52 protein-coding genes and 1 pseudogene (1 of these 53 running past the window's edge) are annotated in these 55,580 nt (G+C 70.9%); 18 read left to right on the forward strand and 35 right to left on the reverse strand.

The window, feature by feature from the left end:
• The 16 genes from ACFWP5_RS12255 to ACFWP5_RS12330 form a co-directional block, all read right to left on the reverse strand.
• Positions 1-205, reverse strand: a 205-nt coding sequence (locus ACFWP5_RS12255; RefSeq protein ID WP_384154162.1) for a flavodoxin-dependent (E)-4-hydroxy-3-methylbut-2-enyl-diphosphate synthase, incomplete at its 3' end; no start/stop codon positions are given.
• 4 nt (positions 206-209) lie between these two features.
• Positions 210-1,232 carry an adenosyl-hopene transferase HpnH gene (hpnH, locus tag ACFWP5_RS12260; RefSeq protein ID WP_384154164.1) on the reverse strand — a complete coding sequence of 341 codons (1,023 nt, stop codon included), beginning with the start codon at positions 1,230-1,232 and terminating at the stop codon, positions 210-212.
• Between the two features lie 5 nt (positions 1,233-1,237).
• The gene (locus tag ACFWP5_RS12265; protein WP_384154165.1) at positions 1,238-1,879 is read right to left on the reverse strand and encodes a 1-hydroxy-2-methyl-2-butenyl 4-diphosphate reductase; all 642 of its coding nucleotides are present in this window, start codon (positions 1,877-1,879) and stop codon (positions 1,238-1,240) included.
• Positions 1,879-3,870: a squalene--hopene cyclase gene (gene shc, locus ACFWP5_RS12270; protein ID WP_384154167.1), complete on the reverse strand. Its 1,992-nt coding sequence runs from the start codon at positions 3,868-3,870 to the stop codon at positions 1,879-1,881. Before shc ends, ACFWP5_RS12265 begins: the two co-directional genes overlap by 1 nt.
• A gap of 112 nt (positions 3,871-3,982) precedes the next feature.
• On the reverse strand, positions 3,983-5,110 hold the full coding sequence (locus ACFWP5_RS12275) for a polyprenyl synthetase family protein (RefSeq protein WP_384154169.1): 1,128 nt from the start codon (positions 5,108-5,110) through the stop codon (positions 3,983-3,985).
• A complete protein-coding gene (hpnE, locus tag ACFWP5_RS12280) occupies positions 5,110-6,540 on the reverse strand; it encodes a hydroxysqualene dehydroxylase HpnE (protein WP_384154171.1) in 1,431 nt (476 codons plus the stop codon). Before hpnE ends, ACFWP5_RS12275 begins: the two co-directional genes overlap by 1 nt.
• The gene (locus ACFWP5_RS12285) at positions 6,537-6,677 is read right to left on the reverse strand and encodes a DUF6380 family protein (RefSeq protein ID WP_384154173.1); all 141 of its coding nucleotides are present in this window, start codon (positions 6,675-6,677) and stop codon (positions 6,537-6,539) included. Before ACFWP5_RS12285 ends, hpnE begins: the two co-directional genes overlap by 4 nt.
• Entirely contained in the window at positions 6,677-7,627 is a 951-nt protein-coding gene (gene hpnD, locus ACFWP5_RS12290) for a presqualene diphosphate synthase HpnD (RefSeq protein ID WP_384154175.1), read from the reverse strand. The genes ACFWP5_RS12285 and hpnD overlap by 1 nt, the downstream gene beginning before the upstream one ends.
• Positions 7,624-8,526 carry a squalene synthase HpnC gene (gene hpnC, locus ACFWP5_RS12295; RefSeq protein ID WP_384154177.1) on the reverse strand — a complete coding sequence of 301 codons (903 nt, stop codon included), beginning with the start codon at positions 8,524-8,526 and terminating at the stop codon, positions 7,624-7,626. The genes hpnD and hpnC overlap by 4 nt, the downstream gene beginning before the upstream one ends.
• A 386-nt stretch (positions 8,527-8,912) precedes the next feature.
• Positions 8,913-9,704: an ABC transporter ATP-binding protein gene (locus ACFWP5_RS12300; protein ID WP_384154179.1), complete on the reverse strand. Its 792-nt coding sequence runs from the start codon at positions 9,702-9,704 to the stop codon at positions 8,913-8,915.
• Positions 9,697-10,626, reverse strand: coding sequence for an ABC transporter permease (locus ACFWP5_RS12305; protein WP_384154181.1), 930 nt, complete (start codon positions 10,624-10,626; stop codon positions 9,697-9,699). The genes ACFWP5_RS12300 and ACFWP5_RS12305 overlap by 8 nt, the downstream gene beginning before the upstream one ends.
• 152 nt (positions 10,627-10,778) lie before the next feature.
• Entirely contained in the window at positions 10,779-11,651 is an 873-nt protein-coding gene (locus ACFWP5_RS12310) for a glycosyltransferase family 2 protein (protein ID WP_384154306.1), read from the reverse strand.
• 5 nt (positions 11,652-11,656) lie between these two features.
• Positions 11,657-12,436, reverse strand: coding sequence for a CDP-alcohol phosphatidyltransferase family protein (locus ACFWP5_RS12315; RefSeq protein WP_384154183.1), 780 nt, complete (start codon positions 12,434-12,436; stop codon positions 11,657-11,659).
• Entirely contained in the window at positions 12,414-13,475 is a 1,062-nt protein-coding gene (locus ACFWP5_RS12320; protein ID WP_384154185.1) for an iron-containing alcohol dehydrogenase family protein, read from the reverse strand. The genes ACFWP5_RS12315 and ACFWP5_RS12320 overlap by 23 nt, the downstream gene beginning before the upstream one ends.
• Entirely contained in the window at positions 13,463-14,215 is a 753-nt protein-coding gene (locus tag ACFWP5_RS12325; protein ID WP_384154187.1) for a sugar phosphate nucleotidyltransferase, read from the reverse strand. The genes ACFWP5_RS12320 and ACFWP5_RS12325 overlap by 13 nt, the downstream gene beginning before the upstream one ends.
• Positions 14,212-16,008 (reverse strand): DUF5941 domain-containing protein, encoded by a 1,797-nt coding sequence (locus tag ACFWP5_RS12330; protein WP_384154189.1) that lies wholly within the window; start codon positions 16,006-16,008, stop codon positions 14,212-14,214. Before ACFWP5_RS12330 ends, ACFWP5_RS12325 begins: the two co-directional genes overlap by 4 nt.
• 276 nt (positions 16,009-16,284) lie before the next feature.
• Here ACFWP5_RS12330 and galE point away from each other — a divergent pair, with 276 nt between their 5' ends.
• The 3 genes from galE (at position 16,285) to idi (ending at position 19,158) form a co-directional block, all read left to right on the forward strand.
• Positions 16,285-17,256 (forward strand): UDP-glucose 4-epimerase GalE, encoded by a 972-nt coding sequence (gene galE / locus ACFWP5_RS12335; protein WP_384154191.1) that lies wholly within the window; start codon positions 16,285-16,287, stop codon positions 17,254-17,256.
• Positions 17,257-17,393: 137 nt separating this feature from the next.
• Positions 17,394-18,332, forward strand: coding sequence for a cation diffusion facilitator family transporter (locus ACFWP5_RS12340; RefSeq protein ID WP_384154193.1), 939 nt, complete (start codon positions 17,394-17,396; stop codon positions 18,330-18,332).
• Positions 18,333-18,564: 232 nt separating this feature from the next.
• Positions 18,565-19,158, forward strand: coding sequence for an isopentenyl-diphosphate Delta-isomerase (idi, locus tag ACFWP5_RS12345; protein ID WP_384154195.1), 594 nt, complete (start codon positions 18,565-18,567; stop codon positions 19,156-19,158).
• A gap of 9 nt (positions 19,159-19,167) precedes the next feature.
• Here idi and ACFWP5_RS12350 read toward each other — a convergent pair whose 3' ends face one another.
• Positions 19,168-19,677 (reverse strand): ATP-binding protein, encoded by a 510-nt coding sequence (locus ACFWP5_RS12350; RefSeq protein ID WP_384154308.1) that lies wholly within the window; start codon positions 19,675-19,677, stop codon positions 19,168-19,170.
• 204 nt (positions 19,678-19,881) lie between these two features.
• Here ACFWP5_RS12350 and ACFWP5_RS12355 point away from each other — a divergent pair, with 204 nt between their 5' ends.
• The gene (locus ACFWP5_RS12355) at positions 19,882-20,631 is read left to right on the forward strand and encodes an enoyl-CoA hydratase/isomerase family protein (protein WP_384154197.1); all 750 of its coding nucleotides are present in this window, start codon (positions 19,882-19,884) and stop codon (positions 20,629-20,631) included.
• Here the strand turns inward: ACFWP5_RS12355 and ACFWP5_RS12360 are convergent.
• The gene (locus tag ACFWP5_RS12360) at positions 20,618-21,253 is read right to left on the reverse strand and encodes a DJ-1/PfpI family protein (RefSeq protein WP_384154199.1); all 636 of its coding nucleotides are present in this window, start codon (positions 21,251-21,253) and stop codon (positions 20,618-20,620) included. The genes ACFWP5_RS12355 and ACFWP5_RS12360 overlap by 14 nt on opposite strands.
• A 186-nt stretch (positions 21,254-21,439) precedes the next feature.
• Between ACFWP5_RS12360 and ACFWP5_RS12365 the strand changes: the two genes are divergently transcribed.
• On the forward strand, positions 21,440-21,640 hold the full coding sequence (locus tag ACFWP5_RS12365) for a hypothetical protein (protein WP_384154201.1): 201 nt from the start codon (positions 21,440-21,442) through the stop codon (positions 21,638-21,640).
• On the opposite strand, the gene ACFWP5_RS12370 is transcribed toward ACFWP5_RS12365, so the two are convergent.
• The gene (locus ACFWP5_RS12370) at positions 21,630-22,637 is read right to left on the reverse strand and encodes a GlxA family transcriptional regulator (RefSeq protein WP_384154203.1); all 1,008 of its coding nucleotides are present in this window, start codon (positions 22,635-22,637) and stop codon (positions 21,630-21,632) included. The two genes, ACFWP5_RS12365 and ACFWP5_RS12370, sit on opposite strands and share 11 nt — an antisense overlap.
• Before the next feature lie 113 nt (positions 22,638-22,750).
• Between ACFWP5_RS12370 and ACFWP5_RS12375 the strand changes: the two genes are divergently transcribed.
• The 4 genes and pseudogenes from ACFWP5_RS12375 to ACFWP5_RS12390 all read left to right on the forward strand — a co-directional run.
• Entirely contained in the window at positions 22,751-23,620 is an 870-nt protein-coding gene (locus tag ACFWP5_RS12375) for a hypothetical protein (protein WP_384154205.1), read from the forward strand.
• A 61-nt stretch (positions 23,621-23,681) separates the two neighbouring features.
• Positions 23,682-23,813 carry an LPFR motif small protein gene (locus tag ACFWP5_RS12380; protein ID WP_256959483.1) on the forward strand — a complete coding sequence of 44 codons (132 nt, stop codon included), beginning with the start codon at positions 23,682-23,684 and terminating at the stop codon, positions 23,811-23,813.
• 99 nt (positions 23,814-23,912) lie between these two features.
• Complete coding sequence (locus tag ACFWP5_RS12385) at positions 23,913-26,330, forward strand: Tex family protein (protein ID WP_384154208.1); 2,418 nt, start codon at positions 23,913-23,915, stop codon at positions 26,328-26,330.
• Positions 26,331-26,450: 120 nt separating this feature from the next.
• Positions 26,451-27,038 (forward strand): annotated as a pseudogene (locus tag ACFWP5_RS12390) (DinB family protein); the annotation flags it as partial.
• Positions 27,039-27,150: 112 nt separating this feature from the next.
• Here ACFWP5_RS12390 and ACFWP5_RS12395 read toward each other — a convergent pair.
• Both ACFWP5_RS12395 and ACFWP5_RS12400 read right to left on the reverse strand, forming a co-directional pair.
• Positions 27,151-28,794: an ABC-F family ATP-binding cassette domain-containing protein gene (locus ACFWP5_RS12395; protein ID WP_384154210.1), complete on the reverse strand. Its 1,644-nt coding sequence runs from the start codon at positions 28,792-28,794 to the stop codon at positions 27,151-27,153.
• A gap of 48 nt (positions 28,795-28,842) precedes the next feature.
• Positions 28,843-29,865: an oxidoreductase gene (locus tag ACFWP5_RS12400; protein WP_384154212.1), complete on the reverse strand. Its 1,023-nt coding sequence runs from the start codon at positions 29,863-29,865 to the stop codon at positions 28,843-28,845.
• Between the two features lie 78 nt (positions 29,866-29,943).
• Between ACFWP5_RS12400 and ACFWP5_RS12405 the strand changes: the two genes are divergently transcribed.
• A complete protein-coding gene (locus ACFWP5_RS12405) occupies positions 29,944-30,891 on the forward strand; it encodes an FAD-dependent oxidoreductase (RefSeq protein ID WP_384154214.1) in 948 nt (315 codons plus the stop codon).
• Positions 30,892-31,034: 143 nt separating this feature from the next.
• Here the strand turns inward: ACFWP5_RS12405 and ACFWP5_RS12410 are convergent, their stop codons facing one another.
• A complete protein-coding gene (locus ACFWP5_RS12410; RefSeq protein WP_384154216.1) occupies positions 31,035-32,981 on the reverse strand; it encodes a Xaa-Pro dipeptidyl-peptidase in 1,947 nt (648 codons plus the stop codon).
• Between the two features lie 223 nt (positions 32,982-33,204).
• Between ACFWP5_RS12410 and ACFWP5_RS12415 the strand changes: the two genes are divergently transcribed.
• Positions 33,205-34,698 carry a M1 family metallopeptidase gene (locus ACFWP5_RS12415; RefSeq protein WP_384154218.1) on the forward strand — a complete coding sequence of 498 codons (1,494 nt, stop codon included), beginning with the start codon at positions 33,205-33,207 and terminating at the stop codon, positions 34,696-34,698.
• Positions 34,699-34,793: 95 nt separating this feature from the next.
• Here the strand turns inward: ACFWP5_RS12415 and ACFWP5_RS12420 are convergent, their stop codons facing one another.
• Both ACFWP5_RS12420 and ACFWP5_RS12425 read right to left on the reverse strand, forming a co-directional pair.
• The gene (locus ACFWP5_RS12420) at positions 34,794-35,723 is read right to left on the reverse strand and encodes a PfkB family carbohydrate kinase (RefSeq protein WP_384154220.1); all 930 of its coding nucleotides are present in this window, start codon (positions 35,721-35,723) and stop codon (positions 34,794-34,796) included.
• 124 nt (positions 35,724-35,847) lie between these two features.
• Positions 35,848-36,339 (reverse strand): macro domain-containing protein, encoded by a 492-nt coding sequence (locus ACFWP5_RS12425; RefSeq protein WP_384154222.1) that lies wholly within the window; start codon positions 36,337-36,339, stop codon positions 35,848-35,850.
• A gap of 80 nt (positions 36,340-36,419) precedes the next feature.
• Between ACFWP5_RS12425 and ACFWP5_RS12430 the strand changes: the two genes are divergently transcribed.
• Positions 36,420-37,151 (forward strand): MerR family transcriptional regulator, encoded by a 732-nt coding sequence (locus tag ACFWP5_RS12430; RefSeq protein WP_384154224.1) that lies wholly within the window; start codon positions 36,420-36,422, stop codon positions 37,149-37,151.
• On the opposite strand, the gene ACFWP5_RS12435 is transcribed toward ACFWP5_RS12430, so the two are convergent.
• Positions 37,137-37,862 (reverse strand): SDR family NAD(P)-dependent oxidoreductase, encoded by a 726-nt coding sequence (locus tag ACFWP5_RS12435; RefSeq protein WP_384154226.1) that lies wholly within the window; start codon positions 37,860-37,862, stop codon positions 37,137-37,139. The two genes, ACFWP5_RS12430 and ACFWP5_RS12435, sit on opposite strands and share 15 nt — an antisense overlap.
• Positions 37,863-37,997: 135 nt before the next feature.
• Between ACFWP5_RS12435 and ACFWP5_RS12440 the strand changes: the two genes are divergently transcribed.
• The 3 genes from ACFWP5_RS12440 (at position 37,998) to ACFWP5_RS12450 (ending at position 41,677) form a co-directional block, all read left to right on the forward strand.
• Positions 37,998-39,068 (forward strand): ABC transporter permease, encoded by a 1,071-nt coding sequence (locus ACFWP5_RS12440; RefSeq protein ID WP_384154227.1) that lies wholly within the window; start codon positions 37,998-38,000, stop codon positions 39,066-39,068.
• A 67-nt stretch (positions 39,069-39,135) separates the two neighbouring features.
• On the forward strand, positions 39,136-40,203 hold the full coding sequence (locus ACFWP5_RS12445; protein ID WP_384154229.1) for a sugar ABC transporter substrate-binding protein: 1,068 nt from the start codon (positions 39,136-39,138) through the stop codon (positions 40,201-40,203).
• Position 40,204: 1 nt separating this feature from the next.
• Positions 40,205-41,677 carry a sugar ABC transporter ATP-binding protein gene (locus ACFWP5_RS12450; RefSeq protein WP_384154231.1) on the forward strand — a complete coding sequence of 491 codons (1,473 nt, stop codon included), beginning with the start codon at positions 40,205-40,207 and terminating at the stop codon, positions 41,675-41,677.
• On the opposite strand, the gene ACFWP5_RS12455 is transcribed toward ACFWP5_RS12450, so the two are convergent.
• The 6 genes from ACFWP5_RS12455 to ACFWP5_RS12480 all read right to left on the reverse strand — a co-directional run bounded on the left by ACFWP5_RS12455 (position 41,669) and on the right by ACFWP5_RS12480 (position 49,263).
• Positions 41,669-42,409 carry an IclR family transcriptional regulator gene (locus ACFWP5_RS12455; protein ID WP_384154233.1) on the reverse strand — a complete coding sequence of 247 codons (741 nt, stop codon included), beginning with the start codon at positions 42,407-42,409 and terminating at the stop codon, positions 41,669-41,671. The genes ACFWP5_RS12450 and ACFWP5_RS12455 overlap by 9 nt on opposite strands.
• 97 nt (positions 42,410-42,506) lie before the next feature.
• Positions 42,507-44,138 (reverse strand): thiamine pyrophosphate-binding protein, encoded by a 1,632-nt coding sequence (locus ACFWP5_RS12460; protein WP_384154235.1) that lies wholly within the window; start codon positions 44,136-44,138, stop codon positions 42,507-42,509.
• Positions 44,139-44,235: 97 nt separating this feature from the next.
• Positions 44,236-46,428: a 3-hydroxyacyl-CoA dehydrogenase NAD-binding domain-containing protein gene (locus tag ACFWP5_RS12465; RefSeq protein ID WP_384154237.1), complete on the reverse strand. Its 2,193-nt coding sequence runs from the start codon at positions 46,426-46,428 to the stop codon at positions 44,236-44,238.
• 79 nt (positions 46,429-46,507) lie between these two features.
• Positions 46,508-47,722 (reverse strand): acetyl-CoA C-acetyltransferase, encoded by a 1,215-nt coding sequence (locus tag ACFWP5_RS12470; protein ID WP_384154239.1) that lies wholly within the window; start codon positions 47,720-47,722, stop codon positions 46,508-46,510.
• 24 nt (positions 47,723-47,746) lie between these two features.
• Entirely contained in the window at positions 47,747-48,916 is a 1,170-nt protein-coding gene (locus tag ACFWP5_RS12475) for a CaiB/BaiF CoA transferase family protein (protein ID WP_384154241.1), read from the reverse strand.
• A 116-nt stretch (positions 48,917-49,032) separates the two neighbouring features.
• On the reverse strand, positions 49,033-49,263 hold the full coding sequence (locus ACFWP5_RS12480) for a hypothetical protein (RefSeq protein ID WP_384154243.1): 231 nt from the start codon (positions 49,261-49,263) through the stop codon (positions 49,033-49,035).
• A 96-nt stretch (positions 49,264-49,359) separates the two neighbouring features.
• Here ACFWP5_RS12480 and ACFWP5_RS12485 point away from each other — a divergent pair, with 96 nt between their 5' ends.
• Positions 49,360-50,538 carry a saccharopine dehydrogenase family protein gene (locus tag ACFWP5_RS12485; protein ID WP_384154245.1) on the forward strand — a complete coding sequence of 393 codons (1,179 nt, stop codon included), beginning with the start codon at positions 49,360-49,362 and terminating at the stop codon, positions 50,536-50,538.
• A gap of 277 nt (positions 50,539-50,815) precedes the next feature.
• On the opposite strand, the gene mmpA is transcribed toward ACFWP5_RS12485, so the two are convergent.
• The 3 genes from mmpA to ACFWP5_RS12500 all read right to left on the reverse strand — a co-directional run bounded on the left by mmpA (position 50,816) and on the right by ACFWP5_RS12500 (position 52,877).
• The gene (gene mmpA, locus ACFWP5_RS12490; protein WP_366430049.1) at positions 50,816-50,953 is read right to left on the reverse strand and encodes a morphogenic membrane protein MmpA; all 138 of its coding nucleotides are present in this window, start codon (positions 50,951-50,953) and stop codon (positions 50,816-50,818) included.
• 86 nt (positions 50,954-51,039) lie between these two features.
• The gene (locus ACFWP5_RS12495; RefSeq protein ID WP_384154248.1) at positions 51,040-51,729 is read right to left on the reverse strand and encodes an endonuclease V; all 690 of its coding nucleotides are present in this window, start codon (positions 51,727-51,729) and stop codon (positions 51,040-51,042) included.
• 92 nt (positions 51,730-51,821) lie between these two features.
• Entirely contained in the window at positions 51,822-52,877 is a 1,056-nt protein-coding gene (locus ACFWP5_RS12500) for a WD40/YVTN/BNR-like repeat-containing protein (RefSeq protein ID WP_384154250.1), read from the reverse strand.
• A gap of 280 nt (positions 52,878-53,157) precedes the next feature.
• Here ACFWP5_RS12500 and ACFWP5_RS12505 point away from each other — a divergent pair, with 280 nt between their 5' ends.
• Positions 53,158-53,574: an SsgA family sporulation/cell division regulator gene (locus ACFWP5_RS12505; RefSeq protein WP_384154252.1), complete on the forward strand. Its 417-nt coding sequence runs from the start codon at positions 53,158-53,160 to the stop codon at positions 53,572-53,574.
• A 19-nt stretch (positions 53,575-53,593) separates the two neighbouring features.
• Here the strand turns inward: ACFWP5_RS12505 and ACFWP5_RS12510 are convergent, their stop codons facing one another.
• Entirely contained in the window at positions 53,594-54,427 is an 834-nt protein-coding gene (locus tag ACFWP5_RS12510) for an isocitrate lyase/phosphoenolpyruvate mutase family protein (protein ID WP_384154254.1), read from the reverse strand.
• A 339-nt stretch (positions 54,428-54,766) separates the two neighbouring features.
• On the opposite strand from ACFWP5_RS12510, the gene ACFWP5_RS12515 reads away from it, so the two are divergent.
• On the forward strand, positions 54,767-55,580 hold the 5' portion of the coding sequence (locus ACFWP5_RS12515; RefSeq protein ID WP_384154310.1) for an ABC-F family ATP-binding cassette domain-containing protein. The gene runs 806 nt beyond the window's last position; only the first 814 of its 1,620 coding nucleotides appear in the window; it begins with the start codon at positions 54,767-54,769; its stop codon lies off the right edge, out of view.

Raw genomic sequence — 55,580 nt, forward strand, 5'->3', positions numbered from 1 at the left:
CGATCTGGCAGCCGGACGCGGTGAGTTCGGCGATCTGCTGGAGCGTGGCGCCGATGTCCGACGTACGGGTCGTGGTCATCGACTGGACCGAGACGGGAGCCCCGCCCCCGACCGCCACCGGTCCGACCTCGATCCGTCGCGACACACGTCGCTCGGCGATCGGCCGGACCGGTACCTCGGGGACGCCCAAGGAAATGGCGGTCATCGCGTCACTCGCGGTTTCCGGAGACCGTCTCGCGCATGGCGCGCAGCGACTCCTTGAGCGAGCCCATGGTGGCGAGGACGGCGGTCGGCTCGTAACCGCAGTGCGCCATGCAGTTGGCGCAGCGCGGGTCCTTGCCGCGGCCGTACTTGTCCCAGTCGGTCTCCTCGATCAGCTCCCGGTACGTCGGGACGTACCCGTCGCTCATCAGGTAGCAGGGGCGCTGCCAGCCGAAGAGCGAGTAGTTCGGGATCGCCCACGCGGTGCACGGGAAGTCGACCTTGCCCTCCAGGAAGTCCAGGAAGAGCGGGGAGTGGTTGAGCCGCCACTTGCGCCGGTTGCCGCCCGCGAAGGCCTTCTTGAACAACTCGCGGGTCTGTTCCACGCCCAGGAAGTGCTCCTGGTCGGGCGCCTTCTCGTAGGCGTAGGCGGGCGAGATCATCATCTCGTCGACCTTGAGGTCGTCGTTGAGGAAGTTGAGCACCTCGATGATGGTCTGCGGGGTGTCGGTGTTGAAGAAGGTCGAGTTGGTGGTGACCCGGAAGCCGCGCTTCTTGGCCTCCTTGATCGCCTCGACGGCCTCGTCGAACACGCCCTCCTTCGCCACGGACTCGTCGTGCCGCTCGCGCAGCCCGTCGATGTGCACCGCGAACGCGAAGTACGGCGAGGGCGTGAACTTGTCCATCTTCTTGCGCAGCAGCATGGCGTTGGTGCAGAGGAAGACGTACTTCTTCTTCGCCACCAACTGCCGCACGATCTCGTCGATCTGAGGGTGCATCAGCGGCTCACCGCCGGCGATGGACACCATCGGCGCACCGGACTCCAGCACCGCCCCGACGGCCTGGGCCACCGGCATGCGCTGCTTGAGCACCCCGGCGGGGTGCTGGATCTTGCCGCAGCCCTCGCATGCGAGGTTGCATGCGAAGAGAGGTTCCAACTCCACGATCAGGGGGAACTTGTCCCGCTTGCGGAGCTTCTGTTCGGCCAAGTATGTAGCGACCTTGATTGTCTGGCGCAGCGGCATGGCCATCTGGCTCACCTCCGAGGGAGCAGCAAAGAACGGTGCCATTCGAAAAAAGCGGGAAGAACGGATCGAAGAACGCGGAAAGCCGATATTCCACCGCGCACCGTGCCGATCCGGACGAGTTCATGTTCAGGAGCGTCCACGACCACCCGTACGGCCGCAACCGGGCGCGCACCCGTACGTACGGCGCTCAGCAGCGTGGCCGCCGACTCCATGTCGACCGCGATTGCGCCGGTCGCGAGCAGATCCGACCGTTCCTGACCGCGGACGATGTGATCGGAGCCGGTCAGGGGGCCGGTGTGGACGGTGCGTCCGGGCAGGGCCCGCACCAGTTCCTTGACGAGCAGCTCGGTACCGACGCACGGAACGGTTCCGCGCGCCTGTCTGGTCTCCTCGGCGACCACCAGGTCGCCGGGGTGCATGCCGGGGGCGAGTCCGGCGCAGAAGCCCGTGGCCAGTACGGCGGCCTCGGACAGCGCCGGGTCGGCGAGGCACCGGGTGACGGCCTCCTCGGCCGCCTGAGGCCCCATCCCCGTCCTGAGGAAAGTGACCGGCCCGTCGGCGCCGGAGCGGTCGCCTGCGCGCAGGGCGAGTCGCTCGATGCCGAGCGCGCAGGCGATCAGCAGCGGCGGTCCGGCGGACTGTCCGCCCATCAGCCCCCCTTGGTCTGGGAGAACGGTTCTCCGTGCACGTAGCGCCCGAGCGCGGTGAGCGGGAACACCTGCCGGTAGAGGTGGTAGTTGATGGAGAAGTCCCACGGGAAGCCCGTGCCGGTGAAGTAGGGCTCGTCCCAGGACCCGTCCTCCCGCTGGGTCGTCGCGAGCCACGCGACACCGCGTTCCACGGCCTTGGAGTCCCGCTCCCCCGCCGCGAGCAGGGCCATCAGCGCCCAGGCCGTCTGCGAGGCGGTGGAGGCGCCCCGGCCGCTCCATTCCTTGGCGTACTTGTAGGAGCGCAGGTCCTCGCCCCAGCCGCCGTCGTCGTTCTGCACGGTCTCCAGCCAGGTGACCGCACGCCGGATCGCCGGGTGCGAGCCGGGGATTCCGGCGGCGGCGAGCGCCGGTACGACGGACCCGGTGCCGTAGACGTAGTTGACGCCCCAGCGGCCGAACCACGAGCCGTCCGGCTCCTGTTCGGCCAGTAGCCACTCGATTCCCCGCCGGGTGCGCGGGTCGTGGGCGAGGCCCTCGACGGCGAGCATCTCGACGACGTGCGCGGTGACGTCCGCCGACGGCGGGTCGATGACCTCGCCGAAGTCGCAGAACGGCAGCCGGTTGGGGAACGGGCTGGTGTTGTCGACGTCGAAGGCGCCCCAACCGCCGTTCTTCGACTGCATTCCGAGGTTCCAGCGGACCGCGCGTCCGGCGGCCCGGTCGAGCCGTTCCGGGTCGTGATGTCTGACCCGGCGCAGCGCGAGCACGACCTCGGCGGTGTCGTCGATGTCGGGGTAGTTGTCGTTGTGGAACTCGAACGCCCAGCCGCCCGGCGGCAGTTGGGGCCGTTTGACCGCCCAGTCGCCGGGGCGGACGATCTCCTCCCCGAGCATCCAGTCGGCCGCTTTGACCAGTTGGGGATGGTCGGCGGGTACGCCCGCGTCGGCGAGCGCGATGGTCGCGAGGCAGGTGTCCCACACCGGGGACTGGCAGGCCTCGATCATCCGGGACCCGTCCTCGCGCCAGACCGCGAACCGGTCCAGCGACTCAAGTCCCGCGCGCATCACGGGGTGTTCGAGGTCGTAGCCCAGCAGGTGCAGGGCGATCACCGAGTACACGGCCGGCGGCTGGATGCCGCCCCAGCAGCCGTCGTTCTCCTGCCGCTCGATGATCCAGCGCGCCGCCGCTTTCATGGCCGCCCCGCGCAGCTTGCGCGGGGCCACCTTGCGGTAGAGGTGCAGCGCCTTGTCGATCCGCTGGAAGGCGCCGTCCCAACTCGCCACCCGGGCAAGGGGCTTGACCGGGTTCGGGTCGTTCGCGTCGGTGTGCAGTTCGTCGAGCGGGAAGGGCGCGGGTCGTACCGGCCGCTTCGCGGAGACGACCGTCAGCGGCACGATGGTCTGCCGGGCCCAGCATCCGAAGTCGTAGATGTTGAGCGGTACCCAGGTGGGGAAGTACAGGAGTTCCGGCGGGAGTTCGGGCAGGTCGTCCCACTTCCACCAGCCGAACAGCGCGAGCCAGATCCGGGTGAAGACCCGGGCCGCGGCGATCCCGCCCCGCTCTCGGGCCCACGCGGACGCCTTCGCCATGTGCGGGGCGTCCGGCGCGTCACCGGCCAGCCGGAGGGCGACGTACGCCTCGATGGTGGTGGAGAGTTCGCCGGGGCCGCCGTAGAAGCTGGCCCAGGCGCCGTCCTCGCGCTGCTCGCCGCGGATGAAGAGTGCGGCGGCCTGGGTCGTCGACTCGTCGCTGATGCCCAGGAACTGACGGAGCAGCAGATCCTCGGCGTCCATGGTGACGTTCGTCTCCAGGTCGCCCTTCCACCAGCCCTGGGCGTCCTGCTGCGAGAGGAGGAAGTCGGTGGCGCGTTGTACGGCGTGTGCGGCGGCGTCGTGCACCCCGGCCGCCACGGGGGTGTTGATGTCGGTTTCGCTGGCCGCGGCAACACGGGGAGGCATGGCCCCGGTGCTTCCGTCGGTCGTCGCTGTCATGGCTTCCCCTTCGTGCAGTGGCATGTCTCTGCTGTGGGTCCGCCGTCGGCCGGTACTCGTATCTTCGCAGCACCGGCCGGCGACTACGCGAGGGCTATTCGACCGATAGTGATCATCTCTTTCGTACGACGACGAAGTCGGCGAGTGCCGTGAACTGCGCCCGAACCCGGTCGGGCATGTCGATGGCGTCCAGGACCTCGATGGCGATGGTGTGCTGACGGCGTGCCTCTTCGGCGGTCCACTCGCGGCCGCCGGCCTCCTCGATGAGCGCGGCGCGGGCCGCGAACTCCTCCTCGGAGAAGTTCCCGAAGTCGCTGCTCTTGGCGTCGGCGGCGAGCATCTCGCCGAGCCGCTCGGAGGCGGGTCCGCCCGCCGCGAGCGCCGCCACCACGGGCAGGGACTTCTTGCGCTGGCGCAGATCGCTCCAGGTCTGCTTCCCGGTGGCCTCCGGGTCGCCCCAGATGCCGAGGAGGTCGTCGACGGCCTGGAAGGCCAGGCCGAGGTGGTAGCCGTACTTCTCCAGGACGTCGGCGGTGCGGTCGTCCGCGCCGCCGAGCACGGCCCCGATGGAGGAGGCGCAGGCGAGCAGGGCACCGGTCTTGTTGCCCTCCATCTCCAGGCACTCCTCGACGCTGACGCGGTCGCGGTGCTCGTAGGAGATGTCCTGCGCCTGGCCGTCGATGAGGGCGCGGGTCGCGGTGGTGAGGCGGCGGGTGGCGCGGCCGGCCTCGACGGTGCCGAGCTCCAGCAGGACCTCGTTGGCCAGCGCGAAGAGGGCGTCGCCGACGAGGATGGCCTGGGAGGGGCCGTGCACCTTCCAGACGGTGTCGCGGTGCCGGCGCTGTTCGTCGCCGTCCATCAGGTCGTCGTGCAGGAGCGAGAAGTTGTGGACCAGTTCGACGGCGACGGCGCCGGGGATGCCGGTCTCGGGCGCGGCGCCGGTGACCTCGGCGGAGAGCACGGCGAGCGCGGGGCGTACGGCCTTGCCGCCGTCACCGGCCGCCGGGTTGCCCTCGGCGTCGATCCAGCCGAAGTGGTAGGCGGCGACGGTGTCCATGGGGGGAGCCAGGCGGTCCACGGCCGCCCGCAGTACCGGTGTGGCAAGGGTCCGGCCGCGCTCCAGGAGCGCGGACACGTCCACCGCGTCGGCAGCCGTCTCGGCCGGGGGCACAGTGGGCACAGTCTCTCCTCTTGTCGCGGTACCGGAGGTGCGGGGGCCTGCCGCATGCTGATCGAGCATCACGCCGCCTCCTCGAAACCGAAGAGATGACGGGGGCGGGGCCGGCCCAGGGCGGCGAGTGCGGCGTCCGCCGCGCTCACCCCACTGCGGACCGCACTCTCCATGGTCGCGGGCCACCCTGTGGCGGTCCACGCTCCGGCCAGGTACAGGCCGGGGGTCTTGGTGCGGGCGCCGGGCCGCAGCCGTCCGACGCCGGGGGCGGGAGCGAACGTCGCCGTGCGCTCCCTGGTCACGAAGAAGTCCTTCACCTCGGCGCCGCGCGCACCGGGCAGCAGCCGCTCCAGCTCGGGGAGGTAGCGCTCCCGCAGCGCGGCCACGGTTTCGTCGATCTCGTCGTGCGCGGCCGACTGGGACAGCGCCAGGTACTGGCCGTCCTTCAGCCCGGACGCGTCGGTCCGGTCGAACACCCACTGCACGGGGGTGCCCAGCGCCGCGAAGAACGGCCGGGCGAGCACCTTGCGGTCGTAGACGACGTGGATGTTGAGGATCGGCGCGGTGTCGATCGCGAGCAGTCGCCCGGGGTCGTCGAGGGCGCCGTCGGGCAGCAGATCGTGGGCCTCGCGCTGCGGTACGGCGAGCACGACGGCGTCGGCCTCAAGAGTCTCGCCGGGAACCTGAACGCGCAGGCGCCCGTTCTCGTCTGTAGAGATGGAGGTGACGCGTGTACGGACTTCGGTGCGCACGCCCGCGGAGTCGAGCGCCTTGCGGGCGAGCCGGTCGTGCAGTTCGCCCAGCGGGACGTGTGCCCAGCCGATGTCGGCCGCGCCCGGGTCGGAGAGCAGACCGGTCTTGAACACCATCGCGGCCAGTGCGAGCGAGGAGTCGCCCGCGACCGCGTTGAGGGTGGCGACCCCGACCAGGTCCCACAGTGCCTCGACGGCACGCGCCGACTGACCGTGCGCGGTCAACCAAGTGCCGAAGCTCTGCGCGTCCAGGGCCGGATCGGCGAGGTCGAGCGCTTTGAGCGCGAGCGCGGCACGCCCCACTCTGGCGCGTTCGGCGAGCGAGAGATGCGGGTACGTCGCGAGGCTGCGCCCCAGATGCAGGGGCACGGGCAGCGCGTCGCGCCGCAGCCTGCCGAGGCGGCGCCCCTCGGGGCGGTTCACGTCGAGTACGGGCACGTCGAGACGATCCTGCAGCGGAGCCAGCGCCGCGCCCTCGATGCGGTCGAGGAACCAGCGGTAGGCGGTGCAGCAGCGCAGATACACGTGCTGTCCGTTGTCCACGGTGAGGTCGCCGCGCTGGAAGGAGAAGGCGAGCCCGCCCAGGCGCGGCCGGCCTTCGAGCAGGGTGACGCGGACTCCGGCGTCGGCGAGCGCGAGCGCGGTGGTGACGCCGGCGAGCCCGCCGCCGATCACGACGGCATGCCGTCCGGCCGGCCCCGTCACCGGATCGGCGGACAGCCCGTCGGGCCGCGTCCCGTCGCTCATCGTGCACTCCCCCCTGCGCGCCCACCGCGGCGCTCGAACCAGCCACGGCAGACCGTTGCAGTCAGGGACGCCGCTTCGCACCGGAGGGTTGCGTGCCGCATTTCTCCGGTGACATCGCCTTGGCCCACTTTGTCCATCAGGTGCGCCTCCTGAGGGTCCTCCGCGTGACGTGCCGGGCGTCCAGGCCGGACAGGCCGCGCACCGCGACGTAGGCCTTCTCGCGGCCGGGCAGGGAGACGCGGCCGCGCAGGACGGCCTCCGGCTCGCGCTCGATGCGGTCGAGGAGACGGCGGTAGATGCCGGCCATGGCGGCGACACAGGCGCCGCTGCGGCGGTCGAGCATGGGGAGCAGCCGGTAACCCTCGGCGAAAAGGGTGCGGGCCCGTCGCACCTCGAAGTGCACGAGACCCGCGAAGTCGGAGCCCTCCGGCGGAGTCGGCCCGTCGAACCCGGCCGAGCAGCCGAATTTCGCGAGGTCGTCGGCGGGCAGATAGGTACGGCCGCCCTCGGCGTCCTCGCGGACGTCTCTCAGGATGTTGGTGAGCTGGAGCGCGAGCCCCAGCGTGTCGGCGTACTCCGAGGCGCGCTCGACGCCGCGCGCGCCCGCCTCCGTGCCGAACACGCCGAGCGAGAGCCGCCCGATCGCACCCGCGACACACCGGCAGTAGACCTTCAGGTCGTCCCACGTCTCGTAGGTCTCGCCGCGTACGTCCATCAGGACGCCGTCGATGAGTTCGTCCAGGCCGTCGAGCGGGACCGGGAATGCCTCGGCCGTGTGCGCGAGGGCGACCGCGACCGGGTCGGTGTCGTCCTCCTCGACCTTGCCCTCGCGGACCCGGGTGAGCAGCGCCCGGGTGTCCTCAAGGCGTGCCGACTTGACGTCGGTCGGCAGCGCGCCGTCGCCGATGTCGTCGACGCGCCGGGAGAACGCGTACAGCGCCGACATCGCGCGGCGCTTGGGCGTCGGCAACAGTCTGATGCCGTACGCGAAGTTACGTGCCTGCTGTCCGGTGACGGCCTCGCAGTAGCTGTAGGCGGCGAGTACCGGTGCGGACATGTGCGGTGCAGACTCCACGCTGCGGATCACCCCTCTCCTCGCAGAGTCACGCCCACCTCACGCAGCAACTGGATCTTGCCGGGTTTGGGCGGGCCGGGAAGTACGTCGTATTCAGCGGCGACGATCGCTCGGATCGCCGCCCTTCCCCCCGCCACGAACCCCGCGAGCAGCAGCTTCAACCTGCCGTGGACGCTACCCACCAGGGGGGCGCCTTCATTCAGGAGATCGCGGGCGCGTTCTGCTTCGTATGCAACCAGTGCGCGCACCGATGCGCCCGCGGAGGGCGTGGCGAGATCCGCTTCCTGGACATGAAAGCGCTTCATGTCCTGGGCGGGCAGGTAGATGCGGTCGCGGCCGAGGTCCTCGGCGACGTCCTGGAGGTGTTCGACGATCTGAAGTGCGGTACAGATCGCGTCGGAGAGCCGGACCCGCTCGGGGGTCTCGGTGCCGGTGACGCCGAGGACGAGGCGGCCGACCGGGTTGGCGGACAGCTCGCAGTAGGCGAGGAGGTCGTCGTAGGTCTCGTAGCGCGTGACGAGCTGGTCCTGGCGGTTCGCGGCGATCAGGCCGAGGAAGGGCTCGGGGGTCAGCGCGCGGCGGCGGACGGTCGGCTGGAGGCGGCGCAGCAGGGGGTGGCTCGGGGTGCCGTCGAAGACGCGGTGCAGATCGGCCTCGAAGGCGTCGAGGAGGAGCAGGCGGTCCTCGGCCTCTTCGGGCGACACGCCGAGCAGCCTGGCGTCGGCGCCGCCGGGGGCCAGGTCGCCGTCGCCGATGTCGTCGACGAGGCGGGCGAATCCGTACACCGCCATGAGATCGGTGCGCCAGTCCCTGGGCAGGAAGAAAGGCGCCACGGGGAAGTTCTCGCCGGCGGCCTTGTCGAGTGTGCCGCGCTCCGGATCACCGGTGCCGGCGGAGCCGGTTCCGGTCACCGCTCACTGCCAGGGGCGGGGACGGCGCATGCTTCGGTGAGCTGGGGAGTTTCCGTAGCCATTGCCGTCACATCTCCCGTTCTACACTGCCGACCCAATACACACTATTTCGGACACGCCGCCCGGTCGTCCGCACACATACCCGCAGAAGGGTGTCGCGCATTATCGCCCCACTTGCCGCTATTCGGCACCGGTACAGCTTACGTTGTACAACGCAGCGAGCTTCCTCGGGGTGTCCTGCACATCACAACAACACACCGATTGGCGTCAAGATTCCTTGGGCGGGGCCGAGTTGACGTTTCCTTTGCAGACGCGGAGCCCCGCCGGAGCAGTTCCGGCGGGGCTCTGGGAAGCGTTCTGGGCTTTTCCGCCCGTATGCGAGTGGACTACTTGCCCGTGAACTTCTCGTACTCCTTGATGACCTCGTCGGTCGGGCCGTCCATCCGCAGTTCGCCGCGTTCCAGCCACAGCACCCGGTCGCAGGTGTCGCGGATCGACTTGTTGTTGTGACTGACAAGAAACACCGTGCCCGCGGACTTGCGCAGCTCGCGGATGCGCTCCTCGGAGCGGACCTGGAACTTGCGGTCGCCGGTGGCCAGCGCCTCGTCGATCATCAGGACGTCGTGGTCCTTCGCCGCCGCGATGGAGAAGCGCAGCCGGGCCGCCATGCCGGAGGAGTAGGTGCGCATCGGGAGGGTGATGAAGTCGCCCTTCTCGTTGATGCCGGAGAAGTCGACGATGTCCTGGTAGCGCTCTCTGACCTGCTCGCGGCTCATGCCCATGGCGAGTCCGCCCAGGATGACGTTCCGCTCGCCGGTGAGGTCGTTCATCAGGGCCGCGTTCACGCCGAGCAGCGAGGGCTGGCCGTTGGTGTAGACCCTGCCCTTCTCCGCGGGGAGCAGGCCGGCGATGGCGCGCAGCAGGGTCGACTTGCCGGAGCCGTTCGAGCCGATCAGGCCGACGGCCTCGCCGCGGTAGGCGACGAAGGAGACACCCTTGACGGCGTGCACCTTGCGCACACCGCGCTCCTCGCCGCGCTTGACTATGCGGCTGAGGGCGGAGGTGGCACTGCCCTTGCCGGTCTTGGCGCCGTGCACGCGGTAGACGATGTGCAGCTCGTCCGCGATGACGGTGGGTACCAGATCCTGGGGGGTCTGCTCGACGTTGTGCTCAGCCACGGCCGTACCGCTCCTCCGCCTGCCAGAAGTACACGAAGCCGCCGACGAACAGGACCACGGCCCAGAAGGCGGCGATGGCCCAGACATGCGGCGGCAGGTTCGAGGCGCCGTAGCCGTCGATGATCGCGAACCGCATCAGGTCCATGTAGATGGCGGCCGGGTTCACCTGCAGCACGCGGATGAACACCTCGGAGCGGCCCTCCATCATCGTGCTGATGGAGAACATGACGCCCGACGCGTACATCCAGGTGCGCAGGATGAACGGCATCAGCTGGGCGAGGTCCGGGGTCTTGGCGCCCATCCGCGCCACGATCAGCGCGAGCCCGGTGTTGAAGAGGAACTGCAGCACCAGGATCGGGACGATCAGCAGCCAGGACAGACTGGGGTAGCTGCCGAATCCGACGACGATGACGAACAGCACGACCATCGAGAACAGCAGCTGCTGGAGCTGCTGGAGCGCGAACGAGATCGGCAGCGAGGCCCGCGGGAAGTGCAGCGCGCGCACCAGGCCGAGGTTGCCGGAGATCGCGCGGACGCCCGCCATGATCGAGCTCTGCGTGAAGGTGAAGACGAAGACGCCCGTGACCAGGAACGGGATGTACACGTCCCGGGACATGCCCCGGCTGGCCTTCAGGATGACGCCGAAGATGAAGAAGTACACAGCCGCGTTGAGCAGCGGCGTGGCCACCTGCCAGAGCTGGCCGAGCTTCGCCTGGCTGTACTGGGCCGTCAGCTTCGCCTGGGAGAAGGCGAGGATGAAGTGCCGGCGTCCCCAGAGCTGGCGGATGTACTCGGCGAGTCCGGGGCGGGCACCGCTCACCGTCAGCCCGTACTTGGCGGACAGCTGCGCCGCCGTGAGGCCTTCGTCGGGCGACGGACGCGGGCTCACCGCGACTCCGCCGTCATGCGTTGTCTCACTCAAGGGTGGATGCCTTCATTTTCGGATTCGTCTTACGGCTGTCTTGCGTTCGTCTCACGGAATTGTGCTACAGGACGTGACACGTATCCGCCGCCGGATACGTGTCGAGGGGGGTCCTCCGCGCGCCCCGCGCGCGGCCGGACACCCCGAGCTTGTCAGATCACCGGGGGGCGGCCCAGTCGAGTCAGGCGCCACACCGTACGCCACCGCATGGGCCTGCGCGGTCCGCACGGAGTGGTCCAGCCCTCCTTGAACCCGCCGAACCAGGCCCGCAGCGCCGGGCGCGAGGGGCGGCGCAGGAGGGTGAGCAGCAGCCACACGCCGAGGTAGACGGGGACGAGGGGTGCGGGGAGGTTGCGGCGGGCCAGCCAGACCCGGTTGCGGGCGACCATGCGGTGGTAGACCGCGTGCCGCGAGGGCGCGGTGGTCGGGTGGTACAGCACCATGTCGGACCGGTAGTCGATCATCCAGCCCGCGTCGAGAGCCCGCCAGGCGAGGTCGGTCTCCTCGTGGGCGTAGAAGAACGCGTCCGGGAGTGCGCCGACCTCGGCGAAGACCTTCGTGCGGACGGCATTGGCGCCGCCGAGGAAGGTGGTGACCCGGGAGGAGCGCATCGGGTCGGAGGCGCGCAGCCGCGGGACGTGGCGGCGCTGGGTGGCGCCGGTGTCCGGGTCGGCGATGCGGAAGCTGATGATGCCGAGCCGGGGGTCAGCGGCGAAGGCCTGCCGGCACAGCTCGGCGGTGTCGTGCTGGGCGAGGAGCCCGTCGTCGTCGAGGAACATCACTATGTCGACATCGCGACCGCCGGGCCCGAAGGCCTCCAGGCCGATGTTGCGGCCGCCGGGGATGCCGAGGTTCTCGGGCAGTTCTATGGTCCGCACGCCCTCGGGGACGTCCGGGACGGGCGAGCCGTTGCCGACGACGACCGCCTCGACCCGGTCGCCGTCCTGCTTGGCGACCGAGTCGAGCAGCGCCCGCAGTTCGTCGGGGCGGTTGCCCATGGTGATGATCACCGCGCCGACCTTCATGCCGCTCACTTCAGCCTGCTCGACGCGAGGATCGACACCAGGTGCAGCAGGGTCTGCAGCAGCGCGATGCCGGCCATCACGGCGACGCCGAGCCGCGAGAAGTACAGGTCGCCGCGGACCTGGTCCACGATCGCCAGGACCAGGATCAGCAGCGACGCCTCGATGCCGAGGATCAGCCGGTGGAACTTGAAGGCGGCGGCGGCCCGGCGGGCCAGCGCCATCCCGGAGGAGCGCATCTCGGACGCGGCCTCCTGGACCGGGGCCTTGCCGGTCTGGTGACGGGCTACGCCGACCAGGTCGGTCTCGGCCTTGATCAGGATCGCGCCGAGCGCGGCCAGCGTCCCGAGGAAGGCCCACAGCCAGTCGATACGGCCGCTGCCCCACAGGTCGGCGGCGCGCAGCCCGAAACCGACGAGCACGGCCGCGTCGGTCAGATAGGCGCCGACCCGGTCGAGGTAGACCCCGCCGAGCGAGAACTGCTGCCGCCAGCGCGCGATCTCGCCGTCGACGCAGTCCAGCAGCAGATACATCTGGACGCACACCACCCCGAGCACCGCGCCGGTGATCCCCGGCACCAGCAGTGCCGGGGCCGCGAGCACCCCGAAGACGGTCATCAGGTACGTGAGCTGGTTGGGCGAGATCCTGGTGTTCACCAGGTAGCGGTCGACCCGCAGAGACACCTCACGCATGTAGAGGCGTCCCATCCAGTGCTCACCGCTGCGCCGGTCCTTCACCCCTGCGGGGTGGACGACGGGACGGAGTTCAGCTACCGATGGCCTTGACATAGTCGGCGTAGATGTCCTTGATCTGGTCGGTTTTCAGGTCGAGGTGTTCGAGGATGGTGTAGCGGCCGGGGCGGGTCTCCGGGGCGAACTCCACGGCGCGGACGAACTCGTCCACCGTGAAGCCGATCTCCTCGGGCAGCACCGGCAGTCCGTGCCGGCGCAGTACCTCGGCCATGTACGCCGATTCCTCGTGGGCTCCGCGCAGGTACATCGCGAAGGCCGCGCCCAGTCCGCACTGCTCGCCGTGGCTCGCCGCGCGTTTGGGGAAGAGCAGGTCGAAGGCGTGGTTGATCTCGTGGCAGGCGCCGGAGGCCGGACGGGAGTCCCCGGAGATCGACATCGCGACACCGGTGAGTACCAGCGCCTCGGCGAGCACCTGGAGGAAGTTGTTGTCGCCGACCCCGCCCGGGTGTCGCAGTACGGCCTCGCCCGCCTGCCGGGCCATGGCCGCGGCCAGCCCGTCGATCTTCTCGCCCTTGACGCGGTTGGCGAGCTCCCAGTCCGCGATCGCGGAGATGTTGGAGATCGCGTCCCCGATGCCCGCCCGCACGAAGCGGACCGGTGCCTCGCGGATCACGTCCAGGTCGATGACGACGGCGATCGGGTTCGGCACGCCGTACGAGCCGCGGCCCGCGTCGTTGTCGAGGGTGGCGACCGGCGAGCACAGGCCGTCGTGGGCGAGGTTCGTCGGTACGGCGACCAGCGGCAGGCCGATGCGCGCCGCGGCGAACTTGGCGCAGTCGATGATCTTGCCGCCGCCGAGGCCCACGACCGCGTCGTAGTGACCGGCCTTCATGTCGCCGGCCAGCCGGATCGCGTCGTCGAGGGTGCCGCCGCCGACCTCGTACCAGGTGGCGCCGGGCAGGCTCGGTTCGAGGCGCGCGCGCAGCCGGGCGCCGGAGCCGCCGCTGACGGCGACGGCGAGCCGGCCGGAGTGCGAGATGCGCTGGTCGGCGAGGACACCGGCCAGGTCGTCGAGGGCACCCGGGCGGATGTCCACGACGACGGGCGAGGGAATCAGCCGGGTCAGTACAGGCACGCGATCTCCCGACCCTTGGCCAGATCGTCGTGGTTGTCGATCTCGACCCACTTGACGTCACCGATCGGGGCCACGTCGATCCGGAAGCCGCGGTTCACGAGCTCCTGGTAGCCGTGCTCGTAGAACTGCTGCGGGTCGGTCTCCCACACCGTCTTGAGCGCGTCGGCCAGCTCGGGGGTGGCGTCGCCCTCGATGAGGGTGACGCCGATGTACTCGCCGGTCGCCTCGGCGGGGTCCATCAGCTTGGTGATCTTCGTCATGCCCTTGGCGGGGTCGACGACGACCTTCATCTCCTCGTCCGCCAGGGACTTCACGGTGTCGAGGGCGAGGATGATCCGCCTGCCCTCGCCGCGCGCCGCGAGCAGCGTCCGCTCGACGGAGACAGGGTGGACGGTGTCGCCGTTGGCGAGGATCACGCCGTCCTTGAGGGCGTCACGTCCGCACCACAGGGAGTAGGCGTTGTTCCACTCCTCGGCCTTGTCGTTGTCGATGAGGGTGAGCTTGAGGCCGTACTTCGCCTCAAGGGCCGCCTTGCGCTCGTACACGGCTTCCTTGCGGTAGCCGACGATGATCGCGACCTCGGTCAGACCGATCTCGGCGAAGTTGCCGAGGGTGAGGTCCAGGACCGTCGGTTCGCCCTCTATGCCCGCGGGCCCCACCGGCACCAGAGCCTTGGGAAGGCTGTCGGTGTAGGGGCGCAGACGCCGTCCGGCGCCGGCCGCCAGCACGAGGCCGATCATGCGGGTTCTCCTTCATCGTGTACGGCGGGCGCCCCTGCGGACACCCAGAAGCGGATGCTCTCGACGAGCACCAGCAGGGCCACGGCCACGGCAACCGCCGTGAGCGCGACCGTGAACTGCGACGCGGTGAGCGCGGCGGCGAGAACGGTGACGAGCAGCGTCCGCCCCTCGTGCCCCCCGATGGCGCGCACCAGCCAGGCCGGGGACGCCCCGGCGTTGCCGCGGATGCGGTACACCGTGTCGTAGTGATGGTAGGCGACGGCGGCCACCAGGCCGAAAGCTGCGGGAAGTGCTCCGTTTACCTCCGCTTTAGCCGCGAGGACCAGGACGGTGCAGTATTCGGCCGCCCGGAAGAGCGGGGGGACCAGCCAGTCGAGGGAGCCCTTGAGGGGCTGGGAGAGGGCGAGGCCCGAGGTGACGACGTAGACGACGGCACCGCCGACAGCGATCCAGGGGTCACCGGACAGGACCGCCGAGATGAGGATGGCGACACCGAGCACGGCGAACAGCACGGGGGAACTCCGGTGGAACCGCGTGTTCGGGCCACGCAGCTTCGCCACGGCCGAGGCGAGCGGTCCGTTGTCCGCGAGGTCCGCCAGCGCCTGGGCCGCGCGGTCCGTGCGCCGCGCCTTGCGGGTCAGTGAGCGCAGCACCCGGCCCGCCGTCGTGTACGTCGCCGCGAAGGCGCAGCCGACGAGGAGGACGTAGAAGGTGATGCGGGGGGTCGTCGCGGCCGTGAGGACGGCGATCATCGCCCATCGTTCGCCGATGGGCAGGACTATCATCCGGCGCACCCAGACCGTCCAGCCGACGCTGTCGAGCTTGTCGGAGAGGGCGGCGGTGGGGCTGGTGTTGGCGGTGGCGTCATGGTTGGCCTCGTTGAACGAGAAGTCCACGACGTGCCGGCAGGTCTGCAGGATCATCGCGCCGAGCGCGAGCGCCCATACGTCGTCGCCGCCCCGGGCCGCTCCCAGCGCGAGGCCGGCGTAGTAGGCGTACTCCTTGGCGCGGTCGAAGGTGGCGTCGAGCCAGGCGCCGAGCGTCGAGTACTGCAGGGCGTAGCGGGCGATCTGTCCGTCGACGCAGTCGAGGACGAAGGAGAAGAGGAGCAGCACGCCGGATGCGACGTAGCCGCCGCGGGTACCGGTGGCCGCGCAGCCCGCCGCGATCAGCGCGGTGAGCAGGGAGGCGGTGGTGATCTGGTTCGGGGTGAGGCCGCGGCGGGCGCACCAGCGCGCGATGTAGCGGGAGTACGGGCTGATGAAGTGGGTGGTGAAGAAGCCGTCGCGGGACTTCACGGCCGACTTCAGGCGTACGGCCTCGTCGTCGACGGCGGCGACGGCCTGGCGTGCCTCGTTGCGGGCCTGCGGGTCGGCGGGGACCGTGGCGACGAGGCTGCCCAGCTCGGGGCGGTGCACGTCGCAGCCGTCGGCGTCGAGGGCGGTGACGACGCGGTCGGCGAGGTTGTCGAGGAGGGTCGTGCCGCCGCCGGCCGAGTGCTCGCGGGCGACCGCCCGGGTCAGGGCCTGGCGGCCGGCCGGCTGCGCGGTCACGGCGCCCGGTACCGCGGCGAGCGGGAAGCGGGGGTCGGTGAGGCCGAGGCGCAGCGCGTGCGGGTGGCCCACGAAGCGGGCGTCCACGACGGCGACCCGCTGGTCACCGGGGACCGCCGCGAGGAGCGTCTCCGCCTCGGTGGTGTCGGTGGCGGTCCGGACGTCGAAGCCGAGCGACCGCAGATCGCTCTCGATCGACGAGCCGGGGACCGGCTGACCGGTGAGGATGGCGGTCGGCAACCGAACTCACTCCCTGGGTCCGACGCTCGGGCGCCGGTCATGTGCATGGTGGTGGCGCCCTTCGGGTGGCACCCGGGCGGCATGTCGGCAGAGGCTATCGGATGCTCTCAAACCCGTGTTCACCGGCCGTTCATGGCCTGATCAACAGGGTCTGCAGGCGCCTCCGCCGAGATCATCATCAGGGATTCGGGGCCCGGCCGACAAACCGCACCCCTCAGACCGGGCATCGCGGGACATTGCGGAGGCCCTCTCCGTATCGGCATAGGGTGAATGCCCATGACATGGCTGATCACCGGCGGAGCCGGATACATCGGGGCCCATGTGGCGCGGGCGATGGCGGACGCCGGGGAACGTGTCGTCGCCCTGGACGACCTCTCGGCGGGGAACCCCGCCCGGCTTCCGACGACCGTCCCGCTCGTCCACGGCTCCTCCCTGGACGGCGACCTGCTGAAGCGGGTGTTCGCCGAGCACGGGGTGACGGGGGTCGTGCATCTCGCGGCGCGCAAGCAGGTCGCCGAGTCCGTGGCCCGGCCGACGCACTACTACCGGGAGAACGTCGGCGGCCTCGCGACCCTCCTGGACGCGGTCGCCGGCGCGGGCGTCGAGCGGTTCGTGTTCTCGTCCTCGGCGGCGGTCTACGGCGACCCGGGCGTGGACCTGATCACCGAGGACACCCCGTGCGCACCGGTGAACCCGTACGGCGAGACCAAGCTCACCGGTGAGTGGCTGGTCCGGGCGGCGGGCGCGGCGCACGGCATCCACACGGTGTGCCTGCGCTACTTCAACGTGGCGGGCGCCGCCGCCCCCGAGCTGGCCGACACGGGCGTCTTCAACATCGTCCCCATGGTCTTCGACCGGCTCACCCGCGACGAGGCCCCGCGGATCTTCGGCGACGACTATCCGACCCCGGACGGCACCTGTGTCCGCGACTACATCCATGTCGCGGATCTCGCGGAGGCGCATCTGGCGGCGGCGCGACGGCTGGCCGACGGGGGCGGAAGCGGCGATCTGACGGTGAACATCGGCCGCGGGCAAGGGGTTTCGGTCCGCGAGCTGGTCACCGTGATCGGCGAGATCACCGGGGACCGGCGGCCGGCCGTCGTCGAGGGGCGGCGTCCCGGTGACGCGCCGCGCGCGGTCGCCTCCGCCGAGCGGGCCTCCGTAGAGCTGGGGTGGACGGCTCGGCGTGGGGTGCGGGAGATGGTCGAATCGGCGTGGCGAGGGTGGCAGTCGCACCACGGTCACTGATCCCCGCACCATCCTGACCTGCGATTCGTTTGCGCAGGTCAGGGGACATGACAACGGTGTTCAGTGCCGCGTTGCCCGATACCCCCCACCCGTAGTTCACTGTGATCCCGGACAGTAATCAGGAGGGCGGCCTTTTCATGGGGGCAGGGCACGACCACGGGCATTCGCACGGTGCTCCCGTCACCGGTACGGCGGCGGCCGCCTACCGGGGCAGGCTGCGGGTCGCACTGGGGATCACGATCACCGTGATGGTGGTCGAGGTCGTCGGCGGACTGCTCGCGGACTCCCTCGCGCTCATCGCGGACTCGGCCCACATGGCGACCGACGCGCTGGGCCTCGGCATGGCGCTGCTCGCGATCCACTTCGCGAACCGCCCGGCGACCGGCAACCGCACCTTCGGCTACGCCCGCGCGGAGATCCTCGCCGCGCTCGCCAACTGTCTGCTGCTGCTCGGCGTCGGCGGCTACGTCCTGTACGAGGCGGTCCAGCGGTTCGTCACGCCCGCCGACACCGAGGGCGGGCTGACCATCGTGTTCGGCCTGATCGGCCTGGTCGCGAACATGATCTCCCTCACGCTGCTGGTGCGCGGCCAGAAGGAGAGCCTGAACGTGCGGGGCGCGTTCCTGGAGGTCGCCGCGGACGCGCTGGGCTCCCTGGCGGTGATCATCTCGGCCGTGGTGATCCTGACCACGGGCTGGCAGGCGGCCGACCCGATCGCCTCGCTCGCCATCGGTTTGATGATCGTGCCGCGCACGTTGAAGCTGCTGCGCGAGACCCTGGAGGTGCTGCTGGAGTCGGCCCCCAAGGACGTCGACATGCAGGACGTGCGCGCCCACATCCTGGCCCTGGACGGGGTCGAGGACGTCCACGATCTGCACGCGTGGACGATCACCTCGGGCATGCCGGTGCTCTCCGCGCACGTGGTCGTCCGCTCGGACGTGCTGAACGCGATCGGCAACGAGAAGATGCTCCACGAACTCCAGGGCTGCCTCGGCGACCACTTCGACGTGGAGCACTGCACCTTCCAGCTGGAGCCCCGCGGGCACGCGGAGCACGAGGCGAAGCTGTGCCACTGACGCTGTGCCACTGACGTTCGAATGAGGGTCGCGTACGGCTTCCGCGCTGACGGAAATCGACAGAGATCGACCGGCTTCGATGGAACGCAGCCATCCGGCGCGCGCCCGCGTCCTCACTCCCACAGCCCCGCCCCCCGACGGTTCCTCCGTCGCCGCGCCGGGCACGATGAACTGCCGGGAGTGCCGGATCCGTACGGCAGACTTGGCTCGAGGACCGATGTGAAGGATGGGTATGCCGACCACACCTGCCACCGCGACGCACAACTCGTCGAACGGCACCGCTGACGCGATCTTGCTCGAACTGGTCGACGAGAGCGGCGTGACGATCGGCACCGCCGAGAAGCTCACCGCCCATCAGCCGCCGGGGCAGCTGCACCGCGCCTTCTCCGTCTTCCTCTTCGACGAGCAGGGCCGGCTGCTGCTCCAGCAGCGGGCGCTCGGCAAGTACCACTCCCCCGGTGTGTGGTCCAACACCTGCTGCGGTCACCCCTACCCCGGCGAGGCGCCCTTCGCGGCGGCGGCCCGGCGGACGTACGAGGAGCTGGGGGTGTCCCCGTCGCTGCTCGCCGAGGCGGGCACGGTCCGCTACAACCACCCGGACCCGGACTCGGGCCTGGTGGAGCAGGAGTACAACCACCTCTTCGTCGGCATGGTGCAGTCGCCGCTGCGGCCGGACCCGGAGGAGGTGGACACGACCGCGTTCGTGACCCCCGCCGAGCTGACGGAGCGGCACGCGAAGGACACCTTCTCGTCCTGGTTCATGACGGTGCTGGACGCGGCCCGCCCGGCGGTCAGGGAGCTGACGGGCCCGTCCGCGGGCTGGTGACCTCCTCGCCTACGGCACCTGCGCGGGCTTGAGCGGCAGGGCGGCCCAGATCACCTTGCCGCCGCTCGCCGTGTGCTCGACGTCGCAGACGCCGCCCGCCTCCCGGGTCACCTCGCGCACCAGGAGCAGCCCCCGGCCGCCGGTCTCGTCGTGGTCGGCCACCAGGGCGGTCGGGCGGTAGGGGTGGTTGTCCTCGACGGACACCCGCACCCACTCGGCACCGACGGCGACCTCCACCGCGAGGGTCGGCGACAGCAGCACCGCGTGCCGGACCACGTTGGTGACCAGCTCGGAGACGATCAGCAACAGCCCCTGCAGCAGCTCGTCCGAGAGGGGCACGCCCTGTCGGAAGAGCAGGTCCCGTACGGCGTGTCGTGCCTGCGGGACGGAGGCGTCGACGGCGGAGGCGGTGAACCGCCAGACTCCCTCGTACGGCAGCGGATCCGGCGGGGCGGGGTCCAGGGGATCGTCCCTGCCGCCTTCTGGGCGTGGGCCTGACCCACGCCCGTGGTTCTCCATCGTCCGGTCGCCACCCTTGCGCTCGATTGTCACCACACGACGAGTGTTGGCAACGACCCGCGCCACCCCGGACGACTGAACAGAAGTCAGCAGTTATCGGGTGCCTTCCGACCGCTTTCGCACGACCCGGTCGCTTGTCGGACCGCTCGTGTTCCGATCGTGCCGACTTCGCGAACTCTTCCGGTTGTACGTAGCATCCGGCCCATGGAGCCCCGCCTGCTGCACGACGTCACCGACTCGGTCGCCACCGTCGTCGTCCACCACCCCGGCAAGCGCAACGCGATGACCGCCGAGATGTGGCGGTCGCTGCCGCCGCTGCTCGACACCCTGGCCGCCGATCCGGCCGTGCGGGCGCTCGTGCTGACCGGTGAGGGCGGGACGTTCTGCGCCGGGGCCGACATCTCCACGCTGCGGGAGTCGGCGGGTGAGGCGCAGGGGCTGGCGGTGCTCGCTGAGGAGGCGCTCGCGGCGTTCCCGAAGCCGACGTTGGCGGCGGTCCGGGGGCATTGTGTGGGCGGCGGCGCGCAGTTGGCGGCGGCCTGTGATCTGCGGTTCGCCGAGGAGGGCGCGCTGTTCGGGGTGACTCCGGCGAAGCTCGGGATCGTGTATCCGGCGTCCGCCACCAGGCGGTTGGTGTCGCTGGTGGGTCCGGGGACCGCCAAGTACCTGTTGTTCTCGGGCGAGTTGATCGACGCGGAGCGGGCTCTGCGCACCGGGTTCGTCGACGAGCTGCTGCCCGAGGGCGAACTCGCCAAGCGCGTCGCGGAGTTCACCCGGGTGCTGGTCTCCCGCTCGCAGTTGACGCAGGCCGCGGCGAAGGAGTTCGCCAACGGCCGTACGGACAGGGACGGTTACTGGGCGGAGCAGGTGCGCGGCAGCGGCGACACCGCGGAGGGCGTCGCCGCGTTCCTGGAGCGACGGGCGCCGCGCTTCACCTGGACTACGTCAGGATGAAGCGGCTGCTCGCGCGGAACTTCTCCACGAGGTGCGCGGGCGCCTTCTCCGGGGACCCCGCGTCGTAGGGCGGTTGCGGATCGTACTCGGTCAACAGCTGTACGGCCTGGGCGTGTTCGTCGCCCGCGATCCGGCCGAGCAGGGTGAGGCCCATGTCGATGCCGGAGGAGACGCCGGCCGCGGTGACGTACTTGCCGTCGGTCACCACCCGCTCCCCCGTGGGCTCGGCGCCGAATCGTTTCAGGTGGTCCAGGGCCAGCCAGTGGGAGGTCGCGCGGCGGCCCCGGAGGAGTCCGGCGGCGGCCAGCAGCAGGGAGCCCGTGCACACCGACGTCGTCCAGGTGCTCGTGGCGTCGGCGGCGCGCAGCCAGTCCCGGAGGGTCTCGTTCTCCATCTGCGGGGTCTGACCGGGGCCGCCCGGGACGACCACGATGTCGGGGTTCGGTACGTCGGCCAGGGTCCGGTCGGCGACGAGCGCCAGGTTTCCGGTTTCGTTGCGGATGGGGCCGGCCTCCTCGGCGACGAAGACGGTCTCCGCGTCCGGGAGACGGCCGAGGGTCTCGTAGGGGCCCACGGCGTCCAGGGCGGTGAAGCGGTCGAAGAGGACGATGGCGATCTGCATCGGAGGCCTTTCGGGGTCGATCGGCTGGCGTTCGGTGGTCAATGGGCGGGTGCGGCGGGTGCCCCCGGCGGCCTTTCAGTGGTCAATGGGCGGGGTGCCGCAGGTGCGCCGGGGTCATTCGGCGTTCAGCGGGCGGGTGCGGCGGGGCGCGGGGCCTTTTCGGCTGTCAATGGGCAGGTGCCGCAGGTGCGCCGGAGCCTTTCGGCGTTCAGTGGGCAGGTGCCGCAGGTGCGGCGGGACCTGTCGGTGCTCAGTGGGCAGGTGCGGCCGGTGCGGCGGGACCTGTCGGTGCTCAGTGGGCAGGTGCGGCCGGTGCGCCGGAGCCTTTCGGTGCTCAGTGGGCAGGTGCGGCCGGCGCGCCGGGACCTGTCGGTGCTCAGCGGGTAGCTGCGGGCCAGTCGCCCCGGGGTCCTTTCTGTACTCGGCCGGCTGGTGCGGCCGGGGCCGGGCGGAAGCGGCGGCGGTACTCGGCCGGGGCCGCGCCGAGTGCCTTGAGGAAGGCGCGGCGCATGGCCTCGGGGGTGCCGTAGCCGCTGGCGCGGGAGATCTCCTCGACGCCGTCGCCGGTGTCCTCCAGGAGGCGCCGGGCGTGTTCGAGTCGGACGCGGTCGACGTAGCGGCCGGGGGTCATGCCGGTCTCGGCCTGGAAGGCGCGGGCGAAGTGGCGGGGCGAGAGGCGGGCGCGGGCGGCCAGGGTCTCGACGCTCAGGTCGTCGTCGGGGTGCTCGGTGATCCACTGCTGGACCTCACGGAGGGGCTCCCGCTGGGCCGTCTGGGCGGCGAGCTGGGCGCTGAACTGAGCCTGGTTCCCGGGCCGGCGCAGGAACACGACCAGGTGACGGGCGATGGTCAGCGCCGCGTCCCGGCCCAGGTCCTCCTCGACCAGGGCGAGGGCGAGATCGATGCCCGAGGTTACACCGGCCGAGGTCGAGACGGGTCCGTCCCGGACGTAGATCGGATCGGGGTCGACCGTCACGGCCGGGTGGTCGCGGGCGAGCTTGTCGCAGTACGCCCAGTGCGTGGTGACCCGGCGACCGTCCAGGAGGCCCGCCTCGGCGAGCAGGATCGCCCCGGTGCACACGGAGACCAGCCGCTCGGCGCGCGGCCCGTGTACGCGCAGCCAGCCGGTCACACGCGGGTCCGGGCCGCGCGTGCCCGGTCCGCCGGGGACGATGAGCGTGTGCGGGACGGGTGCGTCGGCGAGGGTCGAGTCCGGTACGACGGTCAGTCCGCTGGAGGTGCGCACCGGACCGCCGTCCAGTGAGGCCGTACGGATGCGGTAGGCCCCCCGGGCCTGCGTCTCCGCGCCCGCGAAGACCTCCACGGGGCCGGTGACGTCGAGGCTCTGCACGTCGTCGAAGAGGACCACCAGGACGGTTCGCATGCCGTCGATTCTTCGCGCTCCGCGTGATAGCCGCAATGACGGGTACCCCACCTTTCCTGCCATCCCGTGCCCACCCCTGGAGCCCGTACCGACCAGTCGGTAACGTGGCCGTCATGACTACTGCCGCCGTCGAGCCCCGTGCCGGGCGCCGCTGCTACAACGCGCTCAACTCCCTGCACTCCACGCTCTACTTCTCGCCCGACCTGGGGAAGGAACTGGGGTCTCTCGGAGTCACGCACCCCAGTGCCGTCAACTTCGCCGTACGGGCGGCGGCGATGGGACCGGTCGGTCCCGGCACGGTGACGGCGACGTTCTACAACTACAAGTACGACCTCGTGGCCCGGCACGTGCCCACCGTCTGGGAGACCGCCTCCCCGGAGCAGGTCCTTCACGCACGCACGCGTGCCGTCGACGCGACCCTGCGGCGCCTGTTGGGCGAGGACGTGGTCGGGTCGGAGGAGATGGCGGAGGCCGCGCGGCTGGCGCTGCGAGCGGCAGAGGCGTGTACGCGTTCCGCCCGGCCCCTGTACGCGGCCCACGCCGATCTGCCGGTCCCCGAGGAGCCCCACCTCGCCTACTTCCATGCGGCCACGCTGCTGCGCGAACACCGAGGCGACGGTCACCTCGCCGTCCTGATGTCCGCCGGACTCGACGGCCTGGAGGCCGTGGTCACCCACACCGCGACCGGCAAGGGCATGGCCCCGAAGTGGGTGTTCGGCACACGCGGGTGGAACCAGGAGGAGTGGGACGCCGCGTCGGGACGGCTCCGGGCGCGCGGGTTGCTCGACGGGGACGGCGAGTTGACGGAGGCGGGGGTCGCGCTGCGCGCCGGGATCGAGGCGGAGACCGACCGGCTGGACCGGGCGCCGTACGGGCATCTGGGTGCGGAGGGCGTCGGCCGGCTGACGGAACTGGCGGCGGCGTTCGCGCGCGCCGCCCTGGCCGCTGGAGCCTTCCCGGCGGATCTGATCGGCAAGTCCTGAGGAATACCGGGTACCCGGTCCTCTTCCGGTCACCGTGGCCGGGAGAGGAAAGGGGAAAACCGTGTTCCGTGCCATCGCAGACGTCCTGCGCCAGATCGGCGGCGCCATCGCCACCGTCGTCACCCTGCCCTTCCGGGCCCTGGCTCGGCTCTTCGGCGGAGCCTCGGGGTCCGCACGCGGCCGTAGGGCCTGATCCCGCCGCCCCGGCCCGCCGGGCAGCGCCCTGATCCCCGACTGTCGGTGTCACCTGCCACAATTGCCGCGCAACCTCAGTGGAGAAGGCGGTACGGGCGTGACGACACCCCTCGTAGGGTCCATCGAAGGCAGGATCGCCGAGGAACTCGGCGTACGGGAGCGGCAGGTGAAGGCGGCCGTCGAGCTGCTCGACGGCGGTTCGACGGTGCCCTTCATCGCCCGCTACCGCAAGGAAGCGACCGAGATGCTCGACGACGCGCAGCTGCGCACGCTCGAGGAACGGCTGCGCTATCTGCGGGAGCTGGAGGAGCGGCGGGCCGCGATCCTCGAATCGGTGCGCGAGCAGGGCAAGCTCACCGAGGAGCTGGAGGCGCAGATCCGCGCCGCCGAGACCAAGGCGCGGCTTGAGGACATCTACCTGCCGTACAAGCCCAAGCGGCGTACCAAGGCGCAGATCGCGCGCGAGGCCGGCCTGGAGCCGCTCGCGGAGGGGCTGTTGGGCGACCCGAGCGTGGAACCGCTGGCCGCGGCCGCCGCGTTCGTCGACGCCGACAAGGGTGTCGCCGATCCGCAGGCCGCCCTCGACGGCGCCCGGGCGATCCTCACCGAGCGGTTCTCGGAGGACGCCGACCTGATCGGCGAGCTGCGTGAGCGGATGTGGGGGCGCGGGCGCCTCGCCGCGAAGGTGCGGGACGGCAAGGAGGAGGCGGGCGCCAAGTTCGCCGACTACTTCGACTTCTCGGAGCCGTTCACCGCACTGCCCTCGCACCGCATCCTCGCGATGCTGCGCGGCGAGAAGGAGGACGTCCTCGATCTCGTCCTGGAGCCCGAGGAGGCCACCGAGGGGCCTTCTTCCTACGAGGGGATGGTCGCCCATCGCTTCCAGGTCCTCGACCGCGGCCGTCCCGGCGACAAGTGGCTCCAGGACACGGTCCGTTGGGCCTGGCGCACCCGCATTCTCGTGCACCTCGGCATCGACCTGCGGCTACGGCTGCGTACGGCGGCCGAGGACGAGGCGGTCAACGTCTTCGCCTCGAACCTGCGCGACCTGCTGCTCGCCGCCCCTGCCGGCACGCGCGCGACGCTGGGCCTGGACCCCGGTTTCCGTACGGGCGTGAAGGTGGCCGTCGTCGACGCGACCGGCAAGGTCGTGGCCACGGACGTGATCTATCCGCACGTCCCGGCGAACAAGTGGGACGACGCCCTCGCCAAGCTGGCCCGGCTGTCCGCCCAGCACTCGGTCGACCTGATCGCGATCGGCAACGGCACGGCGTCCCGCGAGACGGACAAGCTCGCCGGTGAACTCATCACCAAGCACCCGGAGTTGAACCTCACCAAGGTGATGGTGTCCGAGGCCGGCGCGTCCGTGTACTCGGCGTCCGCGTTCGCCTCGGCGGAGCTGCCCGACATGGACGTGTCGCTGCGCGGCGCCGTCTCCATCGCGCGCCGACTCCAGGACCCGCTCGCCGAGTTGGTGAAGATCGACCCCAAGTCGATCGGTGTCGGCCAGTACCAGCACGACCTGTCCGAGGTGAAACTGTCGCGTTCGCTGGACGCGGTGGTCGAGGACTGTGTGAACGGCGTCGGCGTGGACGTCAACACGGCCTCCGCACCGCTGCTTTCACGCGTGTCCGGCATCACCTCCGGCCTCGCCGAGAACATCGTGTCGCACCGTGACGCCAACGGCCCGTTCAAGTCGCGTACGCAGCTGAAGAACGTGGCACGGCTCGGCCCGAAGGCGTACGAGCAGTGCGCGGGCTTCCTGCGCATCCGGGGTGGCGACGACCCGCTCGACTCGTCCAGCGTGCACCCCGAGGCGTATCCGGTGGTGCGGCGGATGGTGAAGACGGCGGGCAGCGAGGTCGCCTCGCTGATCGGCAACACGGCGGTGCTGCGGTCGTTGAAGCCGACCGAGTTCGTGGACGAGACGTTCGGTCTGCCCACCGTGACCGACATCCTCAAGGAGCTGGAGAAGCCGGGGCGCGACCCGCGGCCCGCGTTCAAGACGGCCACGTTCAAGGACGGCGTCGAGAAGATCTCCGACCTCGCCCCCGGGATGGTTCTGGAGGGTGTCGTCACGAACGTCGCCGCGTTCGGGGCGTTCATCGACGTCGGGGTCCACCAGGACGGTCTGGCACACGTTTCCGCCCTGTCGAAAACGTTCGTCAAGGACCCGCGGGACGTGGTGAAGCCGGGTGACATCGTCAAGGTGAAGGTCCTCGACATCGACATCCCGCGCAAGCGGATCTCGCTGACGCTGCGGCTGGACGACTCTGCGGAGGCGCAGGCGCAGGCGCAGGCCTCCGGCGGTGAGCGGCGACAGCAGGGTGGGGGTGCCCAGCGCGGGCAGCGGAGTGGGGGGCGTCCTCCTCAGCAGCGCCAGCAGCAGCGGCAGGGCGGTCAGGGTGGCGGGGCTGGTGGGGCGCGACAGGCGGCGCCGCCGGCGAACAGTGCGATGGCTGATGCTTTGCGGAAGGCGGGGTTGTTGGACCCGGGTAAGAAGGGGAAGCGCTGACGGCTTCGCCGATCAGACCGTAGGGGTTCAGATCGTGGGGAGCTGCAGGCCCGTTGTGGCTGGTCGCGCAGTTCCCCGCGCCCCTACAGGGCGCGTAGCGCCCTGCGACAGACTGGGCGCATGATCTCACCGGACTTCAAAGCCGACCTGCGCGTCTTTCTGCAGGACTCCCGTGACACGTTGCTGTGGAAGCTGGAAGGGCTGTCGGAGTACGACATCCGGCGGCCGATGACGCCGACCGGTACCAATCTGCTGGGGCTGGTCAAGCATCTGGCCGGGGCCGAGGCGTTCTACTTCGGGACGGTGTTCGGGCGGCCGGTCGACGGGCCGGAGTTGTGGATCGCCGGGAACGCCGAGCCGAACGCGGATCTGTGGGCGACGCCGGACGAGACGCGTGAGCAGATCGTCGGGGACTATCGACGGATCTGCGCGCACTCGGACGCGACGATCGAGGCGTTGCCCCTGGACGCGGTCGGCCGCATACCCGGTGAAGGGGGCAACGAACTGACCCTGCACCGCACGCTCGTCCACATGACCTACGAGACGTCCCGGCACGCAGGGCACGCAGACGTCGTACGGGAACTCATCGACGGGGCAGTGGGGCAACGGGCCAGGGGAACCAATATGGCTCCCGGTGACGCGAGTTGGTGGGCGGAGCACCGGAACCGGGTCGAGCGCGCCGCCAAGGAGGCCGATCTCCGCAACGCCGGTGCGAACGACGCCCTTCAGGGGCGCGGGGCTGTGTCGATTTGGGGCTCCGCCGCGGGGCGCGACCAGCCCCCACGGACCCGCAGCCAACGAACCGCCCAAGCAGCCGAGCTCACCGTCGCTCCGTCACCTTCCCGTCCGCCACCTCCAACCGCCGAGTCACCTGAACCGCGTCCAGCATCCGGCGATCGTGGGTGACCAACAGCAGCGTGCCCTCGTAGGCGTCCAGGGCCGACTCCAGTTGCTCGATGGCAGGCAGGTCGAGGTGGTTGGTCGGCTCGTCCAGGACCAGGAGATTCACCCCGCGACCCTGGAGAAGGGCCAGGGCAGAGCGCGTGCGCTCGCCCGGGGACAGGGTCCCGGCGGGACGCATCACGTGGTGTGCCTTGAGGCCGAACTTGGCGAGCAGGGTGCGGACTTCGGCGGGTTCGGTGTCCGGGACGGCCGCGCAGAACGCGTCGAGCAGGGACTCCGTACCGTGGAACAACTGGCGAGCCTGGTCGACCTCGCCGACCAGGACGCCCGAGCCGAGCGTCGCGTGCCCCGCGTCCAGCGGGATACGGCCGAGCAGCGCGCCGAGGAGCGTCGACTTGCCCGCGCCGTTCGCACCGGTCACCGCGACCCGGTCCGCCCAGTCGATCTGGAGGGACACCGGACCGAAGCTGAAGTCGCCCCGCCGTACCTCCGCGTCCCGCAGGGTCGCGACGACCGCGCCGGAGCGGGGCGCGGACGCGATCTCCATGCGCAGCTCCCACTCCTTGCGGGGCTCGTCGACGACGTCGAGGCGTTCGATCATGCGCTGGGTCTGCCGCGCCTTCGCCGCCTGCTTCTCGCTCGCCTCGCTGCGGAACTTGCGGCCGATCTTGTCGTTGTCGTTGTTCGCCTTGCGGCGGGCGTTCTTGACGCCCTTGTCCATCCAGCCGCGCTGCATCTGCGCGCGGTCCTGGAGCGCGGAGCGCTTGTCGGCGTACTCCTCGAAGTCGTCACGGGCGTGCCGCCGCGCCACGTCCCGCTCCTCCAGGTACGCCTCGTAGCCGCCCCCGTAGAGGTTGATCTCCCCTTGGGCCAGGTCGAGTTCGAGGACCTTGGTGACCGTGCGGGTGAGGAACTCGCGGTCGTGCGACACGACGACCGTGCCGGCGCGCAGGCCGGAGACGAAGCGTTCGAGGCGCTCCAGGCCGTCGAGGTCCAGGTCGTTGGTGGGCTCGTCGAGGAGGAAGACGTCGTAGCGGGAGAGGAGGAGGGAGGCCAGGCCCGCGCGTGCCGCCTGGCCGCCGGACAGGGACGTCATCGGCTGGTCCAGGTCGATGGCGAGGCCGAGTGTGTCGGCGATCTCCTCGGCCCGCTCGTCGAGGTCCGCGCCGCCGAGGTCGAGCCAGCGCTCCAGGCTCGACGAGTACGCGTCGTCGGCGCCGGGTGCGCCGTCCACCAGTGCCTGCGTGGCCTCGTCCATGGTCCGCTGGGCCTCGGCGACCCCCGTGCGGCGCGCGAGGAACTCCCGCACGCTCTCGCCCGGCCGCCGTTCCGGCTCCTGCGGGAGATGGCCTACGGTCGCTGCCGGCGGGGAGAGGCGCAGCTCGCCCTCCTCGGGTGCCAGCAGGCCGGCGAGCATCCTGAGCAGGGTGGACTTGCCCGCGCCGTTGGCACCGACGAGACCGATCACATCGCCGGGGGCGACGACGAGGTCGAGCCCGGTGAAGAGGGCGCGGTCGCCGTGTCCGGCGGCGAGATTCTTGGCGACGAGAGTGGCAGTCATCAGACCGCCGATCCTAATCGGTCCCCTTCGCCGCCCGCGCCGCGGTTCTCACCGCGCCATCGCCTCCACCAGCACGCTCCCCGTGGTCCGGGCCACGACGAAGGACTCGCCCTTCACCGCCTTCGCGTCCAGGGCGATGCGGTGGCGGCCGGGTTCCAGGACGCCCTCGAAGAGTTCGTGGGTGTGGTTGCGGTTGAGGCGGTCGAGTCGGTACGCGGTGAGGCGTACCCGGCACGGCGAGGTGACCTCGATCCCCGCCTCGCCGTCGGCGGCGACCAGGCGGGTCAGACGGTGCTGCTCGGCGGGGCGGCGGTCCAGGGCGTGTTCGATCTGGGCGACGAGGAGCGGGACGACGGGGGCGAGGCCGTCGACGTACGCCACGTCGACCCCGGCGCGGTCGAACGCGGCCTGTACGGCGGTCCGTTCGGCCGGAGTGACGGCCCGGCCGAAGGCCACGGCGCCGTAGCCGCGGAGTTCGTCGGCGGGGACGTGGGTCGCGTCGCCGGTGATGTCGGCGCCGATGCCGATGGCGCGCAGGGCGGCGGCGAGCTTGGCGAGGATCGCGACGCGGGCGCCGATCAGCAGGACACGGCGTCCGGCGACCGGGGCGGTGCCGTCGACGAGGGAGTCGAGGGCCGCGCGGTACTCGGCTCCGGCGAAGCGGAAGGGCCCTATTCCGTGGTAGCCGTTGCGCTCCATATCGGCGTGTTCGTCGGTCTGCCAGGCGAAGTCGCGCCAGATGTAGTCGGCGCCGTCCTGCTGGATGACGGCGGTGACGGCGCCGCAGGCCAGGTCCTCGCACTCGGGGCAGCCGTAGATGACGTAGCGTCCGCCCTTCAGTGGTGGGTCCGTCTCCAGGAGGAGGCTGCGGACCTGGGCGGTGAAGATCGCGGGCGGTACGTCGGAGGCGAGTGGGGAGACGGCGTCCAGGTCGGTGAGCTGGAACAGCAGCGGGCGGCCGTCGACGATGAAGTCGACGAAGTCGCGGTGCACCTGGTAGCCGCCGTCCGCGAGGACTTCACCGGCACGCATCGCCGGTGCCAGGCCGAAGGCCGCGTATTCGGCAGACATGCTGTGAGTATCCCCAGAGCGAGGGCGATGTGAGCACTGCATGACACATTCCGCTAGCGTCCGCGCATGGAGAGCGGCATGAGTGGCGATGTGATCGTGGTAGGCGGGGGCGTCATCGGGTTGACGACGGCCGTCGTGCTGACGGAGCGCGGTGCCCGGGTGCGGGTGTGGACGCGGGAGCCTGTCGAGCTGACGACCTCGGCGGTCGCGGGCGCGCTGTGGTGGCCGTACCGGATCGAGCCGGAGGCGCTCGTCGGTGAGTGGGCGCTCCAATCGCTCGTCGTGTACGAGGAGTTGGCGGCGCGGCCCGAGGAGACGGGCGTACGCATGGTCGAGGGCGTACAGGGTGAGACACGGCTGGACGAGCTGGGGCCGTGGGCGGCGCGGGTGCCCGGGCTGCGGGAGGCGCGGGCCGAGGAGTACGCGGGCGGCGGGCTGTGGGCGCAGTTGCCGCTGATCGACATGTCGGCCCATCTGCCGTGGCTGCGGGAGCGGTTCCTGGAGCTGGGCGGGACCGTCGAGGAGCGGTCGGTGACGAACCTCACGGAGGTACCGGCGGCCGTCGTGGTCAACTGCACGGGGCTGGACTCACTTGACCTCGTGCCCGATCGCTCGGTGCGGCCGGTGCGCGGGCAGTTGGTCGTCGTGGAGAACCCGGGGATCACGACATGGCTGACGTCCGTCGACCACTCGGCGGACACGTCCACGTACTTCTTCCCGCAGCCGGGCGGGCTGATCCTGGGCGGCACGGCCGAGGAGGACGCGTGGTCGATGACACCCGATCCGGCAGTGGCCGAGGCGATCATCGCCCGGTGCGCGGCGATCCGGCCGGAGATCGCCGGGGCGCGGGTGCTGGAACACCGGGTGGGCTTGCGGCCCACCCGGCCCTCGGTGCGCCTGGAGCGTGAAGTACTGCGGGACGGGCGGGCGTTGGTGCACAACTACGGTCACGGTGGGGCGGGGATCACGGTGGCGTGGGGATGTGCGCGGGAGGCCGCGGGGCTGGTGGAGGCGGGCGCGAAGTGAGGGGTCGCGCTGTTGGTCGGGAGCGAGGAGACAGGTACCCGGCGAAAGTGTGACACTTTCGCTTAAAGTGTCACACTTTCGCCGGGAGGGTGGCCGCTCCGCCTGCGTCGGCATCGACGAGGGGCCGGGACGGGGGGTACTCCTTACGGCACCCGCTGGACCCTGCTCGGCGCGCGCACGCCGTCGAGTGCCGTGGCCGCCGGTGCGCTGGTGGCCGTAGCGCCCGCCGTGGCCTTCGCGAACGCCGACGCGCCGCCGACGAGCGGGAGTTGGGCCGAAGTGCGGGACAGGTTCACGGCGAGGGTCGGGGTGGTGGACGGCGGATCGATGAGGTCCTTGTCCGTGCCCGCGACGATCAGGGCGAGGCGGTGTCCGGCCGGGACGACGTGGTCGGTCGCCGCCAGGTCGAGGGTGATGGTGTACGCCTTGCCCGGGGTGAGCGGTACGCCCTTCGTGTCGGAGGCGTAGTTGCCGAGGTCGGCCCAGCCGCGGCTGAAGACGTTGTAGTCAACCGCCTTGGTCTTGGCCTGGGTTGCCAGGAAGCAGCCGCTGTCACCCGCCGTGGCCTCGCCCCAGCAGGTGCGGTTCGTGAGCGTGGTGATGCCCTCGGCGGAGTCGGCGTAGTCACGGATGGTGTCGGGGCCGACGTCGACAAGTACGGCCGAGAGATGGGCCGTTGACGTGGTGGGCGTCGCGGTGATCGTCACCTTCGAGGAGCCCGACAGGCGCAGGTCCTTGGTGAGGGGCCCGGTGACGAAACCGGCCTTGCCCGCGGTCGACTTGTCGATCGCGGCCGCCCAATCCGTCTCGCTCTCCTGCGGGTTGTCGGTGAACGTCTCGGTGCCCGCGCCGGTGCCGAGGCCGAGTGTGCCGACGCCCGCCCGGGTGCCCTGCGCCGGGTGGAGAGTGGTCGTCGCGGTGCCGCTCGGCGGCCAGGTCGCCGACGTGACCCACTGGTCGGGGTGGCGTTCGACGTCGGCCATCGGCCGGCGGTCGATTCCGTTGTCGTAGCCGAGGAGTTCGTGGTCGAACCAGCGGTGCAGGGTGTCCACGAAGTCGGCGCGACGGTAGTCGAAGGGGTCGACGTGGCCGGTCTGGGAGAGCCAGATCTTGCGCTCGACGCCGTTCTTGGCGAGGGCGTCCCACCACTGACCGAAGTTCTTGGTGCGGACGTTGAGGTCCTGCATGCCGTGCACGAGGAACACGCTGGCCCTGACCTTGCTCGCGTCCTTGACGTAGTCGCGCTCGGTCCACAGCGGGGTCCAGTCGCCGGTGCGTGGGGCGCCGTCGACGAGTTTCTTCTGTACGGCCGCGCACTTGGCCTGTGCGTCGGGGCTCTCCACGGCGTCGGACAGCCAATCGGGGCCGGAGTCGTAGAGCGGGGCGCCCTTGGCGAAGTAGTAGTCGTACCAGGAGGAGATGGAGCTGATCGGGACGATCGTCTTCAGGCCTTTGACGCCGGTGGCGGCGACGCCGTTGGCGATGGTGCCGTCCCAGCTCTTGCCGATCATTCCGGTCGTGCCGTTGGTCCAACTCGCTTGCGAGCGAGCGGTTCCGGTGCGTGTGGTGTACGCCTTCGCGCGTCCGTTGAGCCAGTCGACCACGGCCTTCGCGGACTGGATGTCGGAGCGGCCGCCGACGTCGACGCAGCCGTCGGAGCGGTTCGTGCCGGCGAGGTCGACGCCGACGAAGGCGTAGCCGCGGGGCACGAAGTAGTTGTCGTAGAAGAGCGGCATCTGGACAACGTTGCCGCTGGCGTCGTACGTCTTCAGCTGGCTCTCGTTGCCGCGTCCGCAGCAGGAGTAGTAGGGGCTGGCGTCCATGATGACGGGGACTTTGCGGCCCTGTCGGGCGGGTTCGCTCGGCCGGACGATGTCGACGGCGACCCGGTCGGTCCTTCCGTCACCGTCGCCGTCGAGTCCGGTGTCCACCCAGACGGCCTCGCGGATGGCCTTCGCGTAGGAGTAGACGGGTTGGCTCTCCTGTGGGGCGCTCTGGGCCGCTGTCGGGGTGAGGAAGGCGGCCAGGAGGGCGGCGATCGCCGCGGTCGCGAGCGATCTCCAGATCGTGAAGCGCGTGCGTTTCGGCATGCGCGGACGGTACATCGGTCAACTCCCGTGCAGGAAGAGGCACTCGGGGTCGTGACGGCCGAATGGCGATCGTGTGACAGGAGGGGCCGTGGACAGGCGCCGGGGCACAGGGACTGAATAGCCTTTGAACAGACTTCGTGGACCGACACCTACGGCTCTTCGACCTTTCGTGGACCCCCACGGCTCTTCGGCTTTTCGTGGAGCCCTACGACTTGGAGTTCTCGTGCACCGCAGAATCATCGCGCCGGGCGCACTCGCGGCGGCCTCCCTCATGCTGGCGATCCCGGCGTCGGCGGCAAGCTACTCCCCCGGCGCTCCGGGCATCGGCGACCCCTATTACCCGGCCTACGGCAACGGCGGATACGACGTCTCGCACTACGACCTCAGGCTTCAATACCAGCCCGCCACCGACGAGTTGACGGGCACGGCGACGATCCTCGCGCAGACTACGCAGGACCTGTCGCGGTTCGACCTGGACTTCCTCCTCGACGTCAGCGAGATCCGGGTCAACGGCGCCAAGGCGACGTTCACGACCTCCGGCCAGCACGAGCTGGAGATCACCCCGAAGACCCCGCTGCCCAAGGGCACACCGATCACGGTCGTGGTCCGCTACAGCGGGGTGCCGTCCACGAAGAGCGCGTACGGCTGCACCACCTGGCACCGCACCCCGGACGGCGCGGTCGCGGCCGACGAGCCCGAGTCCGCGTGGTGGTGGTTCCCGAGCAACGACCACCCCAGCGACAAGGCGACCTACGACGTGTCGGTCGCGGTGCCGAACGGCACCCAGGCCATCTCCAACGGCACGCTCCAGTCGACGAGTTCACAACTCGGCTGGACCCGCTACAACTGGCGCCAGAACAAGCCGCAGGCCACCTATCTCGCCACGCTCGCCCTCGGCAAGTTCGACATCACGACCAGCACCTCGGACGGTGGCGTCCCGGTCGTCAACGCCTACAGCAAGGACCTCGGCGACAACGACGGGTCCGCGCGGGCGAGCGTCGAGCGCACCGGGGAGATCGTCGACTGGCTCAGCGGCTACTTCGGGCCGTATCCCTTCAGTTCGGCCGGCGGGTACGTCCCCAACACGACCACCGGGTACGCGCTGGAGACCCAGACCCGGGTCTACTACAGCCAGAAGCAGTTCGCGAACGGCGCCAACACCTCTGTCGTCGTGCACGAGTTGGCCCACCAGTGGTACGGCGACGACGTGTCGCTGAAGGGCTGGAAGGACATCTGGATCAACGAGGGCTTCGCGCGGTACGCGCAGTGGCTCTGGTCCGAGCACGAGGGCGAGGGCACCACCCAGCAACTCGCCGACTACGTCTACGCCTCGCACCCGGCGGACGACGCGTTCTGGACCATCGCGCCGGGTGACCCCGGTCCGGAGAACCAGTTCGAGCTTCCGGTCTACGACCGGGGTGCGTTGGCCATCCAGGCGCTGCGGAACGAGATCGGCGACGATGCGTTCTTCGCGGTTCTGAAGGGGTGGCCGAAGGAGCACGCGTACGGCAACGCATCCGTCGCGGACTTCCAGAAGTACGCCGAGCAGGTATCCGGCAAGCCGCTCTCCGCGCTCTTCGACACGTGGCTGTTCCAGCCGACGAAGCCGGCGGCTCCGGCGGCGCGGAGCGCGGCCATCGCAGGGGCGGGGGCGGCTGTGGCTCCGATGCAGCCGAAGTCCTGGAAGAAGATCGCGGCTACGAACGACGTGCACTAAGCGGCTGCCGGGTTCTGTGGGGTGGGGGCTGCGGGCCGGTTGTGGCTGGTCGCGCCCACGCGGCGGATGCCGCATATTGATACAGCCCCGCGCCCCTAAAGGGGCGCTGCCCCTGCCCTTGTCAGGAGTTCGCTGCGGCTTATCGCCTCCGTCTCCGTGGACGGCACCGTGCAGGCGTGGGCACCCGCGATCGTGCCGTACAGGGCGGCACGCTGTGGTGTCTCTCGATTGAGCCAGCCGTAGAGGAAGGCGGCGGCGAAGGCGTCGCCCGCGCCGTTCGAGTCGACCAGCGGGGAGGGCGGAGTGACAGGCGGGATGTGGGTCACCTCGTCGTCGGCCAGCAGATAGGCGCCCTCCGCGCCGGCCGTGGCGACGACCAGGTGGGCCCGGCCCCGCTCGGCGATGGCTCGCATCGTGTGTTCGGGGGTGCCGGTAAGGGCGGTGGTGGACAGGAAGACGATGTCCGCCGCGTGGGCGAACTCCTGCTGGTACGGGTTCGTGCCGTCCCAGTTGTGCAGGTCCGTCGAGATCGTCGCACCGGCCTCGCGCAACAGCGGTAGGGCGTGGGCGCAGGGCTGGGTGATGGAGACGTGGGCGTGGCGGCTCGTCGTGGCGAGGGCGCGGACCGTCGGTTCCGGGAGGCGGTCGTCGGGGTGGCCGCGGGTCGAGTCGTAGAGGGAGAGGCGCCGACCGTCGGGGCCTACGAGGTTGACCGCGCGCTTGGTGCCTGCGGGCTGTGGGACTTCGGTGAGCGGGATGGCGTGGTCGCGGTGCAGCGCGCGGACCAGGTCGCCCTCGGGGTCGGCGCCGAGCATGTCGAGGTGGTGGGTGCGCAGGCCCAGCGCGCTCAGGCCGAGGGCCACGAAGTCGCCGGTCTGGCCGGCGCGGGTGCGGATGCCGGGGTCGATCATGTAGCTGTCGGCGTAGGGCAGCGGCAGTTCGGGGACGTGGACGATGGTGTCGACGCCGGCGCCGCCGAGGACGAGGACGTCGATGTCCCTATCTCTGTCTTTGCCGCTGCTCATGACTCACCCCTCATGACTCTCCTCCACCGATGCGCGCCGCGAGTCAAGCAGTCGCCGACGATCACTGCAAGAGGTTTCGCAAACATGCGCAACTCCTTGCAGCGGTACGCCGGTTGGGGTGTCGTCAGTCCCCGTGGTCGTACACCGTCACCGCGATCCCCCGCCGCACCAGCCGCTCGGTGATCAGCGGTTCGACCCGCGACCACTTGCCGCCCGCGAGGCCGCATCCGATGCGGGGCATGTGGACGGAGGCGTCGAGTTCGGTGGCCCGGTCGGCCAGGTGTGACAGGGCGGTGTCGATCGCCTCGTAGCGCACGGGGACGCCCTTGCTGCCCGTGCGTATCCCGCGCCGGCCGATCAGGTTGGCGACCCACGCATGGCGTTCGACCTGGACGAGTTGGACCGCGCCCAGCCCGAAGTCGTTGGCCGCGCGGTCCCGGTGCCAGGCCCGGTACGCCTTCTCCGGCTCCGGCCAGCGGCGCGACACCGACAGTACGAAGCCCTTTCCCCAGCCCCCGATGTCGTTGCAGACATGCGCGATCACCTTGACGCCCTTGACCGACGGAACGGTCGCGTCTCCCCTGACGTAACTGATCTCCGACTTGATCCCCGACATGAGATCCACCGTAGGCGGCACCACTGACAACGGCCCTTCGGTGGTTTCACAGCATTGGTGAGACAGCGATACTGCTGCGTATGACGACCGACACCGAGGAGCCGACGCTCACCATCGACGAACTGGCCGCGCGGGCCGGTACCACGGTCCGCACGGTCCGGTTCTACAGCACCAAGGGGCTGCTCCCGCCGCCGGTGATCGGGGCGCGGCGGGTAGGACACTACGGGCAGGAGCATCTGTCGCGGCTCGCGTTGATCGAGGAGTTGCAGCACCAGGGCATGACGCTGGCCGCGATCGAGCGCTACCTGGCACAGCTGCCGCCGGACCTCAGCGCGCACGACCTCGCGATCCATCGTGCGGTGGTGGCCTCATGGGCGCCGGAGGGCACGGAGTCCCTGGACCGGCGGGAGCTGGAGCGGCGGGCGGGGCGGTCGTTGGGCGAGGACGACGTGGAGCGGCTCGTCGCGATGGGCGTGGTCGGGCTCGACGGGACCCTGTACCGCGTCGACTCCGGTCTGCTGCGGCTCGGCGTGCAGCTCCTCGACGTACCAGTGTCGCAGGAGGCGATCCTCGCGTCCCGGAACGTACTGATCGAGCACTCCCGTGCGGCGGCCCACGAGTTGTCGCAGGTGTTCCGCGGGGAGGTCTCCCAACGTGCCGCGCAGGACGTGAAGTCGCTGTCCGCGCACATGCAACCCCTTGTGGTGCAGGCCCTTCTGACGACCTTTCAGCGGTCGCTGCGCGAGGAACTCCGTGAGTGGCTCAAGGAGTCAAAGGAGTCAAAGGAAGCGCAGGAGTCAGAGGAAGGCTGAGCCACCCGACACGTTCAGCGTCTGCCCGGTCAGGAACCCGCTGCCCTCGTCGACCACGTACAGCAGGGTCGAGACGAGGTCGGACGGCCGCTGTGTCCGTGGCACCACCTGCTGGTCCCGGACGTGCTCGAAGCCGCCGTCCGCGCCGACCGTCCGCTCGGCGGTCGCGGTGCGCACCATGCTGGGCGCGATCGCGTTGACGGTGATGTCGTACGGGCCGAGCGCCGCGGCGAGTGACCTGGTGAAGCCGATGAGGCCCATCTTCGAGGCGACGTACGGGACCATCGTGGGCGGTGCGGTGAGGACGGCCGCCGAGACGATGTTGACGATACGGCCCCGGCCGGCGGCCTTCAGATACGGCAGGACCGCACGGGTCAGCAGGAACGGCGCCTCCAGGTTGACGCGCATGACCCGGCGCCACTCCTCGGGTGTGATCTCCTCGAAGGGGCACGCCGGGTAGACGCCGGCGTTGTTGACCAGGACGTGCAGGGTGCCGAACTGGTCGATGACGCGTTCCAACGCCCCCTGGATCTGGTTCTCGTCGGTGACGTCGCCGATCAACTCCACATAGTCCAGTACCTTTTCGGCGGTCTCCGGCTGTGCGACGAGGTCGAGTCCGGCGACCCGGTAGCCGCGTCCGGCGAGCGCGACGGCGAACTCCTGCCCGAGGCCCTGTGCCGCTCCGGTCACCAGGGCGGTACGCGTCTCCATGGGGCGAGTGTGATGACCTGTCAGGCGTCCGGCAAGAGCACATTCCACTCGCTGAAACGCCCCGGTTGCCGCTCACGCCCGGTGGGCCCACCCTGCGTGACGACCCCAGCACCAGCCGTACGGGAGCCGTGCCCGATGACCGAGACCGAGCGTGCCGTGGACGACGCCGAGCGCGCCCGCGAACAGGGCGGCGGGCAGGGCCGGTTGGCGCATTGGCGGCGTCGACTCACGCTGCCAGCCCGTCAGTTGAAGCCGGTGCCGCGTCGGTGGGTCCGGGACGAGTTCGGTGTGCTGCTCGTGCTGGGGTTGCTGATCGCCGGGATCGGCATCCCGTACCCGGACTTCCTGGGCACGAACAACCTCCTGTCCACCGCCCACAACTCCGTCTACATCTCGCTGATGGCGTGCGGCATGGTCTTCGCGCTGTCGATGCGCGAGGTCGATCTCTCCGTGGGCGGAACCTACGCGATGTGCCTGGTCGTCGGGGCGTTGTTGATCCGGGACGGCACTCCGCCCTGGCTGGCGGTGCCGGTGATGCTGGTCACCGGGATCGGGCTGGGGATGTTCAACGCGCTGGTGACGACGCTGCTGGCGCTGCCGTCGTTCATCGTCACGCTGGGCACGCTGATGCTCTTCCGGGGCGTCGGGCTGGCCCTCGCCGACGGCAAGCAGATCACCGATCTCCCGCTGGACGACTCGTTCTTCACCTTCGCGGGCGGCGATCCGGGCGGGGTGCCGTTCGCGCTGTGGGTGCTGCTCGCCGTGATCGTCGTGCTGGCGGTCGTGCTGTCCCGGACACGCTTCGGGGCCCGGGTGCGGGCGATCGGGTCCAACCCCGACGCCGCCGCCTTCAGCGGCATCCCGGTTGTCCGCACCCGTATCCAGGCGCTGGCCCTGTCCGGCCTCACCACGGCCTGCGCCGCCGCGCTGGCACTCGCCTTCTACGGCGCGGGGGACCCAACCCTGGGCCAGGGCTACGAGTTGCAGGCGATCGCCGCGTGCATCATCGGCGGCACTCCGCTGGCCGGGGGCCGCGGCTCGGTGGTCGGCGCGGTGGCCGGGGCCATGATCCTTTCGGTCGTCGCCTCCGGCCTGGTGTTCTTCGAAGTACCCATCAACTGGACGTCGTTCGCGACCGGCGGGGTGATCCTCGTCGCCGTCGCGGCCGACAGCGCGCTGCGCCGCACCGGACGCCGTCGCAAGTGAAGTCCCGCCGTCGTCCAAGTCCCCCCGTGGTCAAGTCCCCCTGTGGTCCAGCCTTTTGGAGGCCGTGATGCACCCCCGTTCACGTACCTGGTCCGCGGCGCTCGGCGCCCTGGTCCTGCTGGCCACCGCAGGATGCGGCTCCGGCGGCGGCTCCGGCGGCAAGAACGGCAAGCTGGAGATGGGGATCTCGGTCGCCAACATCTCCCTCAACTTCGCCCACGAGATGGTGCTGGGCGCACAGAGCGCGGCGAGCCACGCGGGGAAGGTCGACTTCAAGGCCGTAGGACCGCCCAACACGGACGGGCCCGCCGAGGTGCAGCTGTTCCAGAACCTCACAGCCGTCGCCAAGGACGGCATCGTCCTGGAGAACCTCGACCCGCCGATCTTCACCCGGCCCGCCGCACGCGCCGTCGACCAGGGCGTCCCGATCGTCGCCCTGGACACCTCCCCCACCGACGGCAGCAAGGTCAACTTCTATGTGGGGAACGACAATTACGCACTCGGCGAGCTGATGGCGAAGGAGGCGCTGAAGCGGCTCGGCAGCGATCCGAAGGGACAGATCGTGATCGGCGTGCCCAACCCGGGGACCCCGGTGCTCGACAACCGCGCCAAGGGCATCGCCGACACGTTCAAGAAGGAGGCGCCCGGCGTCAAGATCCTCGGCCCCTTCCAGACGTACAGCGATCCCGGCCAGAACTACAGCTCCTGGTCCGCACAGGTGAACGCGCACCCGGACGCGCTCGCGTTCCTCGGTGTCGGTGACGCCGACAGCTACAACCTCGCGAAGATCAAGAAGGCCGAGCACGGCACGTGGCTGACGGCCGGGTTCGACGTCGACCCGAAGACCCTGGACGCGGTGAAGGACGGCTCCAACTTCGTCACCATCGACCCCCAGCACTTCCTGAAGGGCTATCTGTCCACGGCGCTGCTGATCGAGGCCGTCCGGGACAAGAAGGGCAAGCTGCCGGATGGCTGGTTCCTGTCCCCCGGCGGGGTCGTCGACTCCTCCGACATCGACGAGATCATCGCCCGGCAGAAGTCGGCGAAGGCGGCGTACGACTGGTACAAGCCGACGATCGACAAGCTGCTCGGCGACCAGTCGGCCAACCTGAAGCCGCTGAAGGACGCGCGCTGAGATGGCTCACGACGACATCCTCGTGGCGGAGGACCTGGTCAAGTCCTACGGCGGGGTACGGGCGTTGGACGGCGCCTCGATCCGGCTGCGCGGTGGTGAGGTGCACGCGCTGGTCGGTGAGAACGGTGCCGGGAAGTCCACGCTGGTGCGCATCCTGTCGGGGACGCTGGCCGCGGACGGCGGGACGGTGCGGTCGGCCGAGGACGCCCGGATCGCCGTCGTCTCCCAGGAGTTGAGCCTCTTCCCCGACCTCACCGTGCGCGAGAACCTCTTCCCGCAGCGCCCGCCCCTGCGCCTGGGCCTGTTGGACCGGGGCGCCATGGACCGGGCGGCCCGACCGGTCCTCGCGGAACTCGGCCTGGACGTGGACCCTCGCACGGAAATGGGCGAACTTGCGCTGGCCGACCAGCAGTTGACGGAGATCGCACGCGCTCTGCTACGACGCCCCAAGCTGCTGATCCTGGACGAGCCCACCTCGGCGCTCCCGGCCGCCGCCGTCGACCGCCTCGAAGGTGTCCTGCGCACGCTGACGGACCGGGGCATCGCCGTCCTGTACGTCTCCCACTTCCTGGACGAGGTGATGCGCTTCGCGCAGCGCGTGACGGTCCTGCGGGACGGGCGGGTCGCGCTGGCGGGCGTGGAGCGGGCCGAGGTCGATGTGCCGGAGCTGGTGACGGCGATGCTGGGGGGCCGGCCGGAGCAACCGCCGCGCCGGGCACGGTCCTTGATGGACCGGCCGCCACCCGTGGTGCTCTCCGAGGTGACCGTGCCCGGGCGGCTGACCGACGTGACCTTCACCGTGCGGGCCGGTGAGGTGGTCGGGGTCGCCGGGCTGCAAGGGGCGGGCCATCTCGACGCGTTGGCGGTGGTGTGCGGGCGTACCGCGGTCTCCGCGGGCCGGGTGGACGTCGGTGGCCGGGGTCTGCCGCGCTCGTTGCGGGGCGCGGTCCGCGCGGGCGTCGCCTTCGTGCCGAGCGACCGTAAACGGTACGGGCTGATGGTGGACCGTACGGTGTGGGAGAACACCACGGCGGTCAGCTGGCTGGCGCTGGGCCGGGGCGGGATCGCCCCCTCCCGATCCGAACTCGTGCGCCGCACCGTCGAGTTGACCGAGCGGCTGCGGCTGCGTGGTGGGCCGTACGACCTGGTCGCCCGGCTGTCCGGCGGCAACCAGCAGAAGGTCGTCTTCGCCAAGTGGCTCGCGACCGAACCGAAGATCGTCGTCCTGGACGATCCGACCCGGGGCGTCGACGTCGGCGTACGCGCCGAAATGCACCGCATCGTGGGCGAGTTGGCGGCGGGCGGCGCGGCGGTCCTGATCGCGTCGACCGACCTCGCGGAGCTGACGGAGGTGTCCGACCGGGTGCTGGTGTTCGTGCGCGGGCGGGTCACCGAGGAGGTGCGGGGGGAGCGGTTGACGGAGCATGGGTTGGCGGTGGCGATGCAGCGGCCGGAGGTTGCGGCGTCAGACTGACAGGCTCCGCGTGATCGCCCGTGCCGCCGCGCACAGCCGTGCCCCGATGCGGTCCACATCCAGGCGTCGGGTGCCGCCGGTGACGGAGATCGCGGCGATCGGGCGGGGCCCGCGGTCGGGGTCGTAGACGGGGGCCGCGACCGCCGAGATGCCGATCTCGGCCTCCTCCAGGTTGACGCCGTAGCCGCGGGCCCGGGTGAGGGCGAGGTCGCGGGCGAGCTGGCCGGGGAGGACCAGGGTGCGCGGGGTGAGGCGGGGCAGGGTGCGGCGGGGCGGGCGCGGGTCCTGGGCGAGGAAGACCTTGCCGGTGGCGGTGCAGTGGGCGGGGAGGCGGCCGCCGGTGCGGGAGACGATCGGGGTGGCGCGGCGGCCGGTGATCTTCTCCAGGAAGAGGGTGTCGGTGCCGTCCGGGACGGCCAGGTGCACGTTCTCGTGGGTCGCCTCGTGCAGATCGCCCAGGTAGGGCAGCGCCACGTCGCGCAACTCCCTTACGGACGGGGATGATTGACCGAGGACGAAGAGAGCGAGTCCGATGCGGTAGCTGCCCTCGGCGGTGCGGTCCACCAGGCCGAGTCGGACCAGTTCGCCGATCAACCGGTGTGCTGTCGGCTTGGGCAGGCCTGTGCGCAGGGCCAGTTCGGCGAGGGAGAGCGCGGTCTCGGCATCGCCGCAGGCGCGGAGCAGCAACACCCCGCGCGCGAGCACCGACTTCGGCAGCGGCCCGTCCGTCATGGACCGATGGTGGTCGCTGTCGCGCGCGGCTGACAAGGTGTGGGTGACGGTGAGTCATGAACCGCAATCGAAGCGGTACCTCCTCGACGTCACGGCGTCACGACATGCGAAGTGGTACGTCCACGAGCAGCGGCCGCGTCAACTCGTCGGCCCCGGCGACCAGTTCACGCAGGTGGTCGGCGCTGTCCGCCCGCACCGCGTCGACCCCGAAGAAGCGCGCCGCCTGGGTGAAGTCCAGGGCTCCCAGTTCGGTGCCGGGGCAGCTGTCCTTGCCGCCCATCGCCTCGTAGGTGTCCTGGAGGGTGCGGTAGCTGCCGTTGCCCATCACCACGAACAGCACCGGGACCTGCTGCCGTGCCGCGCTCCACAGACCTTGGAGTCCGAACAGCGCGCAGCCGTCCCCCAGGACCGAGACGACCGGTCGCCCGGGTTCGGCGAGCGAGCGGCCGACGGCGGCGCCGATGCCCCAGCCGAGCCCGCCGCCGACGGTGTGGGTGTAGCTGCCGGGACGGTCGAGTCGTAGCAGCCGACGGAGCAACAGGCCCACGGTGATGGCCTCTTCGACGACCACGGCATCCGGCGACAGGCCGCGCGCGACGGCGTGCGCGGCGGCCCAGGGTGCGAGCGGCGCCGACGAGTAGGCGGCACGGGCGGCCGAGTCGACGCGGTCCCGTTCGGCGGTGTGGCGTTCGCCGGCGCGCAGTATGCGGGCCTTCGCGGTGTGGTCGGGCACCTGCTCGCGCAGCAGTTCGGCGAGCCGCCGGAGCGAGGGCGCGAGCGAGCCGACGAGACCGGCGTCGGCGGGGAAGTTGCGGCCGATCTCGTCGGCGTCCGAGTCGAGTTGGACGACGGTGAGGCCGGGCGGCAGCGCTGGCCCGGGGCTGTAGTGGTGGGGTGTGAAGGCGTGGGCTCCGACGATGAGGACGGTGTCGTACGACGAGAGGGTGGCCCGGATCGCGTCGTGGCGGGGTGGCAGCATCCCGGCGTAAAGGGGGTGTGTGGCAGGGAAGTTGAGGCAGTCGGCCATCGGCTGGTGATGGACGGTGGCGCCGCAGGCCTCCGCCGTACGGACGAGCGCGGCCACCGCGTCCTCGCGGCCCACTCCGTCCCCGGCGACGATCGCGGGACGGGCGGCGCCGCCGAGCAGTACGGCGGCCCGGTCGAGTCCGGGGGCGGGGCCCTGCCTGGGCGGGGTGGTGCGGGCGGGGACCTCGACCTCGGTGTCCTCGGCGAGCAGGTCCATGGGGAGGGACAGGAACACCGGCCCGGCGGGCGGCCGTTGGGACTGTGCGAAGGCGCGGCGCAGGGCAAGGGGGAGGTCGCGGGCGTGCTGGATGTCGTACGTCGCCTTCACGGCCGGGGTCGCGAGGCCGAGCAGGTCGCCGGAGAGCATGGGGTCCTGCTGGAGGTGGCGGCGGTCCTGCTGGCCGGCCGTGACGACGAGCGGGGTGCGCGAACGGCGGGCGTTGAGAAGGCCGATGAGGCCGTTGGCGAGTCCGGCGGCGATGTGCAGGCTGACGAACGAGGGACGGCCGGTGCCGCGCGCGTAGCCGTCGGCCATGGAGACGACGGCGCCCTCGTGGACGCCGAGGACGTACTCGGGGGCGTCCTCGGTCTCCGACAGGGCGGCCAGGAACGGGAGTTCGGTGGTGCCGGGGTTTCCGAAGACCCGGTCCACGCCCTCGCCGCGCAGGATGTCGAGGAGGGCGAGGGCGGGACGGTGACCCATGGGGGCTCCTCGGGGGACGGGACCGGTGACCGGTTCGCCGGTCAGCGTCGGGGTCCCGCCTCCGGAGGGCAAGGGCAGCGTGTCGCTCAGCGATACGTCAGCGTGCGTCGCTGAAGTGCTCCCCCTTCTCCGCCTTCTCCACGAGCAGCGCGGGCGGCGTGAACCGCTCCCCATAGCGCTCGGCGAGTGCACGCGCGCGTGCCACGAAGCCGGGCAGGCCGCCCTCGTAGCCGTTGATGTACTGCAGGACACCGCCGGTCCAGCCCGGGAAGCCGATCCCGAAGATGGACCCGATGTTGGCGTCCGCCACGGACGTCAACACGCCCTCCTCCAGGAGCTTGACCGTGTCGAGCGCCTCGGAGAACAGCATGCGTTCCTGCATGTCTTCGAAGGGCACGGTCTCGGAGGGGCTCTCGGCACCCGCGCGCGTGAAGTGCTCGCGCAGGCCCGGCCACAGACCGGCGCGCTTGCCGTCCTCGCCGTAGTCGTAGAAGCCCGCGCCGCCGCTGCGCCCGGTGCGGCCGAACTCGTCGACCATGCGGTCGATGACGGCCTCGGCGGGGTGGCCGGGCCAGGTGCCGCCGGCCTCCTCCACGGCCCGCTTGGATTCGTTGCGGATCTTGCGCGGGAGCGTGAGCGTCAACTCGTCCATCAGGGAAAGGACCTTGGCCGGGTAGCCCGCCTGCGCGGCGGCCTGCTCGATGGACGCGGGCTCGATGCCCTCGCCGACCATCGCGACACCCTCGTTGATGAACTGACCGATCACGCGTGAGGTGAAGAAGCCGCGCGAGTCGTTGACGACGATCGGCGTCTTCTTGATCTGCCGGACCAGGTCGAAGGCGCGCGCGAGGGCCTCGTCGCCGGTGCGCTCGCCCTTGATGATCTCGACGAGGGGCATCTTGTCGACCGGCGAGAAGAAGTGCAGCCCGATGAAGTCGACCTGTCGCTCGACGCCTTCGGCGAGGGCGGTGATGGGGAGGGTGGAGGTGTTGGAGCAGAGCAGCGCGTCGGGCGCGACGATGTGCTGGATCTCCTGGAACACCTTGTGCTTGAGCGAGGTGTCCTCGAAGACGGCCTCGATCACCGCGTCGCAGCCCGCGAGTTGCTGCGGGTCGGCGGTGGGGGTGATGCGGGCGAGTAGCGCGTCCGCCTTCTCCTGACTCGTACGACCGCGGGAGACCGCCTTGGCGCAGAGCTTCTCGGAGTAGGCCTTGCCCTTGGCCGCCGCCTCCGCGGTCACGTCCTTCAGTACGACGTCGATGCCCGCGCGGGCGCACGAGTAGGCGATGCCGGCGCCCATCATCCCTGCGCCGAGGACGGCGACCTTGCGGACCGGGCGCGAGGGGATGCCCTGGGGGCGGTTGGCGCCGGAGTTGACGGCCTGGAGGTCGAAGAAGAACGCCTGGATCATGTTCTTCGAGGTCTGGCCGACCGCCAACTCGACGAAGTAGCGCGTCTCGATGACCTGGGCGGTCTCGAAGTCGACCTGGGCACCCTCGACGGCGGCGGCGAGGATGTTGCGCGGGGCCGGGTAGGGCGCGCCGTTGGTCTGCTTGCGCAGGGTGGCCGGGAAGGCGGGCAGGTTGGCGGCGAACTTCGGGTTGGCCGGAGTGCCGCCCGGGATGCGGTAGCCCGGCTTGTCCCAGGGCTGCTGCGACTGCGGGTTGGCGTCGATGAAGGCGCGGGCCTTGGCGGTCAACTCGTCCGGGGTGGCGGCCACTTCGTGGACGAGGCCGTTCTCCTGGGCGCGCCGCGGGCTGTACTGGGTGCCCTGGAGGAGCACCTTCAGCAGGGCGTCGGCGATGCCGAGCAGCCGTACCGTACGGACGACTCCGCCGCCTCCGGGGAGCAGGCCGAGGGTGACCTCCGGGCAGCCGATCTTGGAGCCGGGCGCGTCGAGGGCGACCCGGTGGTGGCAGGCGAGGGCGATCTCGTAACCGCCGCCCAGGGCCGCGCCGTTGATCGCGGCGACGACCGGCTTGCCGAGGGTCTCGATGCGGCGCAGGTTCCGCTTGATGGCGAGGCCGCCGTCGAAGAACTCCTGGGCGGTGTCCGGGGTGACGCGGATGAGGTCGCGCAGGTCGCCGCCAGCGAAGAAGGTCTTCTTGGCGGAGGTGACGATGATGCCGCGGATGGAGTCCCGCTCGGCCTCCAGGCGGTCGGCGATCACGGTGAGGGAGTCGCGGAAGGCCGCGTTCATGGTGTTCGCGGACTGGTCGGGGTCGTCGAGGACGAGGGTGACGACGCCGGTGTCGTCCTGTTCCCAGCGGATGGTGGTGCTCTCGGTCATGAGGGGTTCTCCGTTGAAGTCTCTGGTGGCCGCGGAAGCCTCTGGTGGCCGCAGAAAGCTCTGGTGGCCGCTGGGGTCCTCAGATGCGCTCGACGATCGTCGCGATGCCCATGCCGCCGCCGACGCACAGCGTGGCGAGGCCGTAGCGCTTGTCCTGGCGCTCCAGTTCGTCGACGAGCGTGCCGAGGATGATCGCACCGGTGGCACCGAGCGGATGGCCGAGTGCGATAGCGCCGCCGTTGACGTTGACCTTGTCCAGGGACAGGCCCATGTCGCGCACGAAGCGCAGGACGACCGCGGCGAAGGCCTCGTTGATCTCGACGAGGTCGATGTCGTCGATGGTCAGCCCGGCCCGGGCGAGGGCCTTGCGGGTGGCCGGCGCGGGCCCGGTGAGCATGATGGTCGGCTCGGAGCCGGAGACGGCGGCGGAGACGATCCGCGCGCGCGGGGTGAGGCCGTAACGCTCGCCGACCTCCTTCGAGCCGATGGCGACGAGGGAGGCGCCGTCGACGATGCCGGAGGAGTTGCCCGCGTGGTGGACGTGGTCGATCTTCTCGACCCAGTGGTACTTCTGCAGGGCCACGGCGTCGAAGCCGCCGAGTTCGCCGATGTCCGCGAAGGACGGCTTCAGCCTGGCGAGGGAGTCCGCGGTGGTGCCCGGGCGCAGGTGCTCGTCGCGGTCGAGGACGACCAGACCACTGCGGTCGCGGACCGGGACGACGGACCGCTCGAAGCGGCCCTCCTTCCAGGCGGTGGCCGCCCGCTCCTGGGAGAGCGCCGCGTACTCGTCCACGTCGCGTCGCGAGAATCCCTCGATCGTGGCGATCAGGTCGGCGCCGATGCCCTGGGGCACGAAGTTGACGGCGAGGTTCGTCATCGGGTCGTTGAACCAGGCGCCGCCGTCCGAGGCCATCGGCACCCGGGACATCGACTCGACACCACCGGCGAGGACGAGGTCCTCCCAGCCCGAACGCACCTTGGCGGCGGCCATGTTGACGGCTTCGAGGCCCGAGGCACAGAAGCGGTTCTCCTGTACGCCGGCCACCGTGTCCGGCAGTCCGGCGGCCACGGCGGCGATCCTGGCGATGTCGGAGCCCTGGTCGCCGACCGGGCCGACGACTCCGAGCACGATGTCGTCGATCGCGGCCGGGTCCAGGTCCGGGAAGCGGTCACGGAGCTCGTGGATGAGTCCGACGACCAGGTCGATGGGCTTCGTGCCGTGCAGGGATCCATTCGCCTTGCCGCGCCCGCGCGGGGTGCGGATCGCGTCGTAGACATACGCTTCGGTGCTCACTGCCAAGCCTTTCAATGAGGGTGTTCAAAGACTCGCCGAGGGGTTTCCTCGCTGAGGGTCGTCGACGGCGTCGAGAAGTCCGGGGAGTTCCCAGTCCCGGGCCACGTCGGAGGTGTCCGCGCCGGGTCGGGCGGGCCCGCCGCGCACCGAGGTGGGCGTCGCGGAGAACCGGGGTGCGGGGGCGGGCTGGGTGATCCCGCCGTGCTCGGTGAAGGTGCCGCGCGCGGCGAGGTGCGGGTGGTACGGGGCCTCGCGCAGCGACAGCACGGGCGCCACGCACGCGTCCGTGCCCGCGAAGACGGCGGCCCACTCGTCTCTCGTACGGCTCCGGAAGCGGGCCGCGACCGCCTCGCGCAGCTCGCCCCAACGGGTCCAGTCCCTGCGGGCGTCGGCGAAGTCCGCGAGGCCGAGCAGGTCCACGAACGCGTCGTAGAACTGCGGCTCCAGGGCGCCCACCGCCATGTGCTTGCCGTCGGCGGTCTCGTACGTGCCGTAGTACGGGCAGCCGCCGTCGAGGAGGTTGGCGGCGCGCCGGTCCTGCCAGCCGCCGGCCGCGAGCATGCCGTGGATCATCGCGGAGAGGTGGGCGGTGCCGTCGACGATGGCCGCGTCGACGACCTGGCCGGTGCCGGTCACGCGCGCGTGGTGCAGGGCCGCGAGGACGCCGACGACGAGGTAGAGCGAGCCGCCCGCGTAGTCGCCGAGCAGGTTGGCGGGGGCGGGCGGGGGCTCCCCGGGGCTGCCGATCATGCCGAGGGTGCCGGTGAGCGCGATGTACGCGATGTCGTGCCCGGCGCGCTGGGCGAGGGGGCCGTCCTGACCCCAGCCGGTCATCCGGCCGTAGACGAGGCGGGGGTTGCGCGTGTGACAGGGCTCGGGGCCCACGCCGAGGCGCTCGGTGACGCCCGGGCGGTTGCCCTCGATCAGGATGTCGGCGCGTTCGACCAGGTCGAGCACGCGCGCGGGGCCGTCGGGCGACTTCAGGTCGACGAGGATCGAGCGCTTGTTGCGGTTGGTGACGTCGTACTCGGGGTTGACGCCGAGTACGGAGCCGCCGGGCCGGTCGACGCGGACGACGTCGGCGCCCAGGTCGGCGAGGAGCATCGCAGCGAAGGGGCCGGGGCCGATCCCGGCCAGCTCGACCACGCGCACGCCGGAGAGCGGGCCGTGCCCGGGCGTCGTTGCCGCTGTCATCCAGCCCCCAGCTGTGACACAACTGATGTAACACCAGTGATGATAAGAACGTGTTCCACTCGACACAAGGCCTGGGCGAGCAAGCGCTTAGCCAAGTTACCCGCCGTTAGCTGCGGCTAGCCGCGGTCCTCCGCGTCCAGCTCGGCTATCAGCCGCTTCGGGACGACTGCGCCGCAGCTCTCCTCCACCCAGTCGCACAGCAGCTCGGCCGCCGGGGCGCCCTGTTCGGCGAGCGGGAGGCGCACCCGGCCGGCCTTGCCCAGGCCGTGGCCTGCGGGTTCGGCGCCCGGCAGCCCGAGGGTGAACTCGCGTACTTTCGCCCGCTTCTTCAGGGCGTTCCTGGGCACGGCCACCTGATACCTCCGGGCTCGTCGTCGGGCTCCGCACTCTTCACGCTAGCCTCAGCCACCGACAGCGGCACGGGCAGCGGGACCAGGAGTGTCATGAGCAGGCTGAACAGGACGGACCGTCCCTACGACATCGTGCTCTTCGGAGCCACGGGCTTCGTCGGTGTGCTCACCGCGGAGTATCTCGCCGCGCACGCGCCCGAGGGCCTGCGCTGGGCGATCGCCGGCCGCGACGAGCTGAAACTGAAGCGACTGCGCGAACGGCTCCCCGGCGGCACGTCGGTCGGCGTGCTCCGGGCCGACGTCTCCGACCCGGCCTCCCTGCGCGAACTCGCCGAGCACGCGCGCGTGGTGGCCACGACGGTCGGCCCCTACGTGACCTACGGCGAGGACCTCGTCGCCGCCTGCGCGGACAGCGGCACCGACTATCTCGACCTCAGCGGCGAGCCGGAGTTCGTCGACCTGACCTACGTCCGCCACGACGCACGCGCGCGTGAGACCGGCGCACGGCTGGTGCACTCCGCCGGCTTCGACTCGATTCCGCACGACCTGGGGGCGTACTTCACCGTCCGGCAACTGCCGGAGGGGGTGCCCCTGACGGTGGACGGCTTCGTGACCGCCGACGCGATGTTCTCCGGCGGCACGTTCGCCACGGCGTTGACCCAACTCGGGCGCGGCAGGCAGGTGTTGGCCGCCGCCCGGGATCGGCGCCGCCACGAACCGCGGCTGGTGGGCCGCCGGGCCGGGGCACCCATGGGGGCACCGCGGTTCGCCGGGGAGGTCGGCTCCTGGGCGGTACCCCTGCCGACCATCGACCCGCAGGTCGTTCAACGATCCGCGAGGGCCCTGGAACGCTACGGCCCCGACTTCCGCTATCGCCACTACGCGGCCGTACGCCACCTTCCCGTGGCGCTCGGCGGGGTCACGGCGGTCGGCGCACTGGCCACGGCCGCCCAACTCCCGCCCGCCCGCCGCTGGTTGTCCGACCGCCTCAAGCCCGGCGACGGACCGAGCCCCGAGAAGCGCGCGAAGAGCTGGTTCTCCGTGAAGTTCGTGGGCGAGGGCGGCGGTCGCCGGGTCTTCACGGAGGTCGCGGGCGGCGACCCCGGCTACGACGAGACGGCGAAGATGTTCGCCGAGTCGGCCCTCTCCCTCGCCCTCGACGAACTCCCGCCCACAGCAGGCCAGGTGACGACAGCGGTGGCGATGGGCGACGCACTCATCGAACGGCTCCGCACCGCGGGCATCACGTTCCGGGTGGCGGCGAGCCGGTGAGAATGCCCGACCTCCTTGAGCACGAGAGCCCGTCGGGCCCTCTACTGGCCCCGCCCATCGGGGAGTTCGGAGTGATCCTCGGGATGGGCTAAGCTGGATCTTGAGCCGGTCGCCGGAACATCCGGAGTCTGGTCGCGCGTCGGTGGTCCAAGGAAAGACGTCCCGCTTCCTGCGGGGAGATGCAGGTGCAAGGCCTGCCCGGCGCTCAAGTCCGAGCCCCACACCGCTGCTTGCGGGGTGGGGCTCGCGTGTTTCCCGCACCGGCGCACCCCCGGCCTCACGGCCACAGCGTGTAGATCATCCCGCCGATCCAGGCGAGGCCCGCCGCCACGGACAGGACGAGCGCGATCATCACGGCGCGCTCGACGGGCTGGCTGGGGTGGGCAACGGGCTTCGGGGAACGGTGCGTTGTCATGCGGGACAGCCTGCCGATCATGCGGGCGCGGTCGCATCCGTACAGGTACTCAGATCCGGTACTCAGAACGCGACTCGCCCAGGTGCTTACGCGGTCGCCTCCCGCAGCGCCCGCCGGCACAGCGCGTCCGCCCTGCGGGTCGTCTCCGGGAGGCGGAACTCCGGGGTCAGCGCGAGGGTGTGGGCGCAGGCGTTGTCCAGGGTCACCCGGTGGCCCAGGGAGACGAAGACCGGCTTCACCGCGTCCCGGGTGCGCAGGGCGCGGCCGACCTCGTCGGCGTCCGCACGGAGCGGCGACGAGGAGCCGCGCTCGGTGCCCGGATCGTCGTACGTGAACGTGAAGGGGTTCTTGGCGACGCCGATCGTGGGCAGGCCCGTGAGGACGCCGAGGTGGCTGGCGAGGCCGAAGCGGCGGGGGTGTGCGAGGCCGTAGCCGTCGCACACGACCAGGCCCGGCGGGCAGGGCAGGGCCTCCAGGGCGGCCAGCACCGTGGGGATCTCGCGGAAGGCCAACAGCCCTGGTACGTACGGGAAGGAGACCCGGCCGACGGCCGTGGCCTCGGCGACGACGGTGAGATCCGCCGCGTCCAGCACGACGGCCGCGGCCACCACCACGTCCCGCTCGTCGTCGTAGGCGACATCAACTCCCGTGACATGCCCCGCCCTTGGCGGCGGTCCCGGTTCGCCGGTCACCACCCGCTCCCGCAACTCGTCCTGGACGGCGCGGGCCTGCTCCTCGGTCGCGGGCCAGCCCGCGGGAATACGTACGGTCGTCATGGTGGTGCCGAGCGTACGGGGATCTCGGGGGTGCGGAGAATCGGCGGGGCGCGGTGGCCCCCCGGCCCGAACCCACCCCCCTCCCGGCCTCCTCAGTCCTCCAGCCGCGCCACGCGCCCCTTCTCCCCCGCGGCCCAGCAGCCCAGGTCCGCCGCGCAGTCGACCGTGTCGTACGAGCCGGTGTCGACCGTCTTCCAGGTGCGGCCGGCGTCGGTCGTGAGGTCCGTGCCCGTGGGGCCGACCGCGAGGGCTGTGCCGCGGCTGCGGGGCAGCCAGGCGACGCCGGAGCGGTAGGCGGGTGGCGGGGTCGTGGCGGGACGCCAGGTGCGGCTCCCGTCGCCGGTGACGGCCGCCGCCAGCGGTGACGGCTGGTCCGCGGTGTAGTCGCCGCCGACCGCGAGGCCGTGCGTACGGTCGCGGAAGGCGAGCGCGAACACCCCGCGCGCGGGGTCACCGGCCGGGATCGGCGTGTCGGTCGCCGCCCAGGTGAGGCCCCGGTCGGCGGAATGCAGGACACGCGCGCGTGCACCCCCGCCGGTGGCCAGCCAGACGTCCCTCGGCCCGGAGCTCACCAGACACTGGCCGCTCGCCGCGAAGCCCGCCTCGCCGTCGAGCGCGGCCGGCATCCCGGCGCTCGGCAGCACCTTCCAGGAACGGCCGCCGTCGCCGGTCGACAGGATGCGGAACTTCCCGTCCACCGGGTCGCTCATCGCGAGGCCGTGCCGGCTGTCGAAGAAGGTCATGCAGTCGTAGAAGGCGTTCGCGTCGGTGTTGCGGAAGGACTCCGTCCAGGTCGCTCCGGCGTCGTCCGTGCGGTAGACGCGGGACGCCTCCCCCTCGCCGATCGCCAGAATCACCGCGCGCCGCGCGTCGAACGCCTCGATGTCCCGGAACTGCAGATCGCCGGCGCCGGGCGGCGAGACGTTCCGCCAGCTCGCCCCGCCGTCGGTCGTACGCAGCACCGTGCCCGCCGTCCCGGCCACCCACGCGGTGTTCCGGCTGACCGCCGACAGCCCCCGGAACCGAACATCGGCCGCCCCGCTGTCCTTGAGCTCCCAGTGCGGAGCCCGGTGCGCCGTGTCCCGCGCCTGCGCCGGTACGGCGGTCAGCGCGGCCAGCGCCGCCCCGCACACCACTGCCACGGCCATGCTCCGGTACGTACGTCCCACCCGTCGCGTCTTCCCCATGCGCCTCATGGCGGGCGAAGCTAGCCCACTCCCCGGGGGCCGTCCAGATGCCCACGCCCGCCTTGGGCGCATATGGGCGGCGGTGACAGAGGTCACTCGAAATTCGTGTGCACGAATCGGCCCGTTCCAGCGTCTCTCCCAGTGCGGACCCATCCACTCGGGGGTCCGTTCCGGAAACTTTTCGGGAGTCCGTCCGGCCGTCACCGCAGTCAGCACCGCCGTCACACAAGGGAGCAAGGCGTTGTCCATCGTCATCGAGCAGCCCGTAGAGGCCCGACTCGTCGCCGCCGCACCGCGGATGCCGAGCATTCCCGCCACCCTGCACTACGACCAACGGGACCCCTTCGCCGTCCGGATGACCTTCCCGGCACCGGCCACCCTGGAGGGCGTCGAGGTCTGCTGGACCTTCGCCCGGGACCTCCTCGCGGCCGGTCTGCACGGCGCCGAGGGCCATGGCGACGTCCGGGTGCGGCCCTACGGCTTCGACCGCACCGTCCTGGAGTTCCACGCCCCCGAGGGCACCGCCGTAGTGCACGTCCACTCGTCCGAGGTGCGCCGCTTCCTGCAGGCCGCCGGCGAGCTGGTGCCCGCCGGTCTCGAACACCTCCAGCTCGACCTGGACCACGACCTCGCCGAGCTGATTCGGGACGCCTGCTGAGCCAGGGAACACGACAGGCCTAACGCCCCCGCGCCAGCAGGGAGTTGAGCTCGCCGTAGCCGAGCCCTCCGGCCTGCGCGTCGTAGGTACCCGTGTCCAGCAGCTCCCGCGCGGCACGGCGCACCACGGCGTACGCGGCCAGCGCGATGCTGGAGCCCGCGCTCACGCGCGCGACGCCCAGCGCGGCCAGTTCGGCGACCGGCGGTGCTCCGGGGCCGACCAGCACATTGAGCGGCGCGTCGATCCCGTCGGCGAGTTCCTTGACCGTTCCCGGCTCGACGGCCCCGGGGACGAAGATCCCGTCGGCGCCCGCGGCCCGGAACGCGGCGGCCCGCTCCAGGGTCGCGTCCACTCCCCCGGCACCCCGCAGAAACGTGTCGATACGCGCGTTGACGAACAGCGGAACGCCCTCCGCGTCGGCGGCCTCACGGGCGGCGGCGATCCGCTCGGCCTGCTCGGCGACGGGCCGCAGGACGCCCTCACCCCCGTAGAGCGCGTCCTCGATGTTCACCCCCACCGCACCCGCCGCGAGCACCGCGCGGACCGTGTCGGCGACGCCCTCCGGGTCATTCGCGAAGCCGCTCTCGATGTCGGCGCTCACCGGTACGGCGACAGTCGCGGTGATGCGGGCGACCGCCTCCAGGGCCCGCTCCCGGTCCAGCCGGTCGCCGTCCGGAACACCGAGGGCCCAGGCGAGGCCCGCGCTGGTGGTCGCCACGGCGGACGCGCCGGCGTCCTCGACGATGCGGGCGCTCGCGGCGTCCCAGGCGTTCGGGAGGACGAGGGGACGCCCCGGCACGTGCAGCGCGCGGAAGGCCAGAGCCCGGTCGCGGAGGGTGTTCTGGTTCGTCATGCGCCCCACCCAAGCAGTCTCGGGCGCGCCCTGGCTGGCAGGAATCCGACATCGGCGTGCGGGTCGCGGGCTCCCGTTTAATGCGTTGACAGCTCCCCGACGCCGTTCGTAGCGTTGCCCTTGCTTCTGTTGCCGTCGATCGGAGTAGGACGTTGCTCGTCTGAGGTTCTGAGACACCGCGTCACACACCCCTGAGGTGTGTCCGCCGTGTGCGACCTCGGCGTCCGAGCCGTCCTCCGGAACAGGGCCTTTCCCCTCTGCCCCCGGGACCAGTCTCCCGCCTCGCGGTGTCTCGATACGCGTCTGCCCATGACCGCGTCAAGCAACCGCGAGGCCCGCATGCATACCTCCGTCACCTGTACGTCCCTCTCCTTCGCGTGGTCCGACGGGACCTCCGTCTTCGAGGACCTGGACGCCGCCTTCGGACCCGGCAGAACCGGGCTCGTCGGTGTCAACGGATCAGGGAAATCAACCCTGTTGAAGCTGATCGCGGGCCAACTCGCCCCTGCCGACGGCATCGTGCGGGTCGCGGGCGACGTCGGCCACCTCCCGCAGAACGTCACGCTCGACACCGCCCTGCGCGTCGACGAGACGCTCGGCATCGCCGCACAGCGAGCCGCCCTGCACGCCATCGAGGCCGGTGACGCGGCCGAGGCGCACTTCGAGACACTCGGCGACGACTGGGACGTGGAAGAGCGCGCGCTCGCCACGCTCGGCGAACTAGGCCTCGGACACATCGACTTGGACCGCACCATCGGCGAGGTCTCGGGCGGCGAGTCGGTCCTGCTGCGGCTGGCCGCGCTGTTGCTCGGTCGGCCGGACGTCCTGCTCCTCGACGAGCCGACGAACAACCTCGACCTGTACGCACGCAGGCGACTGTACTCAGCCGTCGCGTCCTGGCCGGGAGTGATGATCGTGGTCAGCCACGACCGTGAACTCCTCGACCTCGTCGACCAGATCGCCGATCTGCGCGCCGGCGAGATCACCTGGTACGGCGGCAACTACTCCGCCTACGAGGAGGCCCTCGGCACCGAACAGGACGCCGCCGAACGGATGGTGCGCGTCGCCGAGGCGGACTTGCGCAAACAGAAGCGCGAACTGTCCGACGCCCAGGTCAAGTTGGCCCGCCGCAAGAAGTACGGACAGAAGATGT

The organism is Streptomyces sp. NPDC058469, from assembly GCF_042721125.1.
In the GTDB taxonomy this organism is placed as follows: Bacteria; Actinomycetota; Actinomycetes; order Streptomycetales; family Streptomycetaceae; genus Streptomyces.

Bases quoted from the DNA above. Each gene is read 5' to 3' on its own strand.
- ACFWP5_RS12420 (WP_384154220.1), bottom strand. From the start codon at position 35,723: ATGAGCAGCGGCAAAGACAGAGATAGGGACATCGACGTCCTCGTCCTC.
- ACFWP5_RS12370 (WP_384154203.1), bottom strand. From the start codon at position 22,637: ATGCGAACCGTCCTGGTGGTCCTCTTCGACGACGTGCAGAGCCTCGAC.
- shc (WP_384154167.1), bottom strand. From the start codon at position 3,870: ATGACAGCGACGACCGACGGAAGCACCGGGGCCATGCCTCCCCGTGTT.
- ACFWP5_RS12310 (WP_384154306.1), bottom strand. From the start codon at position 11,651: ATGAAGGTCGGCGCGGTGATCATCACCATGGGCAACCGCCCCGACGAA.
- ACFWP5_RS12405 (WP_384154214.1), top strand. From the start codon at position 29,944: ATGAGTGGCGATGTGATCGTGGTAGGCGGGGGCGTCATCGGGTTGACG.
- ACFWP5_RS12350 (WP_384154308.1), bottom strand. From the start codon at position 19,677: ATGGAGAACCACGGGCGTGGGTCAGGCCCACGCCCAGAAGGCGGCAGG.
- ACFWP5_RS12475 (WP_384154241.1), bottom strand. From the start codon at position 48,916: ATGACAGCGGCAACGACGCCCGGGCACGGCCCGCTCTCCGGCGTGCGC.
- ACFWP5_RS12425 (WP_384154222.1), bottom strand. From the start codon at position 36,339: ATGTCGGGGATCAAGTCGGAGATCAGTTACGTCAGGGGAGACGCGACC.
- hpnE (WP_384154171.1), bottom strand. From the start codon at position 6,540: ATGAGCGACGGGACGCGGCCCGACGGGCTGTCCGCCGATCCGGTGACG.
- ACFWP5_RS12435 (WP_384154226.1), bottom strand. From the start codon at position 37,862: ATGGAGACGCGTACCGCCCTGGTGACCGGAGCGGCACAGGGCCTCGGG.
- ACFWP5_RS12355 (WP_384154197.1), top strand. From the start codon at position 19,882: ATGGAGCCCCGCCTGCTGCACGACGTCACCGACTCGGTCGCCACCGTC.
- ACFWP5_RS12455 (WP_384154233.1), bottom strand. From the start codon at position 42,409: ATGACGGACGGGCCGCTGCCGAAGTCGGTGCTCGCGCGCGGGGTGTTG.
- ACFWP5_RS12440 (WP_384154227.1), top strand. From the start codon at position 37,998: ATGACCGAGACCGAGCGTGCCGTGGACGACGCCGAGCGCGCCCGCGAA.
- ACFWP5_RS12315 (WP_384154183.1), bottom strand. From the start codon at position 12,436: ATGTCAAGGCCATCGGTAGCTGAACTCCGTCCCGTCGTCCACCCCGCA.
- hpnH (WP_384154164.1), bottom strand. From the start codon at position 1,232: ATGGCCATGCCGCTGCGCCAGACAATCAAGGTCGCTACATACTTGGCC.
- ACFWP5_RS12465 (WP_384154237.1), bottom strand. From the start codon at position 46,428: ATGACCGAGAGCACCACCATCCGCTGGGAACAGGACGACACCGGCGTC.
- ACFWP5_RS12395 (WP_384154210.1), bottom strand. From the start codon at position 28,794: ATGACTGCCACTCTCGTCGCCAAGAATCTCGCCGCCGGACACGGCGAC.
- ACFWP5_RS12450 (WP_384154231.1), top strand. From the start codon at position 40,205: ATGGCTCACGACGACATCCTCGTGGCGGAGGACCTGGTCAAGTCCTAC.
- ACFWP5_RS12500 (WP_384154250.1), bottom strand. From the start codon at position 52,877: ATGGCCGTGGCAGTGGTGTGCGGGGCGGCGCTGGCCGCGCTGACCGCC.
- ACFWP5_RS12445 (WP_384154229.1), top strand. From the start codon at position 39,136: ATGCACCCCCGTTCACGTACCTGGTCCGCGGCGCTCGGCGCCCTGGTC.
- idi (WP_384154195.1), top strand. From the start codon at position 18,565: ATGCCGACCACACCTGCCACCGCGACGCACAACTCGTCGAACGGCACC.
- ACFWP5_RS12495 (WP_384154248.1), bottom strand. From the start codon at position 51,729: ATGACGACCGTACGTATTCCCGCGGGCTGGCCCGCGACCGAGGAGCAG.
- galE (WP_384154191.1), top strand. From the start codon at position 16,285: ATGACATGGCTGATCACCGGCGGAGCCGGATACATCGGGGCCCATGTG.
- ACFWP5_RS12325 (WP_384154187.1), bottom strand. From the start codon at position 14,215: ATGATCGGCCTCGTGCTGGCGGCCGGCGCCGGACGGCGTCTGCGCCCC.
- ACFWP5_RS12430 (WP_384154224.1), top strand. From the start codon at position 36,420: ATGACGACCGACACCGAGGAGCCGACGCTCACCATCGACGAACTGGCC.
- ACFWP5_RS12265 (WP_384154165.1), bottom strand. From the start codon at position 1,879: ATGGGCGGACAGTCCGCCGGACCGCCGCTGCTGATCGCCTGCGCGCTC.
- ACFWP5_RS12375 (WP_384154205.1), top strand. From the start codon at position 22,751: ATGACTACTGCCGCCGTCGAGCCCCGTGCCGGGCGCCGCTGCTACAAC.
- ACFWP5_RS12340 (WP_384154193.1), top strand. From the start codon at position 17,394: ATGGGGGCAGGGCACGACCACGGGCATTCGCACGGTGCTCCCGTCACC.
- ACFWP5_RS12510 (WP_384154254.1), bottom strand. From the start codon at position 54,427: ATGACGAACCAGAACACCCTCCGCGACCGGGCTCTGGCCTTCCGCGCG.
- ACFWP5_RS12360 (WP_384154199.1), bottom strand. From the start codon at position 21,253: ATGCAGATCGCCATCGTCCTCTTCGACCGCTTCACCGCCCTGGACGCC.
- ACFWP5_RS12460 (WP_384154235.1), bottom strand. From the start codon at position 44,138: ATGGGTCACCGTCCCGCCCTCGCCCTCCTCGACATCCTGCGCGGCGAG.
- ACFWP5_RS12485 (WP_384154245.1), top strand. From the start codon at position 49,360: ATGAGCAGGCTGAACAGGACGGACCGTCCCTACGACATCGTGCTCTTC.
- mmpA (WP_366430049.1), bottom strand. From the start codon at position 50,953: ATGACAACGCACCGTTCCCCGAAGCCCGTTGCCCACCCCAGCCAGCCC.
- ACFWP5_RS12285 (WP_384154173.1), bottom strand. From the start codon at position 6,677: ATGGACAAAGTGGGCCAAGGCGATGTCACCGGAGAAATGCGGCACGCA.
- ACFWP5_RS12275 (WP_384154169.1), bottom strand. From the start codon at position 5,110: ATGCTCGATCAGCATGCGGCAGGCCCCCGCACCTCCGGTACCGCGACA.
- ACFWP5_RS12400 (WP_384154212.1), bottom strand. From the start codon at position 29,865: ATGTCTGCCGAATACGCGGCCTTCGGCCTGGCACCGGCGATGCGTGCC.
- ACFWP5_RS12410 (WP_384154216.1), bottom strand. From the start codon at position 32,981: ATGCCGAAACGCACGCGCTTCACGATCTGGAGATCGCTCGCGACCGCG.